At 42.1% G+C, this 57,671-nt stretch carries 43 protein-coding genes and 6 pseudogenes (1 of these 49 running past the window's edge); 19 read left to right on the top strand and 30 right to left on the bottom strand.

From position 1 onward, the window contains the following. The 9 genes and pseudogenes from GKR74_RS08530 to cpxR form a co-directional block, all read right to left on the bottom strand. The coding region (locus GKR74_RS08530) for a nucleotide sugar dehydrogenase (RefSeq protein WP_154603194.1) at window positions 1–1,145 on the bottom strand (1,145 nt) is incomplete at its 3' end. Window positions 1,146–1,158: 13 nt separating this feature from the next. Next, window positions 1,159–2,268, bottom strand: a complete 1,110-nt coding sequence (locus GKR74_RS18180) for a hypothetical protein (protein ID WP_154603254.1) — start codon at window positions 2,266–2,268, stop codon at window positions 1,159–1,161. After that, window positions 2,178–3,164: pseudogene (locus GKR74_RS08540) on the bottom strand (glycosyltransferase family 2 protein). The gene GKR74_RS18180 and the pseudogene GKR74_RS08540 overlap by 91 nt, the downstream one beginning before the upstream one ends. Further along, entirely contained in the window at window positions 3,146–4,462 is a 1,317-nt protein-coding gene (locus tag GKR74_RS08545; protein WP_154603256.1) for an oligosaccharide flippase family protein, read from the bottom strand. Before GKR74_RS08545 ends, GKR74_RS08540 begins: the two are co-directional and overlap by 19 nt. A 4-nt stretch (window positions 4,463–4,466) precedes the next feature. Continuing rightward, entirely contained in the window at window positions 4,467–5,348 is an 882-nt protein-coding gene (locus tag GKR74_RS08550) for an ATP-grasp fold amidoligase family protein (protein WP_154603257.1), read from the bottom strand. A 17-nt stretch (window positions 5,349–5,365) separates the two neighbouring features. After that, window positions 5,366–6,433 carry an NAD/NADP octopine/nopaline dehydrogenase family protein gene (locus GKR74_RS08555; protein ID WP_154603258.1) on the bottom strand — a complete coding sequence of 356 codons (1,068 nt, stop codon included), beginning with the start codon at window positions 6,431–6,433 and terminating at the stop codon, window positions 5,366–5,368. Window positions 6,434–7,254: 821 nt separating this feature from the next. Beyond that, window positions 7,255–8,796: a phosphoethanolamine transferase gene (locus GKR74_RS08560; RefSeq protein ID WP_154603259.1), complete on the bottom strand. Its 1,542-nt coding sequence runs from the start codon at window positions 8,794–8,796 to the stop codon at window positions 7,255–7,257. 231 nt (window positions 8,797–9,027) lie between these two features. Then, entirely contained in the window at window positions 9,028–10,398 is a 1,371-nt protein-coding gene (gene cpxA, locus GKR74_RS08565; protein ID WP_036950809.1) for an envelope stress sensor histidine kinase CpxA, read from the bottom strand. After that, window positions 10,383–11,093, bottom strand: a pseudogene (gene cpxR / locus GKR74_RS08570) (envelope stress response regulator transcription factor CpxR). The gene cpxA and the pseudogene cpxR overlap by 16 nt, the downstream one beginning before the upstream one ends. A gap of 151 nt (window positions 11,094–11,244) precedes the next feature. On the opposite strand from cpxR, the gene GKR74_RS08575 reads away from it, so the two are divergent. The 9 genes and pseudogenes from GKR74_RS08575 (at window position 11,245) to GKR74_RS08615 (ending at window position 18,786) form a co-directional block, all read left to right on the top strand. Next, a complete protein-coding gene (locus GKR74_RS08575; protein WP_154603260.1) occupies window positions 11,245–11,805 on the top strand; it encodes a Spy/CpxP family protein refolding chaperone in 561 nt (186 codons plus the stop codon). A 247-nt stretch (window positions 11,806–12,052) separates the two neighbouring features. Continuing rightward, window positions 12,053–12,367, top strand: a pseudogene (locus GKR74_RS08580) (type II toxin-antitoxin system RelE/ParE family toxin). Continuing rightward, window positions 12,352–12,639, top strand: a complete 288-nt coding sequence (locus GKR74_RS08585) for an addiction module antidote protein (RefSeq protein ID WP_108479168.1) — start codon at window positions 12,352–12,354, stop codon at window positions 12,637–12,639. Before GKR74_RS08580 ends, GKR74_RS08585 begins: the two are co-directional and overlap by 16 nt. 153 nt (window positions 12,640–12,792) lie before the next feature. Then, window positions 12,793–13,374: a HutD/Ves family protein gene (locus tag GKR74_RS08590; protein ID WP_154603262.1), complete on the top strand. Its 582-nt coding sequence runs from the start codon at window positions 12,793–12,795 to the stop codon at window positions 13,372–13,374. Between the two features lie 252 nt (window positions 13,375–13,626). Continuing rightward, window positions 13,627–14,382: a M48 family metallopeptidase gene (locus tag GKR74_RS08595; protein ID WP_154603263.1), complete on the top strand. Its 756-nt coding sequence runs from the start codon at window positions 13,627–13,629 to the stop codon at window positions 14,380–14,382. A gap of 237 nt (window positions 14,383–14,619) precedes the next feature. Beyond that, window positions 14,620–15,282 (top strand): annotated as a pseudogene (locus GKR74_RS08600) (lysophospholipid acyltransferase family protein). After that, window positions 15,258–16,202, top strand: a complete 945-nt coding sequence (locus GKR74_RS08605) for a phosphatidate cytidylyltransferase (protein WP_154603265.1) — start codon at window positions 15,258–15,260, stop codon at window positions 16,200–16,202. Before GKR74_RS08600 ends, GKR74_RS08605 begins: the two are co-directional and overlap by 25 nt. 409 nt (window positions 16,203–16,611) lie before the next feature. Then, window positions 16,612–17,589 carry a 6-phosphofructokinase gene (pfkA, locus tag GKR74_RS08610; protein ID WP_154603266.1) on the top strand — a complete coding sequence of 326 codons (978 nt, stop codon included), beginning with the start codon at window positions 16,612–16,614 and terminating at the stop codon, window positions 17,587–17,589. Between the two features lie 183 nt (window positions 17,590–17,772). After that, window positions 17,773–18,786, top strand: coding sequence for a sulfate ABC transporter substrate-binding protein (locus GKR74_RS08615; RefSeq protein WP_154603293.1), 1,014 nt, complete (start codon window positions 17,773–17,775; stop codon window positions 18,784–18,786). Window positions 18,787–18,876: 90 nt separating this feature from the next. Here the strand turns inward: GKR74_RS08615 and GKR74_RS08620 are convergent, their stop codons facing one another. The 3 genes from GKR74_RS08620 to GKR74_RS08630 form a co-directional block, all read right to left on the bottom strand. Then, a complete protein-coding gene (locus GKR74_RS08620) occupies window positions 18,877–19,851 on the bottom strand; it encodes an OmpG family monomeric porin (RefSeq protein WP_154603267.1) in 975 nt (324 codons plus the stop codon). Window positions 19,852–20,401: 550 nt separating this feature from the next. Then, complete coding sequence (gene tpiA / locus GKR74_RS08625; RefSeq protein ID WP_036950832.1) at window positions 20,402–21,172, bottom strand: triose-phosphate isomerase; 771 nt, start codon at window positions 21,170–21,172, stop codon at window positions 20,402–20,404. 196 nt (window positions 21,173–21,368) lie between these two features. Continuing rightward, window positions 21,369–21,995, bottom strand: coding sequence for a DUF1454 family protein (locus GKR74_RS08630; RefSeq protein ID WP_154603268.1), 627 nt, complete (start codon window positions 21,993–21,995; stop codon window positions 21,369–21,371). 52 nt (window positions 21,996–22,047) lie between these two features. On the opposite strand from GKR74_RS08630, the gene GKR74_RS08635 reads away from it, so the two are divergent. After that, on the top strand, window positions 22,048–22,470 hold the full coding sequence (locus GKR74_RS08635; RefSeq protein ID WP_154603269.1) for a DUF805 domain-containing protein: 423 nt from the start codon (window positions 22,048–22,050) through the stop codon (window positions 22,468–22,470). Window positions 22,471–22,481: 11 nt separating this feature from the next. On the opposite strand, the gene fpr is transcribed toward GKR74_RS08635, so the two are convergent. Next, window positions 22,482–23,228 (bottom strand): ferredoxin--NADP(+) reductase, encoded by a 747-nt coding sequence (gene fpr, locus GKR74_RS08640; RefSeq protein ID WP_154603270.1) that lies wholly within the window; start codon window positions 23,226–23,228, stop codon window positions 22,482–22,484. Window positions 23,229–23,670: 442 nt separating this feature from the next. Between fpr and emrD the strand changes: the two genes are divergently transcribed. Further along, window positions 23,671–24,855 (top strand): multidrug efflux MFS transporter EmrD, encoded by a 1,185-nt coding sequence (gene emrD, locus GKR74_RS08645; protein ID WP_154603294.1) that lies wholly within the window; start codon window positions 23,671–23,673, stop codon window positions 24,853–24,855. 37 nt (window positions 24,856–24,892) lie between these two features. On the opposite strand, the gene GKR74_RS08650 is transcribed toward emrD, so the two are convergent. The 3 genes from GKR74_RS08650 to GKR74_RS08660 form a co-directional block, all read right to left on the bottom strand. Further along, window positions 24,893–28,855, bottom strand: coding sequence for a hypothetical protein (locus GKR74_RS08650; RefSeq protein ID WP_154603271.1), 3,963 nt, complete (start codon window positions 28,853–28,855; stop codon window positions 24,893–24,895). Between the two features lie 242 nt (window positions 28,856–29,097). Next, window positions 29,098–30,624, bottom strand: a complete 1,527-nt coding sequence (gene glpK, locus GKR74_RS08655; protein WP_132497051.1) for a glycerol kinase GlpK — start codon at window positions 30,622–30,624, stop codon at window positions 29,098–29,100. Window positions 30,625–30,694: 70 nt separating this feature from the next. Then, a complete protein-coding gene (locus tag GKR74_RS08660) occupies window positions 30,695–31,525 on the bottom strand; it encodes an MIP/aquaporin family protein (protein ID WP_154603272.1) in 831 nt (276 codons plus the stop codon). 305 nt (window positions 31,526–31,830) lie between these two features. Between GKR74_RS08660 and zapB the strand changes: the two genes are divergently transcribed. Beyond that, complete coding sequence (gene zapB, locus GKR74_RS08665; protein WP_154603273.1) at window positions 31,831–32,070, top strand: cell division protein ZapB; 240 nt, start codon at window positions 31,831–31,833, stop codon at window positions 32,068–32,070. Between the two features lie 234 nt (window positions 32,071–32,304). Here the strand turns inward: zapB and rraA are convergent, their stop codons facing one another. From rraA to priA, 7 genes and pseudogenes are all read right to left on the bottom strand, one after another. Beyond that, window positions 32,305–32,823, bottom strand: coding sequence for a ribonuclease E activity regulator RraA (rraA, locus tag GKR74_RS08670; RefSeq protein WP_154603274.1), 519 nt, complete (start codon window positions 32,821–32,823; stop codon window positions 32,305–32,307). A 119-nt stretch (window positions 32,824–32,942) separates the two neighbouring features. Beyond that, window positions 32,943–33,860, bottom strand: a complete 918-nt coding sequence (locus GKR74_RS08675; RefSeq protein ID WP_154603275.1) for a 1,4-dihydroxy-2-naphthoate polyprenyltransferase — start codon at window positions 33,858–33,860, stop codon at window positions 32,943–32,945. A gap of 185 nt (window positions 33,861–34,045) precedes the next feature. After that, window positions 34,046–35,380 carry an HslU--HslV peptidase ATPase subunit gene (gene hslU / locus GKR74_RS08680; protein WP_108479178.1) on the bottom strand — a complete coding sequence of 445 codons (1,335 nt, stop codon included), beginning with the start codon at window positions 35,378–35,380 and terminating at the stop codon, window positions 34,046–34,048. An 11-nt stretch (window positions 35,381–35,391) separates the two neighbouring features. Then, complete coding sequence (hslV, locus tag GKR74_RS08685; RefSeq protein WP_006660514.1) at window positions 35,392–35,922, bottom strand: ATP-dependent protease subunit HslV; 531 nt, start codon at window positions 35,920–35,922, stop codon at window positions 35,392–35,394. Between the two features lie 122 nt (window positions 35,923–36,044). Continuing rightward, window positions 36,045–36,929, bottom strand: a pseudogene (ftsN, locus tag GKR74_RS08690) (cell division protein FtsN). Between the two features lie 72 nt (window positions 36,930–37,001). Beyond that, window positions 37,002–38,030, bottom strand: a complete 1,029-nt coding sequence (gene cytR, locus GKR74_RS08695; RefSeq protein WP_181477714.1) for a DNA-binding transcriptional regulator CytR — start codon at window positions 38,028–38,030, stop codon at window positions 37,002–37,004. Window positions 38,031–38,319: 289 nt separating this feature from the next. Next, window positions 38,320–40,518 (bottom strand): primosomal protein N', encoded by a 2,199-nt coding sequence (gene priA / locus GKR74_RS08700; protein ID WP_154603276.1) that lies wholly within the window; start codon window positions 40,516–40,518, stop codon window positions 38,320–38,322. Window positions 40,519–40,743: 225 nt separating this feature from the next. Here priA and rpmE point away from each other — a divergent pair, with 225 nt between their 5' ends. After that, entirely contained in the window at window positions 40,744–40,959 is a 216-nt protein-coding gene (gene rpmE, locus GKR74_RS08705) for a 50S ribosomal protein L31 (protein ID WP_036950864.1), read from the top strand. 97 nt (window positions 40,960–41,056) lie between these two features. On the opposite strand, the gene GKR74_RS08710 is transcribed toward rpmE, so the two are convergent. Further along, a complete protein-coding gene (locus GKR74_RS08710) occupies window positions 41,057–41,791 on the bottom strand; it encodes an outer membrane protein (protein ID WP_154603277.1) in 735 nt (244 codons plus the stop codon). A gap of 257 nt (window positions 41,792–42,048) precedes the next feature. Next, on the bottom strand, window positions 42,049–42,774 hold the full coding sequence (locus GKR74_RS08715) for an outer membrane protein (RefSeq protein WP_154603278.1): 726 nt from the start codon (window positions 42,772–42,774) through the stop codon (window positions 42,049–42,051). A gap of 38 nt (window positions 42,775–42,812) precedes the next feature. Here GKR74_RS08715 and GKR74_RS08720 point away from each other — a divergent pair, with 38 nt between their 5' ends. Next, window positions 42,813–43,076, top strand: coding sequence for a hypothetical protein (locus GKR74_RS08720; protein WP_154603279.1), 264 nt, complete (start codon window positions 42,813–42,815; stop codon window positions 43,074–43,076). A gap of 88 nt (window positions 43,077–43,164) precedes the next feature. On the opposite strand, the gene metJ is transcribed toward GKR74_RS08720, so the two are convergent. Next, window positions 43,165–43,482, bottom strand: coding sequence for a met regulon transcriptional regulator MetJ (gene metJ / locus GKR74_RS08725; RefSeq protein WP_036950870.1), 318 nt, complete (start codon window positions 43,480–43,482; stop codon window positions 43,165–43,167). A gap of 325 nt (window positions 43,483–43,807) precedes the next feature. Here metJ and metB point away from each other — a divergent pair, with 325 nt between their 5' ends. From metB to ppc, 3 genes are all read left to right on the top strand, one after another. Further along, a complete protein-coding gene (gene metB / locus GKR74_RS08730; RefSeq protein ID WP_154603280.1) occupies window positions 43,808–44,962 on the top strand; it encodes a cystathionine gamma-synthase in 1,155 nt (384 codons plus the stop codon). Window positions 44,963–44,979: 17 nt separating this feature from the next. After that, on the top strand, window positions 44,980–47,421 hold the full coding sequence (locus tag GKR74_RS08735; RefSeq protein WP_154603281.1) for a bifunctional aspartate kinase/homoserine dehydrogenase II: 2,442 nt from the start codon (window positions 44,980–44,982) through the stop codon (window positions 47,419–47,421). 363 nt (window positions 47,422–47,784) lie between these two features. After that, window positions 47,785–50,424, top strand: a complete 2,640-nt coding sequence (ppc, locus tag GKR74_RS08745) for a phosphoenolpyruvate carboxylase (RefSeq protein ID WP_154603282.1) — start codon at window positions 47,785–47,787, stop codon at window positions 50,422–50,424. 62 nt (window positions 50,425–50,486) lie between these two features. Here ppc and gadC read toward each other — a convergent pair whose 3' ends face one another. The 4 genes from gadC to argE all read right to left on the bottom strand — a co-directional run bounded on the left by gadC (window position 50,487) and on the right by argE (window position 56,477). Next, window positions 50,487–52,025, bottom strand: a complete 1,539-nt coding sequence (gadC, locus tag GKR74_RS08750; protein ID WP_154603283.1) for a glutamate:gamma-aminobutyrate antiporter — start codon at window positions 52,023–52,025, stop codon at window positions 50,487–50,489. A gap of 77 nt (window positions 52,026–52,102) precedes the next feature. Then, on the bottom strand, window positions 52,103–53,503 hold the full coding sequence (locus tag GKR74_RS08755; RefSeq protein WP_154603284.1) for a glutamate decarboxylase: 1,401 nt from the start codon (window positions 53,501–53,503) through the stop codon (window positions 52,103–52,105). Window positions 53,504–54,173: 670 nt separating this feature from the next. After that, complete coding sequence (gene metF, locus GKR74_RS08760; RefSeq protein WP_036950884.1) at window positions 54,174–55,061, bottom strand: methylenetetrahydrofolate reductase; 888 nt, start codon at window positions 55,059–55,061, stop codon at window positions 54,174–54,176. 261 nt (window positions 55,062–55,322) lie between these two features. Further along, window positions 55,323–56,477 carry an acetylornithine deacetylase gene (argE, locus tag GKR74_RS08765; protein ID WP_181477707.1) on the bottom strand — a complete coding sequence of 385 codons (1,155 nt, stop codon included), beginning with the start codon at window positions 56,475–56,477 and terminating at the stop codon, window positions 55,323–55,325. 102 nt (window positions 56,478–56,579) lie between these two features. Between argE and argC the strand changes: the two genes are divergently transcribed. Together argC and argB are read left to right on the top strand one after the other, a co-directional pair. Beyond that, window positions 56,580–57,584 (top strand): N-acetyl-gamma-glutamyl-phosphate reductase, encoded by a 1,005-nt coding sequence (gene argC, locus GKR74_RS08770; RefSeq protein ID WP_154603286.1) that lies wholly within the window; start codon window positions 56,580–56,582, stop codon window positions 57,582–57,584. A gap of 34 nt (window positions 57,585–57,618) precedes the next feature. Next, window positions 57,619–57,671, top strand: a pseudogene (gene argB / locus GKR74_RS08775) (acetylglutamate kinase); its annotated part runs 715 nt beyond the window's last position; the annotation flags it as partial.

The following is a 57,671-nucleotide window of genomic DNA, read 5'->3' on the forward strand; positions in this document are numbered from 1 at the left end:
CGGGTATAGACTTTGTCCGCCACATCATCCAGTTCAGGCACCATACGGTTTGCCAGAATAATGTCGCTTTCTGCTTTGAACGTTTCTAAATCACGGATAACTTTCGAACGGAAGAATTCATCTTCTTTGAGTACTGGCTCGTAAACCACCACTTCAATTCCTTTGGCTTTGATACGCTTCATCACACCCTGCACCGCAGAGGCACGGAAGTTATCGGAGCCCGCTTTCATCACTAAGCGATACACACCCACTTTACGCGGTGCTTTAGCAATAATCGCATCCGAGATAAAGTCTTTACGCGTGCGGTTAGATTCGACAATCGCGTTAATTAGGTTGTTCGGTACATCGTCGTAGTTCGCCAGTAACTGCTTAGTGTCTTTTGGTAAGCAGTAACCGCCGTAACCGAAGGATGGGTTATTGTAGTGGCTGCCGATACGTGGGTCTAAAGAAACCCCTTCAATGATTTGACGCGCATTTAAGCCACGGCTTTCTGCGTAAGTGTCTAATTCATTGAAGTATGCCACACGCATGGCTAAGAAAGTGTTGGCGAATAATTTGACCGCTTCGGCTTCAGTGCCATCAGTAAACAGCACCGGCACATCTTTCTTAATCGCGCCTTCTAACAGCAAGTCAGCGAAAATCTGTGCGCGTTCAGAGCGCTCGCCCACCACGATACGGGACGGGTACAAGTTATCCCACAGCGCGCGACCTTCACGTAAGAATTCTGGGGAGAAAATCACGTTGGTGTAACCGAACTCTTCACGCAGACGCTCCGTAAAGCCCACTGGAATAGTAGATTTGACGATAATGGTCGCGTCTGGATTCAGTTTGTTCACATCGTGAATAACGGATTCCACTGAATTGGTGTTGAAGTAGTTAGTTTTTGGGTCGTAGTCTGTCGGGGTCGCCACAATCACGTATTGCGCGCCAGTATAGGCTTCGACTTTATCTTCGGTTGCACGGAAATTAAGCTGTTTTTCCGTTAAAAACTGTTCGATTTCGGTATCGATAATTGGGGATTGCTTATTATTAAGCATCGCCACTTTTTCAGGAATGATATCCACCGCCACCACTTCGTGGTGTTGGGACAGTAACATGGCGTTAGACAGACCGACGTAGCCGGTACCTGCAATTGCTATTTTCATAAATAGAACCTAATTAATATTGTTTGCATTGATTTTTATGGAATATAATAAATAAAGCTATGGAGTAATATGGAACAGAAAAATAAGTCTCAGTAAGTGTTTCTAGTACCATCAAAAAAATAACCATGAGCATAAAGAATGAAAGTAACGATTTGAGTAGTCGTTTTATAGCTAATAGATATAAAAACAAAAAAGGGAGAAATCCCAATCCATATATAGTTTGAATATAGTAAAAGTCTAATGGTAAATACTTAATTACAGATGTCCCAATTAATAAATTAGGAAGGCCTACAGCAGAATATATATTGTAAGAATGCCAAATTCTACCACTAAGAGTTTCATTGAGAACTAAAGTTATTTCATGCTGGTTATATGAAATAGTTAAAATGAATTGGATGATGATGAGAGTAATAGAGAAGGCTATTATGAATAATTTTGTTTTTTTATATTCGTTCTCTTTCTTAGTAATGAAAAGTGAAAGTAAAAAAAATGGTAATATTATAAAGGTCAGTGTCAACGCGGTTCTTGACTGTGTCATGTATATTAATGACGAAATGACAGTGAAAGTAAATAGTGAAAATATTATCTTAGTGGTTTTTTTAGTTGTACTACTATCTAATTTTAATAATATTATACATAATATAGAAAGTAAATATTGTGCGATAGAGTTTGGATTATCAAAGCCCATAGTAAATCTATCTCCAAATCGCTCATCATGATAAAAAAATCTGTCACTAAAAAAAATTAGAGGAGTTAATATTACTATGGATATAAATTGAGCAGCCATGATTAGTTTGATCAAGCTAATCCAAGGTATATTAGTAGATAATAATAATAAAGATATTATAAAAACGAAGCCGAAGTAGTAATCATTGTTGTAAATGACTAGATTTAGTATAAATAAAACCATAATCATAATGTAAAATGTTTTTATTTTTGTTTTTTTTATTGTTATAAATGTTAGCAATGAAAAAAATAGAAGTAAAATATTTAATGCTAACTTGAGGGCATCTAGACCATCAGCTTCAATTTTTAACGAAAAAATTCCAGTTTTAATACAATATATAGAGTAAAAAAGAAAGAATAAATTTTGGCTTTGAATGTCGATTCTATATTGGTTCATATGTTTCTTTTTGGAAGGAAGATAATTATAAATAAAGTTTTAATGACTAGTTTAATATTTTTAAGGTTTCTAGTTTTTAAAGATAATTTCAGTAGTCGATATAGTGATTTCATTAATCCATTCTTTCGTTCTATTTTTATTTCTATTAATTCAGTTTTAAAAAAGTATTTTTTTTTGTCTTGCTCTGAAAGTTTATTTAATAGTTCAAGTTCTTGATTTTTTCTAATAAAATACCCTTGTTCTGACTTTTCTGATAATGTTATTCTCTGTCCATCATGATTATTATGAATGAATAATTTTTTTGGTAACCGTTTGATTTTCGAGGTTATTTTGAGAAACTTAAGAGTAAGTATATGATCTTGATACCTTGGTGAGTCAGTAAAATAATTAACTTGCTCTATGATTTTTTTTGTGCACATAATCATTGGGGTGTATGAATTGCCATCTAATAGAAAATCTGTGATACTATTAACATTTGCATAGCAATTTTTTTTATCTACTAGTTTACCATTTTCTGAAAAATACATATCACAAACGGATACATCTAAATCAAATTTTAAAATATGATTCAATTGTTCTTCTATTTTATTTTCTAAATAAAGATCATCATCATCCAAAAAAGTTATATAATTTCCACTAGCTATTTTAATTCCTTTGTTTCGTGCTAGTGCTCCTCCTTGATTCTGATTTTCAAAAATATACTTAATTCTGTTGTCATTATAACTTTCAATTAAAGATAGTGTTTCAAAGTGATGATTTGATTCTGTATTGTCATCTATAACAATTATTTCAATATTTTTATATGTTTGCTTTAGTACACTGTTAATGGCGTTAGATAAGTATTTGGCACGACCATAGGTAGGGATTATTACTGAAACTAAATTATTTTTTTGCATTTTATTTTTTTTGTCATCTTAAATGGTATTAATATGGTATTAAAGTGCATTCTCAATACGCTCTGTTTTTTATAAAAATAATTTAAAATAGTTAGAGAGAATATTTCTATTACGAATATAGCTATAATAGCACCAGGGATTTTTAAGTGTAATATTAAAAAATAACTTATAATGATTCCAATGATAGACGTTAATATCATTTTTTTTGATAAGTAATTATAACCGGAAGATGCAACAATATAGCGATATGAAATAATGCCTAGGCATGAAAACGTGGATGCGATAGATAAGTAAATAAGTAAGTGTGATGCCTCACTATATTCTTTTCCATATAGGTTTAATATTATGTGTTCACCAAAATAATATATGAAAATAACGTATGAAACGCAAAGTACAAGTGTAAATAGATTTAATTTCGATGTCTCAATTAATATTTCTCTTTCTCTTTTCAGGCTATATATTTTAGAGAAGTATGAGGTGATAATTGCTTGAGGGAGAAATAACCATGCATACGCAAGTGTGAATGCAACTGTAAATATTCCCAAGGCATGGTTTGAAACGAGTATGGCAATGAATATTTGAGAAATCTTAGAGTAAATGGCAATGGACACATTGGATAGGGCAATTGCTCCACCAGATTTAATTAAATAAGCAGGGTAAACATTTGTTTTTTTATTTAACTTCGGTTTCTTTATTCTTTTGTTAAAGAGTATAAATCTTAGCGTGTATGGTATTAGTGTTGTGGTAATTATAGGTATGGATAGATAAACTATATCAAATTGATATAGCACAATGAAATATCTGGCTAGTAGTGATATAGATAAACCTATCACATTGAATAATACGTTTACTTTCGAATTTAAAGTGGCATTAAAGTATATGGAATAGTGATCTATAGTTAAGAACAAATATGATATAGAAACAGCGATAGTAAATGTTATTGTTATTGGATCCTTGGTGAAATATATACAATAGGTTAGATAGCAAGCTGATATTAAAGAATAGATAGTCCATCTAATCTTTGTTGTTGACAGCATTAACTTTATACCTGAGTTTGAGTTTTTACTTATTCTTTTAAATAAAATAGTGTCAGTACCAAGCATCGATATAGTTTGTACTATTATAAATATAGATATCGCAAATGAAAGTTTCCCAAAATTATCCGGTCCAATATATACAGCAACATATGAAGTTATAAATATTAATCCAAAGATGGAGATAACTTTCTCTGAGATTAGCCAGAATGCATTCTTTATGATAGCAAGGTTTTTATTTATTTCAGAGATTATGGTTTTCATCTTTCTAGTCGATTTTCAAAAAATCTCCCATTATTAAATCGCCGTTTGGATTTAAGGTGTTGCTAATTCTTGTATCTAAACCGGCTGCGGGAGTGAATGTAAGTTCACCAAAATATATCGTTCCATCTATTATATAAAAGTCAACACGAACAAAGGGGAAATCATTGGACAACATCTTTGAATAGTGAAATAAACTTTCAAAACCAAGTGGTTTATGAATGATAGGATTAGGGTTAAACTGGTAAGCATATCCAAAAGGTAAAATATTAAACTCTTTATCGACGAAATAATATTTTGGACTGCCACTTTCTCTTTCTGAGCAAATCATTACAAATTTAGGTTCGCCATTGAAGCAATAAACTTTATAGTCTTCTGGTAGTTCATTATTTTGGTTTATTAGAAGCTTTTCACAGATTATTTTTTTTTCTATGTGTTTATAGTGAATTTCAGCCATTGTTTCCCAGTACTCATCATTAAGCCAATTTCGAATTTTTTTGAGAGATTGGGGGGCATCGAAATCGCTCTTTTTTAATACTATCAGATTGTAGCCTGCCCCATGATTACATTTTATGACAAAACCGCTGCTTGGTAATTTTTCGATAGGGATTTCTTCTGGTTTATTACAGACAAATATAAGTTCGTTTAATATATCTGCACATCCTTTCTCTCTTACATACTCTCTAACTCTATATTTATCAGCACATTTGGATACTAATTGGTTGTTTTTATAGTGATTAAATTTTAAATGCAATATTTTTTCATTGAATGTTTTTGGTTTTTTTAAATTTAATTTTTTTTTGAACTTAATTAGATATAATATGTGCGTTGTAAATAAAGGAGATATTCTTGATAATGTTTTTTTGAATTTTATGGCTATTTTTTTCATTTTTTATCTACAGTGAGTTATTGGATTATTTTATTTAAGGTCTGCATGTTTAATACTGATTTTTGAATTTCATGCTCATTGATATTCCTAAAATCTAATAATAATAATGATGATGCTATTTCAATGAGAGATGTTGTTATAGGAGTCTGTATGCCTGCAATTTTCGCTAAATTTTCGAGTAGTACTAACCCCTTGGGGACATCCTCATAAATATATCTAGAATTTATATCTTCAGGACCTTTTGGTCCTCCAGTCGAAGCGTACATCTCGAAAACTTGCCTAGCATCTTGATTTAAATCAAGCTCATTTCTGTATTTACACTCTTCTATATAGGCAGATGGAACCCCTTGATAATGTGAAATAACTTTATTTTTTTCACTATCTAGTTTTTCAATTAGATTCCAAATGGCTGGGGTAAAGGCTTCTTTATACATCCAGAATTCACCCTTGCTATATTCAATTCTAGATGCTGACATAATTGCGCCAATTGTGTGAACAACAAGGTTAGGGTTGTGAAGAGCAGACTCGATAATATTACTTCTTGTTTTATGATATGCGGGAGTTAGTTTTTTACAAAGAGTTAAGGCCTCTTCTTTATATTTTTTGGGGTATACACCAATAGCATTTCGGATATTCTCAAATAGTATTTTAATGTGACCAGGAGAAGTAATTCTTGCATCATAAGGAGTTGATTCTCCCTCTATTAATATTACATCTTCTAAGTCTATATAATATAAGCTTCCTAGATACCCGGGGATGGACATAATGTATTTGGTTTTTTCGCTAATGTTGCTTTTTATTTTTTTTGAAATTTCTTGATGATACAATGTTTGGGTCATTATTATTATTAGATCAGCATCTTGTATACCATATTTTATATCTCTTGTGATATTTTTTAATGGAATAAACTGATTGGTTATTTCTTTTTGGGAAAGAAAAATTCCGTTATTTTTTTTTATTACATTATAATTTTCATCGTGTAAAGAGTTTGACGTTTTTACTAATGTAACATCATGACCTTGTATAGAAAACATTGCTGCATGTGCACACCCTGCATTGCCTGCACCAATAATACTTATATTCATTTATTATCCTATATAACTCATATTTAGCTCGATTAAGAGATCTTCACATAGCTACCGCACTGGGTTATCGGGTCCCAGAGCGCCATTGAATTTCAGAATTTAGTGTTTATTAATTGAAAATATTGAATTTTTTTCAAAAACGCTCAATTGATAAACACTGCTTATGATAGCCTTTCCTTATCGGTTATCTCGTACCGTAAGCACAATCAATCAAAAGCCCTTAATAATAGCACTAAAGTTTCGGGGTGACTATCGATGTAAGACGCTTAAAAATCACTACGTTGCATGTAATATCTAGATCGCTTCTTTGAAATCATTAAGTGACTTCTTAGCCTATGGATCTATTAAAAATTATTAATTTCACATTGAGTGGCATATTGGTTTGAGAGGTGTTCATGCTTAGGGGCTAACCCTCTAGTCAATGAAAAGCATATATACAGCTGGATAGCATAAAAAATAATGATAATCACAGCCGTAACTTGATGCATCTTATTAATATATAAATAGAACATGCTCATGTGGTGTAGGAATAGGTAATTACACGAATAACGATGTAATCACTGAAATATAATATTTATAAGAATTATCTTAGCTATTTATTACTTATAAGTGTATGTAGTAAACATGTATAGGTAAATGTTGCCTAATGTTTGAGGCGCTAATTTCATCACTGTGTGTGAATATGAGTAAGTTAATTATCAGTCAGCTTGAATTTGATAGGGGATATGATGGGAATTGTCCTGTAATCACTTTTAGATAGAAGAGGAAGGACAGCGCAGTAGTACTCTACCACTTCTACTGCGCTTACTAAACTCTGTAGTTTATTTTTCCCTAATATCAATAGCAGGGTCAGGTGCCCGTTCACCTTTTATGGCATCTATCTTTTGTGTTAACCCAAAGTCATTAGGATCACTTTTGCAGTCAAACAAGCTATAGTCTGCTTTTAGTTTATCATTATGTATGCCTACCCATGATGCGATTCCATTGGCAAAGTTTAAGCCTGACTTGAATGATGTGCATTTAGACTGTTTTGTAGTATCTGAGGATATTTTAAATAACGGAATATTATAGTGGAATGCACTTTTTTGACTGTTATTCAAATTATAGGCTCCATTATTAATGGTATGGAATAGACCATGATCAGAAAAATAAACTAAGGAGTATGTTTCATTTTCTTGATTATATTTCTCTTTTAATAATGAGTTTATTTGGCTAAGTACATCATCTGTTTTTTTGATTGATGTTATATAACAGTTTATATAATCATAGTTTTTATCTTTGACATTTACTACTTTTTTGTAGTCATTCACTCGGTCACAGGCATTCGGATGAGATCCATATAAATGAACAACAATGAATTTTTTCTCTTTCTTATTTTCGTTGAGCACATTTTTTAGCTGGTCAACGAGGCGGTAATCACTGGTGTTTTGAGAATTATATTCACCTGATTTGACGAAGTATTTACTATCACTTCGACGTGCAATAGCTGACACTGGAGTATCATATTTACCAAAATACCCCTGATTAGATATCCAATATGTTTTAATATTCGCCGATTTAATTAGGTCAATTAATGTTAGATTGTAGTTAACTTCCCAGTTTTTTCGGTCAGGTTCTGTGAGCATTAATCTTAATGAAGCAACGGTATTCGTGCCACCAGAGGTTAATCCATCAACTAGCATGCCGTTATTGCTCATAAATGGTGTATTTTCAATAGGATAACCAAATGCATGGTGATAATCTTTTCTTGCACTTTCTCCTATTACTAATACATAAGTATCATACTTCGAATCTACTAGTTCAGATTTTCCCCAATCACTTTTGATTTCATATGAATTGAGTTTTGCGAGTTCTTCTTTGACCTTTATAGATGAATCAATAATTGATTTAAAAAATTCTGAAGGTGACTGATTTATCATTGAAACAATAACAAAGATACATATAACAGTTTTATTTCGATAGAGTTCAACATGCATTTTTACTGTTATGTATCTATAGAAAAAGATACCAGCCAAGATAAGACATGGGTAAAAGAAATTTGTGACAGGTATTTGAGATAGGAATTCTTTGCTTTCTAAAAGGTCAGTTGCAAATACAGAAGCGACATATTGATAGTTAGGCTTACCAACCATTAATCCTATTGGTGAATAAAGTGCATAAAGTAACGCCATTGGAAATAACAATAGCCAAAAAGCTTTTTTTGACGAAGATAATATAATTATCAGAATAGTTAAAAGCAAAATATCTTTGATTGAACTAACGGAACCTGCACTGACTAACATCGCTTTGGATGTATAAAATAGCGCAATAATGGCTAAAAAAGTCCAAAAGACTTTAATTAGTAAAGATTTTTCCAGTTTCACAGGGGTATTACCTTTATAATATTATACCAACAAGATGGGGATGTAATAAAAGTGAAATATAAGCGGGCTAATTATAATCGCGTTATTCATGTTGTCACTGATTAGTTTTTGAAGTGAAGTTCAGATGCTTGAGCTTGGATGGGAATATTAGGCGAAATAGAATAGGAATATATGGCTGATATATAAAAAGGTCTTTGGCACATGGGTACCAAAGACCTTCATCATGCAAGATTAGCGCCCGTGTTCTGGCAGCCAAATTTGTAGGCGTAATCCACCTAGTGGGCTATCGTCAGCTTTTACCCAACCTTTATGTTGGGAAATTGCCGTTTCAACAATCGCTAAGCCAAGCCCTGTACCACCGGTTTCTCTGTCGCGAGCTTCATCGGTGCGATAGAACGGTCGGAAGATATGCTCACGGTCAGCAGGGCTAACACCCGGGCCATCATCGTCGACAGTAATCAAAATACCGTTATTTTCTTCTTTGAAATCAACCGCAATATGGGTGTTTGAGTAACGTAGCGCGTTACGCACTATGTTTTCAAACGCGCTGCCAATGGCGGATGGATTGCAATACAACGGCCATGAACCTGGGTGTGACGTGACATCCAGTGTTTTGTTCATCTGCTCCGCTTCGAAGCTGGCATCATCCAGAATATCTCCCCATAACTCATCGGCTTTGATGTGTTCGCGAAGAATTTCATTTTTATGTTGACTGCGAGAGAGAACCAGCAAGTCATTGATCATGCTATCTAAACGGTGAGTTTCTGTTTCGATACGCTCCAACTCTTTACTCTCACCATGACGGCGGCGTAATAATGCCGTTGCTAGCTGTAATCGCGTGAGCGGGGTGCGCAGCTCATGGGAAATATCAGAAATCAATCGCTGCTGGGCGGTGACCATACCATCTAATGCACTGATCATCTGGTTAAAACTGTTACCCGTTGATAAAAATTCTTGGGGACCCGACTCAAGCTCAGGATGTGGGCGTAAGTTACCTTTTGCCACATCATCCGCCGCCATTTTTAATTTACGGGCAGGGCGAGCCAAGCTCCACGATAGCCATAATAACAGGGGTGCGCTGATTAACATGGTGGCAATCAAGAGTAAAAACGGTCGGTCAAACAACAGGTTAATAAAGTCTGACTGTGGGCTGCTTGCCGGGCGAACTAAATACAGTTGGTAGTGATCTTCACCGTCACGAATAGAAAATGGACCCAAAATTTCTGCGCGTCCGTACTTTTTCTTTTTCGGATGGTCGGCATTATCGGATTGACCAATAAAGTTGCGGATCACCTGCATTTCACTTGGCATCGCACCAATCACGCGGCCTTCACTGGTCACGATAATTAGCCGTTGCCCTGGGGGCGCCCATTTTTTGATGGCGTTGGAAATCCGTCGCCACCAAAGTAGGTCGTTCATTGGAGCTTGCGCGAGTTCGGCTTCGATGTGTTGTTCAAGCATTTCCCCTTGGCGTTGCTCACTTTCCATCAGGACGGTGAGCTGCCGAGAGTCGAGTTTGGGCACCATCAGCACTAGCATTAAAACTAGTGCGAGGGTAAACCAGAAAATCGCAAATATTCGAGCTGTTAAGCTGTTGATCATGTGGCAGAAACCATCAAGTAACCGCGTCCACGCAAGGTTTTAAACCAAGGTTGGCCATCGGTGCGTTCTGGAAGTTTGCGGCGCAAGTTTGAAATATGCATATCAATCGCACGGTCAAATGGCGTGAGGCGCTTACCCAAAACTTCTTGGCTTAAATGCTCTCTTGAAACCACTTGCCCTAAATGCTGGGCTAATAGATAGAGCAAAGTAAACTCGGTGCCAGTTAAATCAAGGATTTCGTTATCGAAGCTGGCTTCTTGACGACCCGGATTGAGCTGTAATTTATCCACTTGTAAGGTTGGGGTGTTGCTGTTGTCCCCTTGAGTTTGCTCGCTCCAGTTTGAGCGGCGCAGTAACGCACGAATTCGCGCTACTAACTCCCTATCGTTAAATGGTTTTGGTAAATAGTCATCTGCGCCGAGCTCTAAGCCCAGCACTTTATCTAATTCACTGCCGCGCGCCGTTAACATAATGACTGGCGTTTGGTGAATTTGGCGTAGCTCTTTTAATGTCTCAATACCGTTTTTCTTCGGCATCATGACATCGAGTAATAATAGGTCAATGGATGAATCGATTTGCTGTAATGCTTGCTCACCGTCATAAGCGATGACAACATTGAAACCTTCCATTTCCAGCAGTTCTTTTAAAAGCGACGTGAGTTCACGGTCGTCATCAACTAATAGGATTTTATGCATTAATTAAGTCCTCCAACTGCCAAAATACGATAACAATCTTCACGTTTCCATGACTTTACGTTCTTTTACATGCTCTGACGCTAGTTTGCAGCCGACCGCGTATATTTAACTCCATTGAATCACGAGCATCGTTCGGAGACAAGGTATCTAAATGCAAAGAATAGTACACAGAACAAAACACAGTTCAGTACATAAAACAGCCGCATACGTTTTAGCTTCTGCATTTGTTTTCGGGCCAGTCGCTGCGTTTGGTGAAGCATCTGAAAGTAGTGTTAATGATGAACCATCGTTAGTGCTTCAAATGCAACCGGACCAGCCACTACAAACCACACATATTGCTATTCAGTTTCAGATCCCTGAATCATTAAATAGCGACGAACGTGCCAGTGAATTTATGTTTAATGGTATCACGTTGAGTGAGAAACAGCGCCAACAGCTTCGTGATTTGATGGCTACCCAGCGCCACCGTCATGGTGAAAATGTTGCCTCAATACAAGAACGTGAGTCATTACACAAACTTATTATAGCGGATCGCTTTGATGATAAAGCTGTCCGAGCGCAACTTGAGAAACAATTGCAAAAAGAACTGGATGAACGCGTTGAGATGGCTCGTATCCATCACGAACTTTACCAGTTACTGACGCCAGAACAGAAGGCGCAGCTTGAGCAAATTAATCAGCATAAATTCGTTGAATATCAAGTTATGCAGTAGAGATTCCTAGTAGTGAGTGTAGTTGAGTTTTTAAAGCCTGTAGTTGAGTTTCTAAGCTGTATCGTTGAGTTTCGAAGTAAGTAGTGAAGTAGCAATAACTGAAGTTTTTCCTTGCCATAGACACCATCCCTGTCTTTATAGCCCCTTTTTAAGGGGCTTTTTTTTATGCCAAACGTATTTTTGTTAACTGTAGTTGACAGTTTGAGTGTGATAACTATAGTTAACAGATAGTGAGAAGGGAGGCTCTATGTTGACCGTACTAACGACAGATATTTTTAATAGATGGATGCATGACCTGAAAGATATTCGAGCAAAAATAAAAATACAGGTAAGAATTCGGCGTTTGAAGCAAGGCAATTTTGGTGATGTTGAATCAATAGGTGATGGTTTTTCTGAATTAAAAATACATGAAGGGAAAGGATACCGCGTTTATTTAAGAAAGATTGATAATACAATCGTATTGTTAATCAGTTGTGGTGATAAATCGACGCAGCAAAAAGATATCGACAAAGCCAAACAAATTTTTCGTGAAATTGAAGGTGATCTATGAATATTAAAATAAAAGAGTATGACATTGCAGAGCATTTAACGAACGAAGAAGAAATTCAGCTGTATCTTAATGAAATACTAGAAGAAGGCGATACGGCACTCATTCTTGCTGCGTTAGGCGATATTGCTAGAGCGAGAAATATGACCCAATTGGCAAAGGAAGTAGGAATGAGTCGAGAAGGGCTATATAAGGCACTATCTGGTGAAGGTAACCCTGCATTTACCACTATCTTGAAGATAGTTCATTCACTAGGACTAAAGCTGCAATTTAAGAGCGCAAGATAACCCTCTTTGTACTCTTCTATTACTATCAGTAATATTTTTATTACTGATATGTTGTCTATACATTCACTTTCCACGTACTATCTTTATTTCCACCGATTATTCTGAACACTTGCAAAATAGATTTTCACACATCCAAAGAGGTCATACTGCGCCATGATCCAGAAACTGACTGCTCAAGATTATAAAAAAATGCCTTGGAAAAATGGGCAAGGATTTACGTTAGAACTGGCGAGAAGCCACGGGGAAGGACTCGAAAATTTTGACTGGCGAGTGTCTATTGCAGACGTAAAATCCGCGGGCTCATTCTCTTTTTTCCCAAATAAACAACGCATCATTGGCGTGCTGGAAGGCACCGGGATTGTGCTGCAGATAGATAAAAACCCGCCTGTTTCTTTATTACAAAAGCAATTTCACGCCTTTAATGGTGAAAGTGATGTGTATGCCGAATTAATCAATGAAGCCATCCGCGATTTTAATTTGATTTACAACCCTGAAAAGTATTCAGCTCGGTTGCAGTGGGTATCTTGTGAGTCGGCAAACTCGTGGATCAGTAATGGAAACTGTGTGCTGATTTTTAACTTACAGGGCAAGCTAGAGTTGCAAGTAGATGGGCAGCTCTCAGTCTTAAATGATTTTGAAACCCTATTGGTCGAAAAAACAGGTTCCCCTACGCAATATATTGCTTCTCCTGAGCATCATGGAGACTTTTGTGTGATTGAGTTATTTGAAAGATAACGCTACAAAGCCATTTAAGTCATTTTGGAGTGATTTAACTCAGTCAAATCGCGACTATTTAGTTAGCGGATAATTCTGATAATTTCACTCTTTGGATAAAATTGTTATCAAATTCATAGATTGCTTATTTAATGGCTTTATTCTTATTGTGATTTTAAACAGAATCTTTAGGCTGTATCTCCGAATCGTTATTAGAACGAGAATGGTTTATTAAAAACAGTAATATAATTTTTGTAGCAAGGAAAAAAGAAGATGAAAATGAAGGCGCTTGTTGCGGTCGCAGTTTCTGCGGTCATTATGACTGGCTGTAAGAGTATGGACACTGGGCTGATGACCAACTCTGGAATGCAATTATTCCAAGCTGCGACATTATCTGATGCAGATGTTAAAAAATTCAGCGATGACGCTTGTAAAGAGATGGACGCAGAAAACAAAATTGCCCCAGCTTCAAGCAAATACACTCAACGCTTAAACAAAATTGCTAAAGCTCTGGGTAGTGAAGTTGACGGTACTCCGGTTAACTATAAAGTTTACATGACCAAAGATGTGAACGCATGGGCAATGGCAAATGGCTGTGTACGTGTATACAGCGGTCTGATGGACATCATGAACGACAACGAAGTTGAAGGCGTTCTGGGTCACGAAATGGGTCACGTTGCTTTAGGTCATACCCGTAAAGCAATGCAAGTTGCTTATGCGGCAGTTGCAGCACGTACTGCGGCAGCAGCATCAGGTAACGATGTTGCGACTCAATTAAGCTCTTCACAGTTAGGTGAGCTGGGTCAAAAACTGGTTAACTCTCAGTTCTCTCAACACCAAGAAAGCCAAGCGGATGATTTCTCTTATGATCTGCTGAAAAAACGTGGTGTGGATACTAAAGGTTTAGTGACTGGTTTTGACAAATTAGCAAAACTGGGTAGCAAAGAAACCAGCATGTTTGATTCTCACCCACCGTCAGATGAGCGTGCACAACATATCCGTGACCGTATCGCGGCAGATAAAAAATAATTTTTATCTTGAATGATATTAATGGGGAAGCTAAGGCTTCCCTATTTTTTATCTAACATCTGAGTTTTTCATATAGTTTGCATTTTATCTTAATTCTGGTGGTGAAAATAAAGTCACAAATCAGAACTTATCCTGTTGTGCTCTTGTTCGACGCTGCATATCTTATTAAGCAAATACGATTAAGAATTTTTTTTATCATTGTTTTATTTGTGCTCGATAAGAGAGCAAGGAAAAAAGATGGAAAAAACACAGCGAGTTTCTCTACTGGCGAAAGGAATGGGAATGCTGTTGTCCGGTACTTGCCGCTTATTAACGGGAGTCCGTACACGTTGGGTTGGATGCCAACCGGCCATTACCCCCCGCATCTACTATGCCAACCACTCAAGCCACCTCGACGGGTTAGTTATTTGGTCAGGGTTGCCACCTTTAATGCGCCATTTTGTTCACCCTGTTGCCGCGAAAGATTATTGGGATGGCACGCCATTTCGTCGCTATCTCGTCAATAACGTGTTTCGAGCTGTATTGGTGGATAGAAAAGGGGACAAACCTGCAAAAGAGTCTGTCCTTGAGCCGCTAGAAGCGGTACTTGCTGCTAACCATTCATTAATTTTATTTCCCGAGGGAACTCGAGGAGATGGCGAGGAACTGGGTAGCTTCAAAAGCGGAATTTATCATTTAGCGAAAAAATACCCCAATGTTGAAGTCGTCCCGGTGTATTTGGAAAACTTAAATCGCGTGTTGCCGAAAGGAACAAAGCTCGTGGTTCCGGTTATCTGTTCAGCAACGGTTGGAAAGCCACTATCTCCACTTACTGAAGATGAAAATAAGGCGGATTTTTTGCAAAGAGCGAAAGTTGCACTTGAGGAGATGATGCCATGAGTCTTTGGGATCGTGAATTAGCACTGCTGTTATCCGGTGTCTTCGGTATTTTGATGGTCGCCAGCGTAATAGGCGGCATTCTGGCATACCGTTATTCAGGGGAAAAAAGTAACCCAACCATCGATAACCTAAATGCGCGTATTCGTGCTTGGTGGGTGATGTGTATCGTCTGCGTTTTGGCGGTGGTGCTTGGGAATATCGGGGTCGTGATCCTGTTTGCGTTGATTTCTTTCTTTGCATTAAGGGAATTTATTACGCTAGCGCCGACGCGCCGTAGCGACCATGAAGCGTTATTTTGGTGTTTTTTCGTCTTCCTTCCCCTGCAATATGTGCTGGTTGGGGTTGAGTGGTATGGGATGTTCTCGATTTTTGTACCCGTGTTTGTCTTCTTGTTTTTACCGACACGAATCGCGTTGGCGGGGGATACTTACCACTTCCTTGAACGTACTGCGAAAATACAGTGGGGCATGTTGGTCACTGTATTCTGCTTGAGCCACGTACCAGCATTGTTGATGCTGAATATTGAAGGCTATCAAGGGGAAAACGTTAAGTTGCTGCTGTTCTTAATTGTGGTCACACAAATCTCAGATGTGCTCCAATATGTCTTTGGTAAGTTACTGGGCAAACATCCTATTGTGCCTAAGCTTAGCCCAAATAAAACCGTCGAAGGATTTATTGGCGGAATATTAACGTCAGTGCTGATTGGTATCTGTTTGTATTGGGTGACGCCATTTAGTTGGTGGGCGGCAGGGTTAATGTCATTGGCGATTACGTTAATGGGCTTTGTCGGTGGTCTGTGTATGTCTGCAATTAAACGCGACAGTGGGATCAAAGACTTTGGGGCCATTATCGAAGGACATGGCGGAATGTTAGATAGAATTGATTCCCTATGTTTTGCCGCGCCAATTTTCTTCCACCTAACGCGTTATTTTTATACCTAATTAGCTGTTGTAAATAGATTTTCCTATTTTTTCAACCGCAGAAGCACCTTAGGGTGCTTTTTTTATAGGAAAATGCTCCGTATCTTGCAATGATGGGGTCGCACTGAGATTAACATGCTATCATCGAGACTTAATTTGTACTTCGAAGTAAGATGATTACATTGAGTGGGTTGGTTTTGGTCATTTGAGCTAAAATTATGTAATCGAGATCACAAGAAAACATAAAAGTTGGCGAGAAAACCCATGCATAATCCTTGCTTTGTCGTATTATTTCGCCTGTTGAATCAATTCAGCAAAATTATTGGCTGAATTTTAGCGGTTAATCCGTTAGCGAGTTGCAGTGAATATCAGTGCAGTGCGGTGGTTTTTTCATAGATTTGCAATTTATGTTCATTAATCAGAGGTCATCATGGTCAAGCAGATTAAAAGAATTGGAGTGTTAACGAGCGGTGGAGATGCACCGGGTATGAACGCAGCGATCCGCGGCGTAGTACGTGCAGCTCTTGCTGAAGGTTTAGAAGTGATGGGTATTTTTGATGGATACCTCGGCCTTTATGAAAACCGCATGAAGCAGTTAGACCGTTATAGCGTTTCGGACATGATCAACCGTGGCGGTACATTCTTAGGCTCTGCTCGCTTCCCTCAATTCCGTGATGAAAAAGTCCGCGCGGTAGCGGTTAAAAACCTGAAGAAAAACCACATCGATGCACTGGTTGTCATTGGTGGTGACGGTTCTTATCTTGGTGCTAAATGCCTAACTGAATTAGGTTTCCCATGCATTGGTTTACCGGGCACGATTGATAACGACGTTGCTGGAACAGACTACACCATCGGTTATTTCACTGCGTTAGAAACTGTGGTTGAAGCAATTGACCGCTTACGTGATACATCGACTTCTCACAAACGTATCTCTATCGTTGAAGTGATGGGGCGTTATTGTGGCGATCTCACTCTCTCTGCGGCAATTGCAGGTGGCTGTGAGTTTTTAGTTCTGCCAGAACAAGAAATGCCATTTAACCGTGAAGAGTTACTGTCGGAAATCAAACGTGGGATTGAAAAAGGCAAGCGCCATGCGATTGTCGCGATCACCGAGCACGTTTGCGATGTGGATGAGCTAGCAAAATATATTGAAGCAGAAACTCACCATGAAACTCGCGCAACGGTATTAGGACATATTCAGCGCGGCGGTTCTCCGGTTGCTTATGACCGTATTTTGGCTTCTCGCATGGGTGCATACTCTATCCAGCTGCTGCTTGAAGGCTACGGCGGGCGTTGTGTGGGGATCCAAAATGAAAAATTAGTTCACCATGATATTGTTGATGCGGTTATGAACATGAAGCGTGTCTTCAAGAAAGATTGGCTGGAAACCGCGAAAAAACTGTACTAATTTTTTACCTCTATTATTGCAAATCTCACCGGTATGGTTGGCCTTAGGCTGGCCATATCGGCGAAGATTGCCCTTGTTTTCCTCGATATTCCTCTTATTTATAAGATTTACCTTTTCGGTATTTCCCGTTGTCGTGGGTATCTGTCAGCCTGATTCCGTATTCAATTAATGGAGAAAAGGATGATGGTACGTTTCTGGCAAAGTTCACGCTATCCCATAGCGGCATTTTCTTTATTGTTATTAACAGCGGGAGCATGGGCGAAAGATATCCAAATTTTAAATGTCTCTTATGACCCGACTCGCGAATTTTACCGCCAATATAATCAAGAATTTGGTGATTACTGGAAAGCAAAAACTGGGGATACGGTGACTGTTCGCCAGTCTCATGGCGGTTCCGGTAAACAAGCCACTTCGGTGATTAACGGGTTAGAGGCAGATGTAGTGACACTAGCCTTGGCATACGATGTGGATGCGATTGCACAAAGTGGCAAAATTAATCCGGGCTGGCTGAAAAAACTCCCTGATAATTCTGCACCCTATACTTCAACCATTGTCTTTTTAGTGCGTAAAGATAACCCGAAAAATATCCATGACTGGGGTGATTTGATCCGTAAAGATGTCTCTGTGGTGACGCCGAACCCAAAAACATCGGGCGGCGCCCGCTGGAATTATTTGGCGGCATGGGGATATGGATTAGAAAAAAATCAGAATGACCCAGAAAAGGCCAAACAGTTTGTGAAGCAGCTTTATCAAAATGTTGAAGTGCTAGATTCTGGCGCGAGAGGGGCAACTAACAGCTTTGTAGAGCGTGGAATTGGCGATGTGTTGATCGCGTGGGAAAATGAAGCGTTGTTAGCCATTAATGAGTTAGGCGCGAAGGGGGATTTTGAAATTGTTACCCCGAGCATTTCTATTTTAGCAGAGCCGACCGTTGCTGTTGTCGACAAAACGGTGGATAAGCGAGATCACCGTGAAGTGGCACAAGCCTATCTGGAATTTTTGTATTCACCGAAAGGGCAAGAAATTGCCGCGAAAAACTATTATCGTCCCCGAGATGCTCAAGTCGCCAAAGCGTATCAAAGCCAGTTTCCACAATTGAAATTACTCACCGTGGATGAAAATTTTGGTGGTTGGCAACAAGCGCAGAAAACGCATTTTGCGAATGGTGGGATCTTTGATGAAATCATTCGCCGCTAATCGCTAACGATTTGAAGACAAAATTAAACGCCTAACCGTCCGCTATAATGGCGGAACGGCTAGGAATTTATGACTGCTAGCTGGTTATCGCTACCAGCTATATTTCACGCCTAACTGACCGAGATACATCGTCTGTTTATTACTGTTCCCTGATGTTTTTTCACTGCCTTTCGGGTATTTCCATTTGGTGGGTTCATAAGCCACACCGCCCCACAATGCTAACTTCGGTGTCACTTTGTATTCCACTTGAGTGCCGAGACGGTAGCCACTGCATAACTGCTGAGTGAGATGACCTCGATTGTTGTACTCGTTGTCATTAATGAGATAGCGGAAATAAGGAGAAATGCTCCAATCTTGGTTAATAGTTACTGGTAAGCCAAGACGAATTTGGCGTTGTAAGGATTGGGTGGTGAACTCATTATCCCATGCTTTGTCACTGTAATAGCTGACCTTGGCTTTAATGCTATCGGTGAGTTTATAGCTCACGCCAACTTCAGATTCAAATTCGTAGCTATTGGCCTCATAGAAATTACTGTAGTAGTAAAGCGCACCCCAATAATTAAATGTCCATCGTTCATCAAGGTTGATTGAACCTGAAGGCATGATCCAATAAAGGCTATTGGAGGCGCGGGCTTTAGAGCCTGGTGTTCCATCATTGGATTCTTTGCGGTAAGTGAAATTGACATCGAGGTTGGAAATTTTATCTTTAATAAACTGCTTGGTCACACCGATTTGGGTTCGATTGCGAATGTAAGAATCTCGGGAATTGGAGAAGTTTTTTCCGTGATTTCTTAAGGTTTCTCGGTGTTCGAGATCAAACGACCAAGTAGATGCCAGATTACTCAGCGATAACTTACCTACCATGCTGGCTTTATCATACACTTTATTATTCTGTGAATCCCGCTGGCCTTGGTACTCTTCCAGTTCGACATACACATTGGTTTTAACACGCCAATGGTCATCGCTAGACGGAGATTGACTGGATTGAGAATAACTGGCGATAGGGAAAATAATTGCTGTGCTAAGAATTGCAGTATTAAGAATTAAACCCATTATAGACTTCATATTCATCCTTTATAGAATGCTTTAATTATTTAATGATTGAAAATCAATGGGCTCATAGAGTAATTACAATAAGCAAGAAGCTGTCGAACTCATTGAAGAGGGACGTCACCATAATTAATAAGGAGCCATTGATTTTTATTACGTTACTAATTTAAAGAGAACAGAATAAAAAATATCAATAATGAAAAGTCGGCGAGCCGACGCAAGCAATCTAAATGAATTATCTCACTGTTGTCTATTGTTATTTTTTGATGCTATGGATAGTTAAATTAGTGGGCTAGCTAATTTAAAGTGATCTAATTGGCTGTGTTTATTCGATTTTTATTTCTGTTTTTAATAGGATTGAAGTTTGTCTTATATTTATATAATCATTTATTTTCAATGTGAGAATAAATAAATTTAGATGGGTTATGTTTTTAATTAATGGTTTTTTAAATTCTTTTATTATTATTTTATTTTTAGGTTTTTCTGTAACGAAGATAAAATAAACCGCCTATTTAAAAATAAGTTAAATAGACGGTTAAATTGAATAATCAAATAGAGTATTTAATTATTTTGCTTTTTTTGCTTCTGCTGCTGCTTTAACAATCACAGCGAAAGCATCAGCTTTTAAGGACGCGCCGCCCACTAAAGCACCATCGATATCTGGTTGAGTGAATAACTCAGCCGCGTTGCCTGCGTTAACAGAACCGCCGTATTGAATGATCACTTGCTCAGCGACAGCTGCATCTTTTTTCGCAATGTGGCTACGAATAAATTTATGCACTGCTTGTGCTTGTGCTGGAGTTGCTGATTTACCGGTTCCGATTGCCCAGATTGGCTCATAAGCGATAACTGCACCTTGGAATGCTTCAGCACCTAATGTGTTCAGAACTGCATCGATTTGACGAGCACAAACTTCTTCAGTCTTGCCAGCTTCGTTTTCAGCTTCGCTTTCACCGATACACAGAACTGGGATTAAACCTTGTTCTTTCAGCACTGCGAATTGTTTTGCAACGAACTCATCACTTTCTTTGTGATAAGTACGGCGCTCTGAGTGACCGATGATGATGTATTTTGCACCGACATCTTTCAGCATTTCAGCAGAAATTTCGCCAGTGAATGCGCCAGACAGGTTGACGTCAACGTTTTGTGCGCCTAATGCAATGCGGCTGCCTGCGATAGCGTGTTTAGCTTGAGTTAAGTACATCGCTGGTGGCGCAATTGCTACGTCACAGCCATCAACGCTGCTCAGTTCGTTACGCAGGCCAGCAATCAGTTCATTGACCATCTGGGTACTGCCGTTCAGTTTCCAGTTACCCATTACCAATGGATGTCGCATGTTATTTCCTCCAACCAAAAAGTTTGAATGATTTATCGATTAGTTTTTCATCACGCGATCAAGGTATTACGCGCAACGAGACGTTTCTGTCGCTGTTCCTGCATTATAGGAACAATGGATAATAATAGCTTTGCTTTTCATCATGCTTATTGCCAGAGCGTGATCATCATCCATTTAGCGTATTTGTTGCTCTCAATTATTGACGGTTTTCACTTGCTTGTTGTTCTAGCTTAATCGGTTCAACAGCAAAAGTAAGCACATTATTGTCACTTTTTACCAAAATATATCGCAATGCACCTAATCTTGCTTCTTCCGCGCGGGTTGGGTTTTTATTGGCCATAAACTTGTTCAGCGCAGCGGTCAGCTCTGGGGCTTTATCCAGAGAAACATTAGGGTCAAACTGATGAATAATAGCAATAATATAGCGCTCGATTAATTGGCGATTTTCTTGAGCGTCAGTTTCGTTGTCCGTGGGTAATAATGTGATTTGTAAGCTTTTAATTTTCTCACTACCTCGTTCGAGGACGGCAGATGAGTATATTTGTTGATTAATACGTGATGCGGCACGAATGTAGGGCGCGGATATATCTTGGCTAGCAATCACTTTGTATTCGTGAAGATACAAATCTTTATAGGTTTGATTAAATTGACTACGTAGCTCTGGGATCGTGAGATTAAAGGTTGGCGCATCAGGTGCTAAATACGCGACGCTTAAGTCGGTATCAGGTAACGTCGGTACCTTTTGGGAAAGTGCCATTTGTGGAAAATAGCACACAAAAGCGGTTATGATGATGGACATGGAACGGAATATTGGTTGAGCCATTTTTTCTGCCACTTATTCTTCAGAGATTAATATTGTATCAGGATTACACACAATGACATTACTACAATGGGCTTTTTCCTTTAAAGGCAGAATTGGACGGCGACCATTTTGGGCGGGTGTAGCAGGCTGTTTTATTTTAATGACTCTGATTTCTCTCTTCCAAAACGCATTTTCATTACCGGATGTCGTTGTGGTGGTGTTGTTTATTTTGTTGCTGTATCCCCTTGCGGCGATTTTCACCAAGCGTCTTCATGATAGAGGTAAACCGGGGGGATGGTTTGCTTTAGTCGTGTTAGCTTTTGCCCTTTTTTCCTTCGATGTCAGTCAATTGGCAGAAATTTGGCAATGGGGAATTGGACGCTTTCTTCCACTACTGATCACGATGATGATGCTGATTGATTGCGGCGTTTTTGTGGGAATGGAAGGTGAGAATCCGTATGGGAAAAAGACAGATAAAGTGGATTATCTGTCTTAATCGTTAGGTTATTACCAGTACTGTTCGCTGGTGATATGTCCCGGTTTACGGCGTAAATGTTTAACTAACCCGTGGGTTTCTTTGAGTTTATCCCGTGTATCTCGCACCATTTCTGGGTTGCCGCACAACATAATGTGGCAATTTTCTGCATCAATCGGCAACCCAACAAATTCTTCCAATTGATGATCTTCAATTAATGCGGGAACCCGCCCATATAGCGAGCCGGGTGCGTGTTCACGACTCACGACGGTGACAATGCGTAATTTCCCTTGGAATTGCTGCTCTAATTGCTGCATGAGCGGCAGGTAGCTCAGATCTTTTTGGTAACGCACGGCATGCAGTAAGACGATTTTTTCGAAGCGCTCTAGCCCTTTATTCTCTTGTAAAATAGAGAGAAATGGACCAATAGCCGTACCTGTCGAAAGCATCCAAAGATGTTTGCATTCAGGAATTTCATCCAGCACAAAGAAGCCAGAAGCCTCATCGGTGATTTGCAGTGTATCGCCGACTTGTAGCTCAGCGAGCTTCGGGCTCAGTTTTCCATTGGGAACAATGACGAAATAGAATTCAAGGCGGTTGTCACTGGGGGCATTCACATACGAGTAGGCGCGGGCAACGCGTTCCCCATTAACTTCAAGGGCGAGTTTAGCAAATTGTCCTGCAATAAACGGTTGAATAGGCGCATCCACCACTAAACTAAACAAGGTTTCTGTCCAATATTTGGCTTCAACCACCCGACCTGTTACCCAATTCGCCATAAATTTGTCCCTCTTATCGAAAAAACCTCAGAGAAAGTATTCAACAGTGTGAATTATTTAAGATATACATTGCTGAACTTAATAGGATTTCATACTAGATCAGTTCATTGTTTATGCTTATCGATAAAGTGTTTTAGTGGATTGTTCTGCAAATGGGGAGTTTGGTAATTTTAATGTACAGTTAAGTTGACAGAGGTGGCGAATATTACTGCCAACGCGAAGTAAATTAAAATGGTGTTCTACCTCGAAAAATTCATAAATTTTGTTATCTTTATCACACAAGAACAACATCAATTGTTTGCTAGTTATATAATTCCAATGTAATGGGCAAAACAACGAACAAAAATCTATTATTTAATCCTAAGTGCAAGCGTTCGTGTTATTAAACTTTAATAATGCGGCGCTATTGTGTGCTCAGGAATTGTGAGTGTCTGAGAGCAAAATGAGAAAGCTTGAAAATTTTAATCTGTTATTAATGTTGATTGCCCTCGCTGCGGTTGGGCAAATGACTCAAACTGTTTATGTCCCTGTTATTGCTGAAATTGCGGTGTATTTCGGCGAGCCTTCGGGTGCCGTACAGCGCGTTATGGCGGCGTATCTGTTTTCTTATGGTTTCTCCCAGCTACTATATGGTCCGTTATCTGACCAAATTGGTCGCCGTCCGGTGATTTTAGCTGGGTTATCTATCTTCTTAGTTTCAACGATTGTCGCCATTTTTGCCCCAACATTGACTGTATTGACAGTCGCGAGTGGTTTACAAGGTTTAGGTACAGGGGTTGCGGGAGTGATGGTGAGAACCATGCCGCGCGACCTGTATAAAGGCACCGCGCTACGTTACGCCAATAGTCTGCTCAATATGGGGGTGTTAGTGAGCCCACTGTTAGCGCCTATGTTTGGTGGGATACTGGCGCACTTCTTTGGCTGGCACGCTTGTTATATTTTCTTATTCCTATTGGGTGGCGGGGTGTTGTTCAGTATGTATCGCTGGATGCCAGAAACTCGTCCTATTTCACCTGAAAAGCATAATTTAGTGGCGTCATACCGTGAATTATTATCTAACGGTTCGTTTCTGTCGTATTTGACGATGCTGATTGGTGCACTTGCTGGGATCGCAGTTTTCGAAGCCTGTAGTGGTGTATTGATGGGCGGCGTCTTAGGGCTAAGTAGCATTACTGTCAGTATTCTGTTTATTCTGCCTATTCCTGCGGCATTCTTTGGTGCTTGGTATGCGGGGCGTGAAGGTAAGAATTTCTCCACCTTGATGTGGCAGTCGGTACTGATTTGTCTGGCTGCGGGCATCATGATGTGGGTGCCGGGTTGGTTTGGCATCATGAACACATGGACATTATTGGTGCCTGCTGCGCTTTTCTTCTTTGGTGCAGGGATGTTATTCCCGTTGGCGACTACTGGTGCGATGGAACCTTTCCCCTATTTAGCGGGGGCTGCGGGGGCATTAGTCGGTGGTTTACAGAACGTGGGTTCTGGTGTGGCAACGTGGGTTTCCGCATTGATGCCACAAAATGGCCAGTTTAGCCTTGGCTTGCTGATGTTCTTGATGTCGATGTTGGTGGTGCTGTGTTGGTTACCGCTGGCACGCCGAATGAGCCATACCGAGCGTATGGTTTAATATTCATGTTCAGGGGGCAAGTAAGCCCCCTGATTTATTATGCGACTAATGGAATAAATTGCGTAGCTTCAACCCATTGGGCTGCATTCTGTTGTGCATGGATAGCGTCTTCTTTCATTCCCACCATCTGTGAAATCAGTGCATTAAATTCCACGGGACGGTCATAATTGAGAAATTCTCGGTTTTCTGCAAGAGTGCCTTGGTCATTTTGCTGTATCCATACAGAGCTAGCTTCAACATCGTCCTGCAAATGTCGGTCGATATACACTTTGATCCCTGCAACGTGTAAATCTGGAGTACTGTCTAGCGTGCCTTTTACCGTCAAAATGCCATCTTGATCTGAAAGATACCAAGGCTCTATAGGTGCATATTCTTGAATTTTACCTTGCTCATCGTAAAGACAGATGGTTGCCCAGTAGGTATTGCTCGATGATGCTAATTTGCCAATATCAATTTGTTGATTCAGTTGCACATCAGACAGTAACTGAACATCGGATAGGACTGCCAGTTGAGGGAGTGATGTGGATGAGTTTTCCTCATATAAATCAAAATGATTGAGGGGAATAAATGTTGCTTTAGTATCCACAAGGGGCTGCGATGGGTCTAATGAAAAGTATTGCAGGTTTAATCGCCCATTTTCGACCCATTTTGCACACAAAGCTTGGTTATCTTCACTCACCGACCAAAACAGTTTGCTGCCGCGCCAATAATTATCCATCTGTAAGTTTTCTGGTATTGTTTTTCCATCCCCATAAATAAATAAGCGATTTGCCAGCGATTCTGGATTTTTATACTGATAAACCGTGGTTTCTGTGCCATTTTCAGTTTTGAGGATATCTAGGCTAACTAACTCCCCTTTATTGGCGATACTGAGGTTGATTTCATTACCTTTTAGTGAAACCTTGAGGGTTTCAGTGAGTAATCCGGATGGCGTGACATAAGTGATCGTCAAACTATGCGGGGAATCGAAATGATCTTTTTGGATCACATGTCCGATGGTTTGAGTGATGGTTAGGTAGCTATAGGGGTGTAATTTTCCGTCCGATAGTGGCAAAAAAATCCCCGTTAGTTGATAGACGGGTTGGTATTTACGCTCTACCGCGTTTTCATCAATATTGGCCAGAAAGTCCTGCGCCTGCTGGGTCAAATAATCTGAATGGGCGAGAAAAGCATCATACTGATCGGTGTAATGTGGGTAATCGGCGGGGTACATCGCAGGGATGATTTCATCAGTTTGATTTTGTTGGCGATACGTCGTGTATTGCTGACGATATTGGTCAAATGCCATATTTTCACCATGATTTTCAGGGTGATAGGGATAACCTTCTTTTGTGGTATGCCCTAAACTTAGCCCATGTCCAAAAACTTCATGCCACAGAATGCTGGGTTTGGTGATCCCCCCTCCAAAGTTGTGAGTTGCGAGCCCAATGGTTCGCGCGGTTCCCCCTGACATGGCTAAATGTTCAATGGAAGAGTAGAAAAATTCGGAATAGAGCCGAGTGCGTCGTGCGGCTCTTTGGCTATCCGAATAGGCCCAATCAATTTGGGACATCGATGCTTCTGGAATGTTTTTAGGGGCATCATACTGAGGGTGCACTAACGTTGAGGTGTCTATATAGCCTTTTTTATCCTTAACAATATAAGGATAAAGTCCCATATTCTGGCTCAGTGATGGGTAGCTAAATAGTGTGAATTCGTGGGTTGGCAGCTTGGCGGTGGCCTCTAATCCCCAACTCAGTGGCGAATAATTATAAATCCCATGCCCGTCACGATATAAGCTTGCATGCGTGACGTGAGCCGTCATCGGGGTAACAGACTTTATTGTCGGTGAAAAAAGCCCTTCAGCATTGGTGTATGGTTGAATGATGGGTTGATCTCCAGCCATTATCTGGATTTGCATGCCTGGTTGTACCCATTTGCCTTTTATGGGGGCGGTGTAACTTTGGTGATGAAAATGTTGAGCATCAATACTCGGTGTCGTCGGTTTCTCGTTTAGTTGCGAGGGAAGCATTATTGGGCCTGTCAAAACAATACGCTCCAGTTCGTCACCTTGTTTATTGCGAATTATCGCGACAATATCAGGGGCATTTCTGGCGGTTTGGCTGGTGATGTCGACTTTGAGTAATGCCCAGCGATTGGCGGTTAAACCAAAATAAGGGGAATTTGGCGATAATAAATGCGTCTGCGCTAACTGGATACCATGAACCTGCATATCATTCGGAACTGGCTGGTGGTAAATGGGGTCGGGTAGTGAAAATGTACGTTGCCCAGGAATAGAAAGTTGGGGGGCATCTTCGGCTTGCAATTGAATTGACATGGGGGCAGAAATAGCGCCATTTTTCATCACTGCCACAACATCAAACTGGTCATGTCCTTTAAACGCTTGGTAGCTATTTGGTTGATATTGCCACTCGCCTGTATCTTTATTAAGTTCAACTTCCCCAAATAACGGTGCTTCAATCAATTGGAAATAGTCGATTTCTTCGTGATGTGGAAGGTTGCCAATTATTGCTCCAATGACGAATTGGTTGGTGACGCCATTTGGGTTTTTAGCAATGAGAATGGGGTGAGTAGATTGATTTTTCAGCTGAAACTGTGAAACCTGCATACCATTACAATCAATGACTATCTGGTGGTTTGCATAACGCATGGAAATAGATGGCAATTCAAGACTGGCCAGCTGTTGATTAACATGGAACTCGATTTCTGAGGCGAGCGCATCCCAAGAATCTTGGCGGGAAAATTCGATATCATCCAGACGTAGGGCGATAGTTTCTCGTGAGCTGTTGAGTATCATCGAAAAATAGTGGCTATTTTGCAACGTCTCTTCGGTTAATGTCAGCGTATTTATTGATAAAGCGGGTAGTGAAACACGCTGTTGAAAACCGTGGGCGTTAAATGTCGTTTGCAGCTTAGGTAATGGTGCTAATGAGGGCAAACTCGACGTTGTTTGCGAAGCGTGATGAATAGCATGGTCAGGGATAAATTGGATTTCATCATCATCTGGGAAACCCCAACCTAAACGTATTTCTGGCGGCAGTCCCCCGGTTGTCGTGGAGATTTTAAACGGTATTTGCTGATCAGCTTTCGACTTCGGGATAATAATTTCAGCAAATTCATCATCTTGAGTCATTTTTTGAGTCTGTTGGTTGACCTCGAAGGTAAAATCTTCACTGTGGTACAACGTGTCCAGATAAATGCGAATATTTTCAGATTTCGGTACAGTGAGAGTTCCTTCATAGACCCAAACGGTGAATGATGAGCTTTCAGGTAAGCCGCTAGCATAGTGAGTCAAGTTAGAGATGGTGAAGGTATTTTTTTCTATTCCATGGGATGTGGATTGGTAGGCTGTTACCTGCATACCTGGCTTTTGGAGCGAGGAGTAGGTTGGCTGAGAAACGTTATTAATATCGATATTTTCTACTTCGTTAAGTAGCTGCTGAATGGGCAGTGAAACCGTTTTCTCGTCATCCTCAATAATAATGACACTGCCGCCGGTTAGCTCCAGCCAGTGGCGAATAATGTCAACTTGTTGGTCATTGGCATCGCTGGCAAGAATGACGGTATCGTAGTGGCGATGCCACTGCCCACTAGGTAGAAGTGCATCGGCAAGTTGCGCTTGGGAACGAGGTTCACCATCACGCCATTGATGAGAGGAATGGAAGCTATCCACCCATAACCCATGCTGTGGGTGGAAGGCGAAACCGGAAAAATCATTTTTATCCAAGGTACTTAGTAAGTAATTTTGGCGCTGCTCACCAAATAATCGAGGCTTATCCATTAACCAATTTGTCAGTTCAAATGCGGCTCGCCCTGAGTGGGTTTGTTGAGGATTGGCACTTAATCCATCAAGAAAAAAGCTGTCTGTATGAATTCTGACGACACGCCCTCGTGCGTTGTAGTTACCAAATTGGAGATGTCCTTGTTGTTGGGCATGAGAGATAAGTTGTACAGTGCGCGAATTGGTGGTGTTAAAAGGGTATTTTTTGCGGTTATCCATAACCAAAGCTCCAAAAAATGAAAATGGTTGTTTATGAACGAATTTATTCATAAAAAGTTATTGCGGGAGTGAATTCTAGATAAGCGGGTGACTTCTTTCTAATTTATTATTCGTCTGATAATTGCCTTTTTATTTATTAGCTAATTACCGGTGTGGTTTGATGGGAAAACCTCATAAAAAAAGCAGTGCCGGAGCACTGCTTTGACTGCTTGTTTAGCAATATATGTCGTGATACCGAAAAATTAAGCGCGATCTTCCCACTCTTGAGCACGAGCGACCGCTTTTTTCCAACCCTCGTATTTATAGTTACGCTCGGTGGTTTCAATACCTGGCTTAAATACGCGTTCAATGTTGGCTTTACTTTGCAGCTCATCCAAGCTTTCCCAGAATCCAACGGCGATACCCGCTAAGTAAGCCGCACCCAGCGCTGTGCTTTCGCGTACTTCAGGACGCTCGACAGAGGTGCCGAGAATGTCAGATTGGAACTGCATCAGGAAGTTATTCGCAACGGCGCCACCGTCCACACGCAATGCTTTTAGGCGTTCACCAGAATCGGCTTGCATCGCATCGAGGACATCGCGAGTCTGATACGCGATAGATTCCAATGTTGCACGAATAATGTGGTTGCGGTTTGCCCCACGCGTTAAACCAAAGATAGCGCCGCGCGCATACGGATCCCAATAAGGTGCACCAAGACCTGTAAAGGCAGGCACAACATATACGCCATTGCTGTCTTTAACTTTAGTCGCAAAATATTCGGAGTCGGTGGATTCATCAATCAGTTTCAGTTCATCACGTAGCCACTGAATAGAAGCTCCGCCCACAAATACCGCACCTTCAAGGGCATAGTTCACTTCGCCTTTAGGGCCGCAAGCGATGGTGGTTAATAGGCCATGATTGGAACGAACGGCAGTATCCCCAGTATTCATTAATAAGAAGCAGCCAGTTCCGTAGGTATTTTTTGCCATGCCGGATTTTACACACAATTGACCATACAGTGCCGCTTGTTGGTCACCCGCAATACCCGAAATTGGGATACGCGTACCGCCTTTACCCCCAATGTTGGTTTGTCCGTAAACTTCAGAAGAAGGGCGGACTTCTGGCAGCATGTTACGAGGAATATTTAACGCTTTAAGGATTTTGTCATCCCACTCTAAATTACGAATGTTGAATAACATGGTTCGAGAAGCGTTGGTATAGTCAGTGACGTGGACGCGACCTTGAGTCATTTTCCAAACTAACCAAGTATCGACAGTACCGAACAGTAATTCACCTTTTTCTGCGCGTTCACGAGCACCTTCGACGTTATCGAGGATCCATTTCACTTTGGTACCGGAGAAGTAAGGGTCGACCACTAAACCTGTGTTTTGGCGAATATACTCTTCAAGTTCTTTATCGTTCGTTTTTAAATGAGTACAAAAGTCAGCGGTACGGCGGCATTGCCAAACAATCGCATTATAGACGGGTTTACCTGTCGCTTTTTCCCAAACAATTGTGGTTTCACGTTGGTTGGTGATACCGATACCCGCCACTTCATCGGTGCGAATATCGGCTTTAGCGAGAACTTCAATTAAAGTCGAACTTTGTGTTGCCCAAATTTCCATTGGGTCATGTTCTACCCAGCCTGGTTTTGGGTAAATTTGCGTGAATTCGCGCTGGGAAATACTGACGATATTTGCATCATGGTCGAGAACGACAGCTCGCGAACTGGTTGTGCCTTGATCAAGAGCGACAATATATTTTTTAACGATATTGGTTTCTGTTGTCATAATTTAAACCTGTTCAGCAATGGGTTAATCTGGTTTTAAGTAAACCCAGTTTTGGAAATAAGAAACGGTATTAAGAGGATTTTTTCTCTTCTTCATCAGACTCGCAAGTCATGCAAGGCAGATGGCGACCAATTAATTTGCGATAACCGAATGCCCCTAGCAAACCACCAACAATCGGTGCAGTCAATGGGACAAGGAAATAAGGAATATCACGTCCACCTGTCAGGGCAATATCACCCCATCCGGCTAAATAAGCCACGACTTTCGGGCCAAAGTCACGCGCTGGGTTTAAGGCGAATCCAGTCAATGGACCAAAAGAGCCGCCGATAACCGCAATTAAGATACCAATCAATAATGGCGCTAATGGACCTTTAGGAACACCGTTACCATCATCGGTTAAACCTAAAATTAAGCAGACTAAAATGGCGGCAATCACCACTTCAATAAAGAATGCGTGGAGCACGCTGATTTGTGGCGCAGGGTAAGTTGAGAAGACACCCGCAGTAAATAAACTTTCTTGCGTGCCACGAACAATATGGTGAACTTGTTCGTAATCGAAAAAGACAGGGGAATACATTGAGTAAACTAGGGCAGCAGCACAAAAGCCCCCGAGCATTTGAGCGATAATGTAAGGAACTACTTTTCGCTTATCGAAACACGCGAATAACCATAATGCTAATGTGACGGCAGGGTTTAAGTGAGCGCCAGAGATGCCCGCAGTTAGGTAAACTGCCAGCGCGACGCCGAAGCCCCAAATCACACTAATTTCCCAAAGGCCTAACTGGGCACCCGCAATACGTACAGCTGCGACACATCCTAAACCAAAAAAAACCAACAGAGCAGTTCCAAGAAACTCCGATATACACTGACCAGTCAGTGTTGAAGGTGTCATTTTGCTCATAATTATTCATCCTGCAATAGTCAATATAGGGGGCGTTTTGCACGAGTAAAATTTTCTTCGCGAAAATTTATTCTGTTAATTTAGCGAGAAAAAAGATAATCGAATATTGCGATTTGTGAAAACTGTGTGTCAAATCACCAAAAAACGAAAACAAACAATCATTTTTAAGGTCGAATTCAAACATTTGAATAGTCACGGTCGAAACAATTAAAAGAATAATGTTTGTAATCAAGTGTAAGTCACTGGACACAGAGGATCATGCTACTTACAATCGGGGGAAAGCGCTTATAAAGGGAGATCCGAACATGTCATTTGAAGTATTTGAGAAACTAGAATCCAAAGTTCAGCAAGCCATCGATACCATCGCATTAATGCAGATGGAAATTGATGAACTGAAAGAACAAAACAGTGCATTAAGCCAAGAGTTACAAACCAACAAATCAGGTACTGAATCACTGGTTCGTGAAAATGAACAGCTGAAGCAAGAGCAGGCAACTTGGCAGGAGAGGTTACGGACGCTTCTCGGCAAGATGGAAGAAGTTTAATTTCCTCGTCATACTTCGCATTGTAGGGGTGTTGGCCGCACTCAGTTATCCTAGTCACATACTTTTGTATGCTCCTAGGAATACCTTCGTTTGCCGCCTACCTACAATGTGAATTATTTAGAGGTATTTAGACGTTTGTTTTCTGAAAGAAGTGAAAAACAGAAAATAGAAAACAGAGCAGAAAAGAAAAAGGCAGATAGTGATATCTGCCTTTTTTATGGAATTTGGTGGGGATTATTCGTCGATGGCTTCGTCGAAATCGTCGTTAGCTGCTTGGGTCAGTGGTTCTTCGGATAAAATCATGCCTGTGTTATCGGCATATAGATAATCGCCGGAGAAGAACGTCACACCGCCAAAATTAACGCGGATATCGCTTTCGCCGATACCTTCGTCAGGGCAACCCGCAGGGATTGCAGCAACAGCTTGGATGCCGAGATCTAACTCCATTAATGCATCCACTTGACGGACGGCACCGTAAACCACAATACCTTCCCAGCCATTGTCTACCGCTAATCGAGCGAGTTCAGCGTCAATCAGTGCTTTACGCACTGAACCACCGCCATCCACCAGCAAGATGCGCCCATGGCCGTCTTCTTCCAGCAAATCATACAGAATGCCATTATCTTCAAAGCATTTTACTGTAATGATTTGACCGCCAAATGAAGTACGTCCACCAAAGTTGGAGAATAAAGGTTCTACTACATTAACGCTTTCTTGGTAGATGTCGCAGAGTTCGGAAGTATCATATTTCATAGGATTTAGGTCTTTTTTGCTGCAAGAGGAAGGTCAGTATATCCCTTTTAGTCACTGATTGGCAAAATTCCCGCCAGAAAATAAGCGGGAAAAGTCAAAAAAACAGCAAATAATTGAGACTATTTACTCAGGATAACCCCGAGGGAGAATAAAACGTTGGTGACTAAAGCGATTTTCACCATGTTTTCTAGCATTGGGCGCATCCCTTCAGGGGTAGGATCAGAAAGGACTTTGCGCACATGGTTCATTAGCATTGGCACCGCCAATAAGAATAACCAGCCCGCCCAACCTGTTAAATAGAGTAAATTGAAAAATACCAAACATAAGATGGAGACGATGATAATAATGGCGTGGTACATGCGCGCGCCTTGTGGGCCTAAGCGCACTGCCAACGTATTTTTACCCGCTTTAATGTCATTTTCAATATCACGCATATTGTTGATATTTAAAACAGCCACAGACAGTAAACCGCAAGCTGTTGCTGGCAGGACAGTGATGATATTAAAGCTGTTCGCTTGTAGGTAAAAAGTACCAATCACACTTAACCAGCCAAAGAAAATGAGAACGGAAATATCCCCAAGGCCAAGGTAGCCATAAGGTTTTTTACCGACGGTATAAGTGATGGCAGCCACGATAGCCACTAACCCTAAGCCAAGGAATCCGATGGCATCTTCTGGTTTTTCGCACGCGACAATAATCAACAATAGGCCAGAAAGGCAAGCCGCGAAGATATTCAGCTTCAGCGCTTTTTTCATATCTTCTTTGGTGATAACGCCTTTTTGCATTCCGCGCAGAGGCCCGATGCGTTCAGCGGTGTCTGAACCTTTAATCGCATCGCCATAGTCATTGGCGAGGTTAGATAAAATTTGTAATAAGCCCGCTGTGATAATAGAAAGCAGAGCGACCGGCCACTTAAAGTTACCCGTGAAATAGGTCAATGCGGATCCAGTGACGATGGCAATCACCCCTAATGGCAGGGTTTTTGGTCGTAAACTTTCTAGCCAAGCTTGTTTGCGGCTGATTGAAGATGAGTTCATGTAATTTATTCACCGTACTCGTGATATTTCAATGGGTAACGTGGCTTTGCTGCTGAGTGACCGTTTGAATTATTGGGAGTAAATGTTCTTATTAAGTTGGATTTTATATGTCAAAAGTGCAGCAAGATTGCTGCACTTTAGCTAACATCCATTAAGGATACATGAAAACCTGATAATTAATAAGATTATAAAATAAATCTACTCAGGTCTTCGTCTGCTACCAGTTCGTCTAAGTGCTGGCGGACATACTCAGCATCGATTGTGATACTTTGTCCGTCGCGCTCGCTGGCGTCGAAAGAGATATCTTCCATCAGACGTTCTAGCACGGTATGTAAACGACGCGCACCAATATTCTCGGTTGATTCATTCACTTGCCATGCAGATTCTGCAATTTTGCGAATACCATCCGCGGTGAATTCGACGCTAACACCTTCTGTTGCCATCAGCGCTTTGTACTGTTCAGTCAAAGAAGCATTAGGCTCAGTTAAGATGCGCTCGAAATCTTCAGTCGTTAGAGCCTGGAGCTCAACTCGAATTGGCAGACGACCTTGCAATTCTGGGATCAAATCAGATGGGCTAGAGACTTGGAATGCCCCAGATGCGATAAACAGGATGTGGTCAGTTTTCACCATACCGTGCTTAGTTGAGATGGTGCAGCCTTCGATTAATGGCAGCAGGTCACGTTGTACCCCTTCACGGGACACATCTGGACCTGAACTTTGACCACCACGTTTACAGATTTTATCGAACTCATCAATAAACACGATACCGTTTTGTTCAACGGCTTCAATGGCTTGTTCTTTCAGCTCTTCAGGATTAACCAGTTTTGCCGCTTCTTCTTCCACCAGCAGTTTAAAAGCTTCTTTGATTTTCATCTTACGAGGCTTCTGTTTTTGACCTGCTAAGTTTTGGAACATAGATTGCAGTTGGTTGGTCATCTCTTCCATGCCCGGAGGAGCCATGATTTCAACGCCCATTGGTGCTGCGGAAACTTCAATTTCAATTTCTTTATCGTCTAACTGGCCTTCACGTAATTTCTTACGGAATGCTTGGCGTGCTGGTGATTGCTCATCAACAGGTTCTGCTTGTCCCCAGTTATTTTTTGCTGGTGGGATCAACACATCAAGAATGCGTTCTTCCGCCATCTCTTCGGCACGATAACGGTTTTTCTCGATAGACTGTAAACGCACCATTTTTACCGCAGAATCGGTAAGATCGCGGATGATAGAGTCAACTTCTTTACCTACATAGCCCACTTCCGTGAACTTAGTGGCTTCAACCTTGATGAATGGCGCATTTGCCAGTTTGGCTAAACGGCGTGCGATTTCTGTTTTACCTACCCCGGTAGGACCAATCATCAGAATGTTTTTTGGGGTTACTTCATGGCGTAAATGCTCATTTAACTGCATACGGCGCCAGCGGTTACGCAGGGCAATAGCAACAGAACGTTTAGCTTTATGTTGGCCAATAATATGGTTGTCGAGTTCGCTGACAATTTCGCGTGGAGTCATTTCGGACATGCTAGCAATCCTTATGATTTTGAAGAAATTTCTTCAAAGTTGACATTATGGTTGGTGTAAATACAGATATCTCCCGCTATCGCGAGGGCTTTTTCCGCGATTTCGCGAGCGCTTAAGTCTGTATTTTCGAGAAGGGCGCGTGCTGCGGATTGTGCATATGGGCCACCGGAGCCAATCGCAATCAGGTCGTTTTCAGGCTGAACGACGTCACCATTACCCGTAATAATTAATGAAGTGTGTTCATCAGCGACGGCAAGCAGCGCTTCTAATTTGCGCAGCATGCGGTCGGTACGCCAATCTTTGGCTAATTCCACCGCCGCTTTAGTGAGGTGTCCTTGATGGAGTTCAAGCTTGCGCTCGAACAGTTCAAAGAGAGTGAATGCGTCTGCGGTGCCACCGGCAAATCCTGCAATGACTTTGTCGTTATATAAACGGCGTACTTTGCGGACATTGCCTTTCATGACGGTATTACCCATCGTCGCCTGTCCATCACCACCGATTACAACTTGGCCATTACGGCGAACACTTACGATTGTTGTCATGAGTTAGCCCCTGGTTGTATTACAAAAAGAATGCAGTTGATTTCATTTTTTGATAGATAAATTTCAAGTGATAGTGGTCTATTCACTATCACTTGAAAGAGATTGAACTCAAAAATAACTGCTTACGAGTACGTTAAAACAGTAGATGGGGGGGACGGGGGGATTTTTCAACCCCCAGAAGCACGAAGAATACAACCGCTCACGCCAACGCCTGCTGCACGGTCACGCATGTTTTCAGCGGTAGACTTAGAATATGGGCCTAATACGATGCGATGCCAGCCACCACCTGCGGTGACGCGACTTTCAATACCCGCAAATGCGAGAGTGGCACGTACTGATTCAGCCTGTTCTGCCGTTTTAAATGAACCGCATTGCACGAGCATATTCTGCATTTTATTCACCGGAGCTGTCTCTGGTTTAGGCTCAGATTTCACTTCCGGTTTTGCGACAGGCTGAGCTTGCTGAACTGGCGCAACTGGGCGTGTTTCCTGTTTTGGCTCAATAATCGACGGTTTGCGTTGGGTCGGAGTTTCAACTGGCTTAGCAGGTTCGTTGATCACCACTTGTGAGCGCGGTACCGGCTTACCATTAAATGGCACTTCTTGCAGGTTGGTCACAGGCTGGCGACGATCAGAATCCATTTGCTCTAACAACTGGCGCTGTTCGGTGGTGAGATCAGACTGACGAATATTGCCGCTACCTGTGGTCGGTTGCGATGGCGAAGTGTAATCTTGCCAAGGCTCTTCCAGCTCCCTTTTATAGCGCCAAGGTTCTTCGGGTTTAGGTGGCAGGGTGCTACCCGGTTTTGCAGCTTGAGTGGGGAGTGCAGTTTGAGGCGCTTCTTTTTTATTATGAGTAATAAAAAATAGGCCACCCACGAATAACACCACAATAGCGACCGCCACAATTAATGTGGTTAGTGGTAGCCCTTGGGCTTTCTTCGATTTGCCTTTGCCTTTTTTACGAGCGGACGACCGTCCTCGAGCTACATAATCTTTTTGTGCCACGCTATTAATTCACTAGTTGTCAGTTGTTAATCGTTATTTAGGTCATATGTTACTTAACCTTAACGATTTTGCCTAGCATTTAGGCGCTTTTGTACTCTCTCTCACGATTAAATCAGAATCTAGGAGACGAGAACCTGCGGTGACACTATTTCCGTGTAGCTGTTCTAGTAATAATAGCATCGCGTGGCGACCAATTTCCCTGCGAGGGTGATTGATGGTCGTCAGTGCGGGTAATGTATATTTGGCTTGCTCGAGGTTATCAAAACCGACAAAAGAGATATCGTCGGGAATTTTTAGCCCCATTTTCTTCGCTTGCCACATTGCACCGAATGCCATGATATCAGTATGGCAGAAAACGGCAGTTGGTGGCTCTGGTAAAGAAAGTAATGTTTTTAATGCTTCGGCGCCACTTTCATGAGAGAAATCCCCACGCACAATATAGCTCTCTCTCAGCCCTTCGCCAGTACGTAACATCGCTTTTTTATACCCTTCTAAACGGTATTGGCTATGTGGCATTTCTTCAGGACCTGCGATACAAGCAATACGTTTATGACCTTGTTTTAGCAGGTAGTGGGTAGCATTGAATGCCGCGGTGAGGTTATCAATATGCACCGTTGGAAGTTTTAATTCCGGCGCGAATTCGTTGGCCATCACAATTGGCGGTAGGTTTTTTTGTTCTTCGGTTGAGACATCAAACGGTAAGTTAGAGCCCAACAGAACCATGCCATCAATCTGTTTGGTAATTATTAGGTTAATAAAGGCATTTTCTTGTTTCTGCTGATGTTTACAGTCACCAATGAGCACAAAGTAACCTTCGTGGGCTGCCACTTCTTCAATGCCGCAGATCACATCGCTGAAGAAGGGATCGCTAATGTCTGGGACGATCGCGAGAATAGTTTTGGATTCATTGCGTTTATAGCTGCGGGCGAGGTTATGAGGATAATAGCCAACGTCTAAGACGGCTTGCTCAACTTTTTGACGTGTTTGTAGGGAGACTTTTTCAGGGTTCATCAATGTCCGAGAAACGGTGGCTGTTGATACGCCTGCTGCGTTCGCGACATCTTTCATGGTCGCCGTATTATTGTGCTTTTTACTTTCCACAACGCCTTCCTTTGTCTATTTAATCGATTGCTTTTTTTTGAATGGCGCAAACACGTCATTTTGCTAATTAAAAGACATTCTAAAGAGTTTCACAATAATATCTGTTACCTAGTTTGCATAAAAAGTGTGACTTGCATCATTTTTTAGAGCTGCCTCGCAAATTTTGAAAATAGTTATAGTGATAACCACTTAATCCAAATTCTTAATCCATGCGTTTATGGAAAAAATGATGGTTTAGTTATTGGAGTCAGTGAGTTACAGTACCCGTTTTTAGGGTAAGTTAGTGCTGTTAACCGTCCGTAGGATCCACATCAATATTCCATTTTACCTTACGGCTTTCCGGTTGTTTTAGTAACTCAGGTAATAATTGCGCAGTAAACTGCTGGAGATAGGCGCGTGATGGATGTTGCAATAAAAGTTGCCAGCGAAAACGTCCGCCTCGTTTAGCTTGAATGGACGGTGCAGGGCCTAAAATCCATAAGCGCGAGTCACTTTGTGGGTGCTGGCTAATATATTGGCGAACATTCTGTAAAAACTGCCTTGAATCCTGATTATTATGATCTTCAGATCGAATAAGAATGTGGCTAGTAAACGGTGGAAGCATTGCCACTCGGCGCTCTTCAAGGGCTTCTGCAGAAAAGGCGTTATAGCCACTTTCTAGTAAGGTCAGCAAAAGAGGGTGTTCAGGGTGGTGAGTTTGTAAGAACACTTCACCTTGCTTGCCTGCTCGTCCCGCTCGTCCAGAGACCTGTACATATAATTGTGCAAAACGTTCGGCAGCTCTAAAGTCACTTGAAAATAAGGCGCCGTCTACATCCAGCAATGCCACGAGAGTCACATCAGGAAAGTGGTGTCCTTTCGCCAGCATTTGTGTACCGATCAAAATTCGTGCGCCGCCTTCATGCACAGCGTTCAAATGTTGCTCCAGTTCGCCTTTACGGCTGGTGGTATCTCGGTCGATACGAGTCACGGGTACATCTGGAAATAGCTCGGAAATCCCTTCTTCCAGTTGCTCGGTTCCCATCCCAACAGGGACTAAATGCGTTGATCCACATTGTGGGCATTGGCGTGGGACAGGGCGCTGGCTATCACAGTGATGGCAACGTAGCTGATGAAAATTTTGGTGCAGCGTATAGTAATGGTCGCAACGCTGGCATTCCGCTATCCAGCCACATTCATGGCAGATAAGCGCAGGCGAATAACCTCGGCGATTTAAAAATAAAATCACCTGATTATTTTGTGCGAGATGATTTTTAATATGTTGGATCAGTAAATGGGACAGCCCAAATTTAAGTGGCTGTCCTTTTAAATCAATCAAATGCTGCTCAGCGGGACGGGCGTTTCCTGCACGGATAGTGAGATTTAATTGGCGATATTTATTTTGTTGAACATTGCTCAGTGTTTCGAGTGATGGCGTCGCAGTTCCCATGATAATTGGGATATTTTCTTTTTTTGCACGGAAAACCGCCAAATCACGGGCATGATAGCGCCAGCCATCTTGCTGTTTATACGAACTGTCATGCTCTTCATCGATAATAATGATGCCAAGGCGGGCAAATGGCGTGAACAAGGCAGAGCGCGTCCCGATGATAATGCCGTTAGAACCCTGCTTGGCGCGCAGCCAAACCGCTAAGCGCTCACTGTCATTGAGCGCAGAGTGCAAAACATCGACAGGTACATTAAAGCGTTCACGGAAGCGATTAATGGTTTGAGGTGTTAAGCCAATTTCGGGGACTAATACCAGCGCCTGCTTACCTTGAGCCAGAATATTTTCTAACACGCTCAGGTAGACTTCGGTTTTTCCCGATCCGGTGATCCCCGCCAGTAACCACGGCGAAAAATTATCATCTTCTGCGCGAATTGCGCCTACAGCGGTGGCTTGTTCGCTATTGAGTCGTAAACGTTCCCCACTCACGGCAAACTGTGATTGCCATTTTTCTGCAACTGGTTGAACTGGGTACAACTCGGCATACTGTTTTTTCTTCAATGCTTGCAGAGCACTTTCACTGATTTCAAGCTCACCAACTTGATGGCGATAAACCGGACGGCGGCGTAATAGCGCTAGCGCTTGCTGCTGTTTTGGGGATCGTTTTAGCTCATTCAGATCCGCCGCCTGACCTTCTTCAGTCACTTGCCATTGCCAGATCGGGGTAAACTCAGCGGGTTTTCCTTGGCGCAGTAAGGTTGGCATCGCGTGAAATAGCACTTCGCCAATTGGGTAATGGTAATATTGAGATGACCACAGCAGCAGTTGCCAGAGATCATCGGGGAACAGAGTTTGTGAATCTAATACTAGCTCCACGGTTTTGAGTTGGTCTTCGGGAAACTCGCTTTTATCGCTCAGATTGACAACCACACCAAGGGCTTGGCGTTTGCCAAAAGGCACCATGACTCGCCCACCGATGACGGGGACTGGCATATTTGCACCCAAGAGATAATCAAATGTGCGATTTAAAGGAACAGGTAACGCCACCTGAACGACGATCATAGCTGGATTTCCGTCTGTTTTTTGTACAAAAAGATGAGGGTATTCTGTTAGAGTACCACAAAAATCATGCTATTTTCATTGCGTGATAAACAGATTTTCTGTATGATCCGCCGCCTTTGGTATCAATTAATTTTGTTTTGCCAATAAACTAAATTTAATCAACACGACGTGTGGTGTCCGGCGTTAGGGCTGGAATGGCGACACGGCCTTATTAGAGGTTCTCCCATGAAAAAAGGTATTCACCCTAAATACGAAGAAGTTACTGCAACTTGTTCTTGCGGCAACGTAATGAAAATCAACTCAACAGCTGGTCACTCTCTGAACCTGGACGTTTGTGGTAACTGCCACCCGTTCTATACTGGTAAACAACGTGATGTTGCTACCGGTGGTCGTGTTGATCGCTTCAACCAGCGTTTCAGCATCCCAGGTGCTAAAAAGTAATAAAACCTGTCACGTTGAAGTTGATTTAACGTATTCAGTAAGAAAACCTGTTCAATTGAACAGGTTTTTTATTGCCTAAAATCCGCCAATTGAGTGATTAAAAACGGTAGGCGACGCCAAACATAAAGTCATGGCTGGCGAGGTTTATGGTTGAGGTGTCAGTACCATCTTTGTTGAAAGCATTCTGCATGGAAATTTTGTATTTCCCCGCCTCAGTAAACCGATAACCTAAGTCAAATGAGAGATTATCACTGAAGGCATATCGGCTACCCAATCCTATGCTCCATGCTAGCTTATTGATTCTATCTGACTTTGATTGATTGGAACGTTGTTTAAGGCCAAAAATTTCGAATTCTGATCGTTGTGTAATTTCATATCGCGTACTTGCTAAACCTAGCCCAAAGGAGATATATGGCGTGAAGGCAGTTTGGTTTTTCATATCATAGTAGCTATTCAGCATGACAGTTGTCAGTGTGGCTTCGTTTTTCATATCAGCTGAACTATTTGGAACTGTGGAAAGTGCATTAAGGCTATGGGTGTTGCTCACTTTTCCTCGCATACCCACTTCTAACTCTGTACGGATAGGCACAGAGAATTGATTATAAAAATCGTAGCCAATACCGATAAAATTACCAAAAGCGGGATGGCTTTTATCATTAAACTTCAGCATCTTATAATCGGACTTTTTTTCATCGCTGTATTCGAATTTAGAATCATATATATTCAAGACAGATACACCAATTTTACTTGATATATACACACCGTTATTACTGGATGCTATTGCTAAATTAGCAAACAACAAGCAACTCAAGGCTAAAAGTAAATTTTTCATTATTAAGCACCAGTTAATTATTTCAGACAGAAACCTAACTGGAGTATAAGTGATGCGGGAAGGGCTATAGTCAGTGTAAGAAACTTTGAGGTATTGAGCTAAAAAGTGAGAATAAAACGAATATTTTTTGGTTTTTAATGCTGAAAACGCAACATATTAAAGATTAAATGTTTACCTTAATATGAATATCTAGATTTAATATTTGGCTTTGGAGTGAGCGCCTCAATAATACTTATTAAGGTGCTCACTGAAAATCCTTAGAAACGGTAAGTTACACCAAACATAATGTCATGGCTTCTGACTTTCACTTTTGAGGTGTTTTCTTGGCTATCTGCGTAGTAACTCGCTTCAGATTTTCCTGCATCTAAGAAGCGGTATCCCATATCTAATGAAACGTGATTATTCACTCTGTACTGTGAACCTAAACCGACGCTCCACGCAAAGTTAGTGGTGGTTTTGGATTTAGTGTATTTCTCGTGGGTGAACTGGTTTAAACCGACATCATGATCATTATAGTCATAACGCATTTTGTGGTTAATGCTTGCCATACCTAACCCAACACTGACATATGGCGTAAATTTGGTGTCATTCTTGAAATCATAATAGGTATTGATCATCACGGTATTTAAGGTGATATCAGTTTTAACATCATCGGAGCTGCTGAAACCCTTTTGGTCATTGAAAGAGTTGAGATTATGGCTAGTGGATGCTTTTTCTCGCATACCAAATTCAAGTTCAGTACGCAGAGGTAACGTGGTGGTTTTCGAAAAGTCGTAACCGACGGCAATGTTGCCACCGAAAACAGAATCATTGGTATTTCCGAGATTGGTTTTTTCAAATTCGTTATCACTGGTTTCCCATTTTTGATTGGAAACTTGGACAATTGAAGCCCCGATTTTACCTGAGACATACAGGCTTTCTGCCCCTGCAAAGGCAGCACTAGACACCAAACTGAGTAGAGATACGGCAATAATTTTTTTCATTATAAATTCCATTTAGCTATGTATTCGGATCACGCAATATGAGTATAGATAACTATTTAATTTATCTATGCAGGATCCCTATAAAACTTGATATACAGCAGGCTTTATTGTTTTTTAATATAATTAAGCATTTAGCTGTAAAAATAGTCTTTAGAGGAAAGAAAAATCGCGCTTTATCTGACGGATTAAGTGCCCAAAAGATTAATCCATGGCAAAAGGCGTATATTGGTTATCGGCAACAAATGAAATTGCTTAACAGCATGAAGATAATGAAAATAAATGATGGGGGGATCAGCGGGTAAGAGTGCTATTTAGGTGAAATAGGTGACTAAGATAAGTCACACTCGACCTACATCAGTAAGCCGAGTGTTAAAGAAAGACGCAGAAGGATTAATATTCCCAAGTTTCTGGGTCAATACCCAGCTCGCGCATGATTTCTTTTGCTGCTTCAGGGATCTCATCATTACGTTCTTTACGCAAATCATCATCATCCGGCAGCGGTTGACCAGTAAACGCATGCAAAAAGGCTTCGCACAGTAATTCACTGTTAGTCGCGTGGCGCAAGTTATTGATCTGACGACGAGTGCGTTCATCAGTTAAAATTTTCAGTACTTTTAAAGGAATCGATACTGTAATTTTTTTGACTTGCTCGCTTTTTTTGCCATGTTCAGCATACGGACTGACATATTCACCGTTCCATTCAGCCATGAGATACCTTGGATATATTCATTGATAGTAAAATAATATACGAGTGTCAGTTTCCTGATCCTGAAGATGAATTTTTTTCAAGATACACTCAGCATACGGGTTAAGAATAAAGGGCTTAAGTTATTATTTAATGCATATTAAAATCAATAAATTAAGTCTTTTTATATGCCGGTAATGTGGTCTAACTATCCATTGGCACATAATTATTATGGCTGATTATTCCATTAGTTGTTATAAACGTAAAGAGGTTTAGACGTCTGGACATGTTGACGGCTAAATTTGCTTTGAGTATGATTTGAGCTATCCCATACTTGGAGAGACACTCATGACATACAAAGCATCCACTATCGCGATACATAATGGACTCAATGAAGACTCGCAATTTGGTTGCGTTGTTCCTCCCATCTATTTATCTAGCACCTATAATTTTACGGATTTCAATGAGCCGAGAACCCATGACTACTCCCGTCGTGGCAATCCTGGGCGAGATATTGTGCAGCGAACACTGGCACAGCTAGAAGGCGGAAGTGGTGCCGTAATGACTAACAGCGGGATGTCGGCTCTCCATCTATTATGCACGGTATTATTACAGCCGGGTGATTTACTCGTTGCCCCTCACGATTGTTATGGCGGCAGCTACCGCTTATTTAACAGCTTGAGCCAAAAAGGGGCTTATCAGGTTGAATTTGTTGACCAAGGCGACGAATCTGCGTTGCAAGCGGCATTAGCGAGAAAACCCAAACTGGTACTCATCGAAACCCCAAGCAACCCGTTACTGAGAATTTACGATATCCAACATATTTCGACGCTTGCGCACCAAGCAGGGGCTTTGGTGGTGGTAGATAACACATTTTTAAGCCCTGCATTACAGCAACCATTAGCGTTAGGTGCTGATTTTGTTGTACATTCTTGTACAAAATATCTCAATGGTCATTCAGATATTATTGCGGGTGCTGTGATTGCAAAAGAAGAGAAATGGGCTCTAGAATTAGCGTGGTGGGCGAATAATATCGGTGTCACTGGCGGTGCATTTGATAGCTACCTGTTACTCAGAGGTATGAGAACACTGTTGCCTCGTATAAAACAGCAGCAGCATAATGCAGGTGAAATCGTAAAATATCTTAAAACTCAGCCGCTGGTGAAGAAAATATATTATCCTGCCTTGAGTGATCATCCGGGACATCACATTGCCGCCGCGCAACAATCTGGCTTTGGTGCAATGTTAAGTTTTGAATTTGCAGGCGATGAAGCGCAACTTCGTCAGTTTTTACAGGCGCTGAGCTTGTTTACATTAGCGGAATCTCTCGGTGGTGTAGAAACCTTGATTTCCCATACGGCGACCATGACCCACGCAGGCATGTCCCCTGAAGCGCGAGCCGCAGCAGGTATTACTGATAGTTTACTGCGCATTTCAGTTGGTCTTGAAGATAGTCAGGATCTTATCGCAGATTTAAGCCACGCATTTAAGGTTGCGTCATAACGTTAGCGGAGTTTTTGATGAGTGCAATAACAGCATTTGAGGTGATCCCTTGTCACCGACAGTTACATAAGTTTGGGGGAAGTAGTTTAGCTGATGTGAAATGTTATCAGCGTGTCGCCACCATTATGGCGAACTACAGCCAACCCGGCGATTTAATGGTTGTTTCTGCGGCAGGGAGTACCACAAACCAGCTGATAAGTTGGCTTAAACTGAGCCAGAGTGATCGTATTTCTGCCCATCAAGTACAGCAAGCGCTACGCCGCTACCAGCAAGATTTGATTAGCGGCCTACTTCCTGAAGAGAAGGCCGATGAGCTCAATCAGCTATTTGTTGCGGATTTAGAACGCCTCAGCGGGCTACTGGATAAACCTATCAATGATGCCACTTACGCAGAAGTCGTGGGGCACGGTGAAATCTGGTCAGCACGTTTAATGTCCGCCGTGCTTGAACAGTTTGATATGGCAAGCGCTTGGTTAGATGCACGTGCATTTTTGCGCGCAGAAAGAGCCGCGCAACCACAGGTGGATGAGGTTCAATCCCGCCATCTCTTACAGCAATTATTGGTGCAACATCCCCAGCGCCGCCTTGTGGTCACAGGGTTTATTTCCCGCAACCAAAAAGGTGAAACCGTCTTATTGGGGCGTAACGGCAGCGACTATTCGGCTACCCAAGTTGGGGCATTAGCAGATGTCGGCAAAGTCACCATTTGGAGTGACGTGGCAGGGGTATACAGCGCGGATCCTCGCAAAGTAAAAGATGCGTGCTTGCTACCATTGTTGCGGTTAGATGAAGCCAGTGAATTGGCACGCCTTGCCGCACCTGTCTTACATACGCGTACTTTGCAGCCGGTTTCTGTCAGCAACATTGATTTGCAGCTGCGCTGTAGCTACCAACCGGAACAAGGCTCCACCAAAATTGAGCGTGTATTAGCGTCGGGTACAGGGGCAAAAATTGTCACCAGCCATAACGATGTGTGCTTAATTGAGCTGCGAATTGCCGCAGGGCGCGATTTTAACCAAATTTGCAAGGATGTGGATTTATTATTAAAACGCGTACAACTTCGCCCTCTGGCGCGAGGTGTTCACCATGATCGTGCTATCTTGCAACTGTGCTACACCTCGGAAGTGGTCGAAAGTGCATTGAATGTGTTGGAAGAAGCGGCATTGCCGGGGTCTCTTTCATTACGTGAAGGTTTTTCACTGGTGGCTCTGGTTGGTGCTGGCGTGTGTAAAAAACCGCTGCACAGCCACCGCTTTTATGAAGAACTCAAAGGGCAGCCGGTTGAGTTTATCTGGCACTCAGAAGATGGCATTAGCTTAGTCGCGGTACTGCGTACTAATCAAACTGAGCATATTATTCAAGGCATGCACCAAAGCTTATTCCGCGCCGAAAAGCGCATTGGCTTAGTGTTGTTTGGTAAAGGTAATATTGGTGCTCGTTGGTTAGAACTATTTTCGGTCGAGCAGCAAAATATTTCTGCTCGCAGTGACTTTGATTTTGTCTTGGCGGGCGTGGTAGATAGCCGCCGCAGTTTATTGAATTACCAAGGTATTGACCCAAGCCGCGCATTAGCCTTCTTTGATGACGAAGCAGTTGAGCACCAAGACGATAATCTGTTTTTATGGATGCGAGCGCACCCTTATGATGACCTGATTGTGTTGGATGTCACCGCCAGCGGCGAGCTCGCCAATAGTTATGTGGATTTTGCGAGCTACGGTTTCCACGTTATCAGTGCAAACAAACTCGCAGGGGCTGCGCCGACTCAGCAATACCGTGATATTCGTGATGCGTTTGCGAAGACGGGGCGCCATTGGCTCTACAACGCGACTGTTGGAGCTGGGTTACCGATCAACTACGCCGTGCGCGATCTCAAAGAAAGCGGTGACGCGATTCTGGCGATCAGCGGGATCTTCTCCGGCACATTATCGTGGTTATTCTTGCAATTTGATGGCTCTGTACCTTTCAGTGAGCTTGTCGAGCAAGCTTGGCAGCAAGGATTAACAGAACCGGATCCTCGCATCGATTTATCTGGGCAAGATGTGATGCGCAAGCTCATTATTCTAGCGCGAGAAGCGGGCTATGATATCGAACCGGATGACGTGCGCGTGGAATCATTAGTGCCAGCGCAAGCGGAAACGGGCTCACTGGATGAGTTCTTTGAAAATAGCGCCGTGATTAACGAGCAGATGCAGCAGCGCTTAGAAGCCGCGAAGGAGCTAGGATTAGTGCTACGTTATGTAGCGCGGTTTGATGCGGTGAAAGGTAAAGCAAAAGTGGGTGTCGAGGCGGTTAAACCTGAGCATCCGTTAGCCTCTTTATTACCGGGGGATAACGTTTTTGCCATTGAAAGCCGTTGGTATCGTGATAACCCATTGGTGATCCGCGGACCGGGAGCAGGTCGCGATGTGACCGCTGGCGCTATCCAATCTGACTTGAATCGACTTTCTCAGCTTTTATAAAATCAGCAACGCACGGGGTAGATAAACTCGTGCGTTCTCTTCATTTCTCAAATTTTCCCATTCCTATTTTATTCTTAAATAAGATTCATGACTTAAAAGTGCTGAATCGACGATAGATTGCGCTGACGCAATACTTAAATAAGAAAAATTAATAAAAATAGTGCTGTAATTAAATTTCAGAAAAATCACCCAAAGCGCTTTTTTTCTGATATGAATATAGGGTACAGGGTGAAATTCGCGGTCTGCATCACAAAACATAATTCTAGCCGACTGAAATTTTATTACAGGAAATCCAGCGCAGTTTGTTAACCGTTCACGAGAAGCGGGGTGGCATCCTGCCAACAGCACAAGATCAGGAGTCCCATGAATCAGCAATATTCCGCAATGCGCAGTAATGTCAGTATGTTGGGTAAGCTACTCGGTGATACCATCAAAGACGCTCTTGGTGAAGATATCCTCGATAAAGTCGAATCTATTCGCAAGTTATCCAAATCCTCCCGCGCAGGTAATGAAGTTCAGCGCCAAAAATTATTAATGACCTTGCAAACACTCACCAACGATGAGCTATTACCCGTTGCGAGGGCATTCAACCAATTCTTAAACTTAACCAACGTGGCAGAGCAGTACCACAGTATTTCTCCTCACGGCGAAGCGGCGAGTAACCCTGTTGCTTTACAGAAATTATTTGGGCGTTTAAAAGAGCACGATTTTAGCCACGATGATATTCAAAAAGCCGTTGAAGAGCTCTCTATTGAGCTGGTGCTGACCGCCCATCCAACCGAAATCGCCCGTCGCACCTTAATTCACAAATTGGTTGAGGTGAACACCTGTTTATCCCAGCTCGATCATGATGATTTAGCGGATTACGAACGCAACAATATTATGCGTCGTTTACGCCAACTGGTGGCGCAATCTTGGCACACCGATGAAATTCGTAAAATTCGCCCTACGCCAATCGATGAAGCGAAATGGGGCTTTGCGGTTGTTGAAAACTCGTTGTGGGAAGGGGTTCCGGCATTTTTACGGGAATTCAATGAACAGCTTGAAGAGTCCATTGGGGCTGAATTACCTGTCGAAGCCAACCCAATCCGCTTTACGTCATGGATGGGGGGAGACCGTGATGGCAACCCGAATGTGACCGCGGAAGTGACTCGCCATGTTCTGCTATTAAGCCGTTGGAAAGCTGCCGATTTATTCTTGAAAGATATTCAGGTCTTGGTGTCGGAGCTTTCTATGACGGAAGCGACGCCAGAACTACGTGCACTGGCGGGCGGCGATGATGTGGATGAGCCTTATCGCCAAATCGCCAAAAATCTGCGTAGCCAACTGTTCTCTACATTGGAATATTTAGAGCGCCGAGTGAAAGGCGAGCAAGTTCTGCCACCAGCGGATTTACTGACGGATAACGCGCAACTGTGGGATCCGCTGTATACCTGCTACCAATCGCTAGTTGCCTGCAATATGAGCATTATTGCTAATGGCTCACTGTTAGATACGCTGCGTCGTATTCGCAGCTTTGGTCTGCAATTGGTGCGTATCGATGTGCGCCAAGAAAGCACTCGCCATACAGATGCGCTGTCTGAGCTGACAGAATATTTGGGGCTAGGTAACTATGGCAATTGGTCAGAACAAGAGAAGCAAGATTTCTTACTGACTGAGTTGCAATCTCGTCGTCCGCTGATCCCACAAGACTGGCAACCGACAGCTGAAACGCAAGAAGTGTTCGAAACTTGCCGCGTTATCGCTAAAGCGAAGAATGACTCTATCGCCGCTTACGTGATTTCGATGGCGAAAGTGCCATCCGACGTTTTAGCCGTCAAACTCCTGCTAAAAGAAGCGGGCGCTTCGATTAAATTGCCGGTTGCGCCACTGTTCGAAACCCTTGAAGACTTAAATAACGCCGAAAGCGTGATGACTAAGTTGCTCAGCATTGAGTGGTATCGTGAGCTGATTGATGATCGCCAAATGGTGATGATTGGTTACTCGGACTCTGCAAAAGATGCGGGTGTGATGGCGGCATCATGGGCGCAGTATCGTGCACAAGATGCCCTGATTAAGTTGTGCGATAAAGAAGGCGTAAAACTGACACTGTTCCATGGGCGTGGCGGCACCATTGGCCGCGGTGGTGCTCCGGCACACTCTGCACTACTTTCCCAACCACCGGGAAGCTTAAAAGGCGGACTGCGTGTGACGGAACAAGGCGAGATGATCCGCTTTAAGTTTGGTCTCCCGCAAGTAACCATTAGCAGCTTGGCTATGTACGCGAGCGCTATCCTCGAAGCTAACTTACTGCCACCGCCAGAGCCAAAAGAAGAGTGGAAGGCGGTAATGAATTCATTGTCTGACGTATCTTGCGCGATGTATCGCGATTATGTGCGTGAACAGCCTGACTTTGTCCCGTATTTCCGTGCGGCAACTCCAGAGTTAGAGCTGGGTAAATTGCCATTAGGTTCTCGCCCTGCAAAACGTCGTCCTACTGGGGGCGTTGAAACCCTTCGCGCTATCCCTTGGATTTTTGCGTGGACACAAAACCGCTTGATGTTGCCCGCGTGGTTAGGGGCAGGTGCGGCGCTGAAACATGTTATCGAAAAAGAAGGCAAGCAAGCGGTGCTGGATGAAATGTGGCAAGAGTGGACATTCTTCAAAACCCGTATTGCGATGCTGGAAATGGTGTACGCGAAAGCCGATTTATGGCTGGCGGAATACTATGACCATTGCCTCGTTGAAAAACGTTTATGGCCTCTGGGACAAAAGCTGCGTGACCAGTTATCTGAAGATATTAAGAGTGTTTTAGCTGTTTCTAAAGATGAAGCGTTGATGGCGGATTTACCGTGGATTGCAGAATCTATCGCGCTACGTAACGTCTATACTGACCCACTGAACGTTCTTCAAGCCGAATTGCTCCAACGTTCTCGTCAACAAGAGCATCCAGACCCTCGTGTGGAGCAAGCGTTGATGGTGACCATTGCTGGTGTTGCGGCGGGTATGCGTAATACCGGATAACGATTAGTTTCTGTCAGTAAAAAGGCTGCCAATTGGCAGCCTTTTTCGTTTATGGTTGAACGTTATTTTTTGTTCTGATCATTATGGATCAGATGGTAAGGCGAACGCGCCCGTGGATGAATAAAGAAATGGTTGGTTGGGGCATTGTGAGTTTTGATATGCACCATGGAGACGTTGGTGGATTTTCCGGCTTTATTGTGGAATGCATAAATCACAAAAGGTAGCAGGAAGATAATCACAAAACTGACCGCTAGCAGCGTTACGTAAGTCGTATCATCTGCTCCGCCTGGTAATGAACTTGGCGGGAAGAATGACACCACAAATGCCAGAATTGAGATCACTAACCCAACAAACGCGATTAATAATTTAAAGCCTTTACCGCCCGGTACGTTGAATGCCCGTTTTTTATCTGATTGTTTGCAGACTAAATGCATATAACCGAGGAACAGCATAAAGTAGCTACACAGATAAATAACAACAGTTAATGCCAGCGCTATCAGGAAGGACATATTCCCGCCGCCGCCTGTGTTGGTGAGGACAATAATCGCCACCGTGGTGATCAGTAATTGGGAAATGACTAACGTGACTGGTACGCCGTTTTTATTCACTTTGGCAAAGCTTTTCGGCAGAATTCCTTTTTGTGCAGCGACATACATCCCACGGGAAGGTCCTACAATCCAAGAGGCAATTTCCGCTAACACGCCGAGTAACAGCAACGCAGCAATAATCCGTACTGCCCACTCTAAGGTGGAATTAAAGTGGCTAACGAGAACTTCAAAGGTTTGTACCACACCCGCAGACAGGTTGATTTCGCTGTTAGGGATCACGGCAGCAACCGATAAACCACCAATAGAGCTTAAGCAAATCGCCGCAATCATCAGTAAAAACATTGCCGCAGGATAATCTCGACCAGGGTTTTTCATTTCGTTGACGTGGGTTGCTGAGGCTTCAACACCCATGTAACTGAGAATAAAGGCAACAAAAACCACTAATGTGCCGATTTGAGTGAAGTCAGGAATAAAGGTTTTTGTGCTCATCTCGATAGCTAAAGGGGCACCACTTGCCAAGTAGCTAATCGCTAGCCCAACGAGAATTAAAGCCGGTAATAAAATCCCAGCAAAGAAACCGACTTTTGCGATACTTGCTGTATATTTGGTTCCCCCAAATTGGGTAAAGGCGAGAACCCATAAAATTACCAGAGCGCCGATGGTTTTGGTGACAGGATCGGTATTGAGTTCTGGCCAATTTAATATGTAGGATAGGGCGCCGAGTACAAAATACAGCATCGGAATAAAGCCTATCGCAATTTGCAGATAACCAAATGAAATCGCCGCAAATCCCCAACGCTCTCCCAATGTGTTGGAAACCCACGCGAAAATTCCCCCTTCTTCCCAGCCTTCAACGGTAGCCATTTCGGCAGCACATAAGGCTACGGGGATAAACCACAGCAATCCCCCTAAGAGTAAAAAGAAAACTAAACTGAAACCCGATGTGGCGAATGTCGGATATTCATAGACCGCCATCACCATAGACGCGGTGATTGCAAAAAAACCTAACAAGGTGAGTTGTTTTGCGGCTGGAGCTGTTGTTGACGTCGCCATGCCTATTCTCCTGTCATATGTTTTACGAAGTCAGTCGGCGCATAAATGAATACGCCGACTGGATAAACGACTAAGGATTAGCTGTGATTGAAACCGCCGCTTTCTTCTTCAGAAAGTGGTGTACTGACAGGGTGTTTCTCGAAATATTCGAGGGTGCGTTTGAAGTCTTCGATGAGTAATGAGGCGAGGTCGAGACTGACACCGTGACGGACTAAAATACGTTGGATCACCAGATCTTCACGGTTTGCAGGCATTGAGTAAGCGGGAACTTGCCAGCCGCGGCTACGTAGTTTGTCTGCAATATCATATAAAGAGTAGTTACTGGTTTTCGCACCGTCTTTTAATTTCCATGCCAGTGCTGGGATACCTTTGGCACTATCGCCATCAAAAATCATCTCAAATGGGCCCAGTTTTTCAATTTCACGGGCAAGGTATTGAGCGGTGGCATAGCAGGCATTATGAATTTTGGCGTAGCCTTCGCGACCAAGACGCAGGAAGTTGTAATACTGTGCAATGATTTGTCCACCCGGACGAGAGAAGTTTAATGCGAAGGTTGGCATGTTACCGCCAAGGTAGTTCACATTGAAAATGAGCTCTTCTGGGAGATCTTTTGCTTCACGCCAAATTACCCAACCAGCGCCTAATGGCGCTAAACCAAATTTGTGTCCAGATGCGTTGATGGATTTAACGCGAGGTAAACGGAAATCCCATTCCAGTGTAGGCGCACAGAAAGGCGCGAGGAAACCACCACTTGCACCATCCACGTGGATAGGAATGTCTAAGCCCGTTTCTTTTTGCAGTTTATCCAATGCATCATGAACAGCTTTCACTGGCTCATATTGGCAAGTGAACGTCACGCCTAGAGTTGGAACGACACCGATAGTGTTTTCATCAACGCGTTTGATAACTTCTTCTGGGCTCATGATCAGGCGGTCGCCTTCGAGCGGAATTTCACGCAGTTCGACATCAAAATAACGGGCAAATTTATGCCAACAAATCTGGACAGGACCACAGATTAAGTTAGGTTTATCGGTTGGTTTTCCTTTGGCTGCTTGTTTTTTACGCCATTGCCATTTTAACGCCAGCCCCCCTAACATTGCGGCTTCTGAAGAGCCAATCGTTGAGCAGCCTAATGTGTTGAGCGCGTCAGGAGAGTTCCATAAATCAGCGAGCATATGCACGCAGCGGTTTTCAATTTCGGCAGTTTGCGGATATTCGTCTTTATCAATCATGTTTTTGTCGATAGAGAGATCCATCAAACTACGAATTTCGTCATCTACCCATGTTTGGCAAAATGTCGCTAAGTTTTGTCGGGAATTACCATCTAGCATTAGCTCATCACGAACTGCACTAAATACATTTCTCGGGTCGCTTTCTTTGATTGGGAATTTCGTTTTTGGTAAGGATTGGGATAAATCAAATGAAGCATAAATATCATCTAATTCACTATATTTTGAAGATACTGATTTATTATTCATACAACGAATCTCCTCAATAATTGAGATGTTATTACTAGGAAGGATCAATAATCTTATATTTTCATATAAGCATAAAAATAAAACAGAATAAAGTTCTTTAAAAGAAAGTCTGATTTTAATAGTGGTTTTTTTGATTATTTGTTTTCATGGTAAATATGATTTAAATTCGAAGTTAATCAGGTATAACAATTTATCAACATTGTTAATCTGGGTTTTCACTACGTCATTCAATGTGAAAAAATGAGTTGCATCAATGGGATATGCGGTTTCCTTGATTTTGTAAACTATTGAAAAATAAAATTTTCATTATCAGGAAAATAATGGTGAAGAAGGATGAAATAGCGTTTTATGTGGTTTTTAATGATATTAAGCAGTACATCATTAAAAGACTATTTGTTTTGGATTGATCTAATTTCAGGTTTTTAATTAAATATTTAATGTATTTTAATTCTATTTGGACATATTCAATTAATTAATTATTTATGCCATAATTTTAATATCTAGTCTAATAATGACTGGTTTTAGCCTGTATTAACTATGGAAAATGGAATTATAGAGAATGGCGATAAATAGAATAGAGGAAAGGGGAATATGACTGGGTTAATTCACGATAAATGAATTAACCCGATAAGTAATATGGAATAAAGTGGCTGCTTCACCTAACACCCAATTATTTTGGTCTAACGCCTAATGTATGGCAAATGGCGTAAGTCAATTCAGAGCGGTTTAAGGTGTAAAAATGGAAATCTTTTACGCCTTCACGACTTAAAATTTTCACCATGTCCATGGCAATTGACGCACCAACAAGATTGCGGCTTTCAGGGTCATCATCTAAGCCTTCGTACATTCTATTCATCCAACTTGGGATACGCACATTGGTGATTTTGGCAAAACGTTCTAGCTGGCGGAAGTTAGAAACAGGCAAAATTCCCGGTACGATTTCCACATCAATACCCGTTGCTACGCAGCGGTCACGAAAACGTAGGTAGCTTTCAACATCAAAGAAAAATTGGGTAATGGCACGGTTGGCTCCGGCTTCAATCTTTTTCTTCAAATTGATTAAGTCAGCCTGAGCACTTTTGGCTTCAGGGTGTACTTCAGGGTAAGCGGCGACGGAAATGTCAAAGTCAGCTTCAGTTTTCAGTAATTCAACCAAGTGCTCTGCATACATATCGGGCTTACGGCTGTTATCAGGAAGGTCTCCCCGTAATGCCACAATATGGCGAATACCGTTGTTCCAATAATCTCGAGCGATAGTTTTTAGCTCATCAGGGCTGGCATCGATGCAGGTTAAGTGCGGTGCGGCTACTAATCCTGTTTTGTCTTTGATATCTTTAATGATGCTATGGGTTCTATCTCGCTCACCGGAGTTAGCGCCGTAGGTGACAGAGACAAAATTCGGTTTTAAGACCTTGAGCCTATCGATAGATTTCCACAATGTCTGTTCCATTTCTGCTGAGCGAGGTGGGAAAAATTCAAATGAGACATTAATCTGCCCATCTAATTCAGCTAAATTCTGGTTCAACGCCTCGCGCTGATTTGCGTGAAAGAAACTCATACCCTGTGACCTCGCCTCAAGAAACTCATTATTTAATGATTATTTTCGTTATTTGATTATATGCATTCTTTTGTACTTCTATACGTTTAGACGTCTAAATAGAGATTACGCGATATTGAGAGAGAGTCAACTCCTAAATCAAATTTGGAATTGATGTTTTTTCAGGCGCAATAAGAGAAAAATTCATGATGGGGAAATGCGGAGCCGAGTGACTCCGCATGCGGTACAACATTACTTAGTAAAACATTATTCAATAAAACACTATTCAGTAAAACAGAAGTGCTCGACCATTTGGCTGATGAGTTGGCGGGTTGGTTCAATAAAGCTCATATCGATGAACTCATCAGGCTGGTGGGCTTGTTCAATAGAGCCGGGGCCTAGCACCAGTGTCGGGCAAAGTTCTTGGATAAATGGCGCCTCCGTACAGTAGTTTACGGTTTCCGCTTTTTTACCTAATAACTGCTCAATGACTGCGACCATTTTATGATCTGTCGGGCATTCATAGCCGGGGATCGGTGGGTGCATCTCTTCAATGGCTAAGCGACCCGGCCATTTTGCACGAACGGGTTCGAGAGTTTCATTGAGTAGCTCGTCCAGATCTTGCAACGTTAAACCTGGCAGTGGGCGAATATCCATATGTAATTCACAGCAACCACAAATTCGGTTCGCTGCATCACCACCATGAATATGACCAAAGTTCATGGTTGGATACGGGATCACAAACGCAGGGTTGTTATAGCGCTCTTTCAATGTATTTCTCAAAGTCATTAAGTGAGAGATAGATTCATGCATTAATTCAATGGCATTAACGCCTCTATCTGGATCACTGGAATGCCCAGATTGACCTGTAATACGAATGGCATTGGAAAGGTGTCCTTTATGCGCGCGAATAGGCTGTAATGACGTCGGTTCACCAATGATGGCGAAATCAGGGCGTAATTCGGTACTGGCGGCAAAAAAGCGAGCACCAGCCATCGAGGTTTCTTCATCTGCCGTGGCAAGAATATGCAGAGGGCGCTTTAAGGTGCTGAGGTCAACATCACGCAGTGCATCAATAATAAAGGCAAAAAAGCCTTTCATATCTGCGGTGCCTAGCCCATACAGTTTGCCATTATGTTCGGTGAGCTTGAACGGATCTTTACTCCAGCGACCCTCATCAAATGGCACGGTATCCGTATGACCACATAGCATCAACCCTCCGTTACCCTCGCCAATCGAGGCTAACAGGTTATATTTATCTCGGGTATCAGGGACCGGTTGAATATTCACAGTAAAGCCTAAGGTTTCTAACCATCCACCTAATAGCTCCACCAGCGCTCGGTTACTCTGATCGAGTTGCGAATCGGTCGCACTAATCGACGGCGTGGCGATTAATTGACGATAAATCTCAATAAATGCAGGTAATTTAATATTCACTGTTGACAGCCTTTATCCATAATAGTATCAATATTCATGCACTTTATTTGAATAAAAATACACATTAAACTGTTTGGGTCACGAGTACAAGGTAGAAAACACATGTTGAACACACTCATTGTCGGGGCCAGTGGTTATACTGGAGCAGAATTAGCCGCTTACTTACAACGTCATCCTGATATTCATCTTTCTGGGCTGATGGTTTCTGCACAAAGTGCGGATGCGGGTAAATGCTTTTCTGATTTACATCCCCAGTATAAAGGCATTATCGACCTTCCGGTTCAGCCGCTTACCGATGTGGTTGAGGCGGCAAAAGGGGTTGATGTTGTTTTCCTCGCGACCGCCCATGAAGTCAGTCATGACATCGCCCCCCAGTTTCTTGAAGCGGGTTGCGTGGTGTTTGACCTTTCGGGTGCTTATCGTGTTCAAGATGCGGCTTTTTATCCGCAATACTACGGTTTCGAACATACAAATACCCAGTGGTTAATGCAAGCAGTTTACGGTTTAGCGGAATGGCAGGCAGATAAAATCCGTCAAGCTCAGCTGATTGCGGTGCCGGGGTGTTATCCAACGGTTTCTCAACTTTCATTAAAGCCGCTGATTGAAGCGGATTTGCTCGATGAAAACATGTGGCCAGTGATTAATGCGACCAGTGGAGTTTCAGGGGCAGGGCGCAAAGCTTCCATGACGAACAGCTTTTGCGAAGTGAGCTTACAGCCTTACGGTATTTTCACTCACCGTCATCAACCTGAAATCGCAACGCATCTAGGTAGAGACGTGATTTTCACGCCACATTTAGGCAATTTTGCACGGGGCATACTGGCGACCATCACTTGCAAAGTGAAAGCCGGCGTTACAGCGGAGCAAATTAGCCAAACATTTAAAGATGCGTATCACGATAAACCGTTAGTCCGTTTATATGATAAAGGCGTTCCTGCACTGAAATCGGTGGTTGGCACTCCATTTTGTGATATCGGCTTTGTATTGAAAGGTGAGCACCTGATTTTAGTAGGTACAGAAGATAACCTATTAAAAGGTGCCGCAGCGCAAGCGGTTCAGTGCATGAATATTCGGTTTGGTTTCAACGAAACGCAATCATTACTTTAATGCTCTTATGGCAATTTATTAAGGATAAATCCCCATGCAACCTTTAGTCATTAAATTGGGTGGTGTGTTACTCGATAGCGAAGAAGC

The organism is Providencia sp. wls1914 (assembly GCF_009706645.1).
GTDB classification, from domain to species: domain Bacteria; phylum Pseudomonadota; class Gammaproteobacteria; order Enterobacterales; family Enterobacteriaceae; genus Providencia; species Providencia zhijiangensis.

Coding starts and splice junctions, on each gene's coding strand:
- glpK (WP_132497051.1), bottom strand. CDS start 30,624: ATGACAACAGAAACCAATATCGTTAAAAAATATATTGTCGCTCTTGAT.
- pfkA (WP_154603266.1), top strand. CDS start 16,612: ATGGTCAAGCAGATTAAAAGAATTGGAGTGTTAACGAGCGGTGGAGAT.
- metJ (WP_036950870.1), bottom strand. CDS start 43,482: ATGGCTGAATGGAACGGTGAATATGTCAGTCCGTATGCTGAACATGGC.
- GKR74_RS08630 (WP_154603268.1), bottom strand. CDS start 21,995: ATGGCTCAACCAATATTCCGTTCCATGTCCATCATCATAACCGCTTTT.
- hslU (WP_108479178.1), bottom strand. CDS start 35,380: ATGTCCGAAATGACTCCACGCGAAATTGTCAGCGAACTCGACAACCAT.
- GKR74_RS08710 (WP_154603277.1), bottom strand. CDS start 41,791: ATGAAAAATTTACTTTTAGCCTTGAGTTGCTTGTTGTTTGCTAATTTA.
- GKR74_RS08715 (WP_154603278.1), bottom strand. CDS start 42,774: ATGAAAAAAATTATTGCCGTATCTCTACTCAGTTTGGTGTCTAGTGCT.
- zapB (WP_154603273.1), top strand. CDS start 31,831: ATGTCATTTGAAGTATTTGAGAAACTAGAATCCAAAGTTCAGCAAGCC.
- GKR74_RS08735 (WP_154603281.1), top strand. CDS start 44,980: ATGAGTGCAATAACAGCATTTGAGGTGATCCCTTGTCACCGACAGTTA.
- metF (WP_036950884.1), bottom strand. CDS start 55,061: ATGAGTTTCTTTCACGCAAATCAGCGCGAGGCGTTGAACCAGAATTTA.
- rraA (WP_154603274.1), bottom strand. CDS start 32,823: ATGAAATATGATACTTCCGAACTCTGCGACATCTACCAAGAAAGCGTT.
- GKR74_RS08755 (WP_154603284.1), bottom strand. CDS start 53,503: ATGAATAATAAATCAGTATCTTCAAAATATAGTGAATTAGATGATATT.
- priA (WP_154603276.1), bottom strand. CDS start 40,518: ATGATCGTCGTTCAGGTGGCGTTACCTGTTCCTTTAAATCGCACATTT.
- GKR74_RS08575 (WP_154603260.1), top strand. CDS start 11,245: ATGCAAAGAATAGTACACAGAACAAAACACAGTTCAGTACATAAAACA.
- GKR74_RS08635 (WP_154603269.1), top strand. CDS start 22,048: ATGACATTACTACAATGGGCTTTTTCCTTTAAAGGCAGAATTGGACGG.
- cpxA (WP_036950809.1), bottom strand. CDS start 10,398: ATGATCAACAGCTTAACAGCTCGAATATTTGCGATTTTCTGGTTTACC.
- GKR74_RS18180 (WP_154603254.1), bottom strand. CDS start 2,268: ATGAACCAATATAGAATCGACATTCAAAGCCAAAATTTATTCTTTCTT.
- hslV (WP_006660514.1), bottom strand. CDS start 35,922: ATGACAACAATCGTAAGTGTTCGCCGTAATGGCCAAGTTGTAATCGGT.
- emrD (WP_154603294.1), top strand. CDS start 23,671: ATGAGAAAGCTTGAAAATTTTAATCTGTTATTAATGTTGATTGCCCTC.
- tpiA (WP_036950832.1), bottom strand. CDS start 21,172: ATGCGACATCCATTGGTAATGGGTAACTGGAAACTGAACGGCAGTACC.
- metB (WP_154603280.1), top strand. CDS start 43,808: ATGACATACAAAGCATCCACTATCGCGATACATAATGGACTCAATGAA.
- GKR74_RS08595 (WP_154603263.1), top strand. CDS start 13,627: ATGAAAATGAAGGCGCTTGTTGCGGTCGCAGTTTCTGCGGTCATTATG.
- ppc (WP_154603282.1), top strand. CDS start 47,785: ATGAATCAGCAATATTCCGCAATGCGCAGTAATGTCAGTATGTTGGGT.
- GKR74_RS08675 (WP_154603275.1), bottom strand. CDS start 33,860: ATGAACTCATCTTCAATCAGCCGCAAACAAGCTTGGCTAGAAAGTTTA.
- GKR74_RS08550 (WP_154603257.1), bottom strand. CDS start 5,348: ATGAAAAAAATAGCCATAAAATTCAAAAAAACATTATCAAGAATATCT.
- GKR74_RS08615 (WP_154603293.1), top strand. CDS start 17,773: ATGGTACGTTTCTGGCAAAGTTCACGCTATCCCATAGCGGCATTTTCT.
- fpr (WP_154603270.1), bottom strand. CDS start 23,228: ATGGCGAATTGGGTAACAGGTCGGGTGGTTGAAGCCAAATATTGGACA.
- GKR74_RS08650 (WP_154603271.1), bottom strand. CDS start 28,855: ATGGATAACCGCAAAAAATACCCTTTTAACACCACCAATTCGCGCACT.
- gadC (WP_154603283.1), bottom strand. CDS start 52,025: ATGGCGACGTCAACAACAGCTCCAGCCGCAAAACAACTCACCTTGTTA.
- GKR74_RS08605 (WP_154603265.1), top strand. CDS start 15,258: ATGAGTCTTTGGGATCGTGAATTAGCACTGCTGTTATCCGGTGTCTTC.
- GKR74_RS08590 (WP_154603262.1), top strand. CDS start 12,793: ATGATCCAGAAACTGACTGCTCAAGATTATAAAAAAATGCCTTGGAAA.
- GKR74_RS08720 (WP_154603279.1), top strand. CDS start 42,813: ATGAGTATAGATAACTATTTAATTTATCTATGCAGGATCCCTATAAAA.
- GKR74_RS08545 (WP_154603256.1), bottom strand. CDS start 4,462: ATGAAAACCATAATCTCTGAAATAAATAAAAACCTTGCTATCATAAAG.
- GKR74_RS08660 (WP_154603272.1), bottom strand. CDS start 31,525: ATGAGCAAAATGACACCTTCAACACTGACTGGTCAGTGTATATCGGAG.
- argC (WP_154603286.1), top strand. CDS start 56,580: ATGTTGAACACACTCATTGTCGGGGCCAGTGGTTATACTGGAGCAGAA.
- GKR74_RS08555 (WP_154603258.1), bottom strand. CDS start 6,433: ATGAATATAAGTATTATTGGTGCAGGCAATGCAGGGTGTGCACATGCA.
- GKR74_RS08620 (WP_154603267.1), bottom strand. CDS start 19,851: ATGAAGTCTATAATGGGTTTAATTCTTAATACTGCAATTCTTAGCACA.
- rpmE (WP_036950864.1), top strand. CDS start 40,744: ATGAAAAAAGGTATTCACCCTAAATACGAAGAAGTTACTGCAACTTGT.
- GKR74_RS08585 (WP_108479168.1), top strand. CDS start 12,352: ATGAATATTAAAATAAAAGAGTATGACATTGCAGAGCATTTAACGAAC.